Annotated in this window: 39 protein-coding genes and 3 tRNA genes (1 of these 42 cut by a window edge); 17 read left to right on the forward strand and 25 right to left on the reverse strand. The window is 59.0% G+C overall.

Features of this window, described 5'->3' with window-relative positions:
• The 4 genes from Q8L89_06995 to cls all read left to right on the forward strand — a co-directional run.
• Positions 1-231, forward strand: partial view of a CusA/CzcA family heavy metal efflux RND transporter gene (locus Q8L89_06995; protein ID MDP1708793.1) — the 3' portion only. The gene continues 2,850 nt to the left of window position 1, outside the view; 231 of the gene's 3,081 nt are visible here — the last part of the coding sequence; its start codon lies off the left edge, out of view; its stop codon occupies positions 229-231.
• On the forward strand, positions 228-539 hold the full coding sequence (locus Q8L89_07000) for a DUF3240 family protein (protein ID MDP1708794.1): 312 nt from the start codon (positions 228-230) through the stop codon (positions 537-539). The genes Q8L89_06995 and Q8L89_07000 overlap by 4 nt, the downstream gene beginning before the upstream one ends.
• On the forward strand, positions 536-1,870 hold the full coding sequence (locus Q8L89_07005) for a TolC family protein (GenBank protein ID MDP1708795.1): 1,335 nt from the start codon (positions 536-538) through the stop codon (positions 1,868-1,870). The genes Q8L89_07000 and Q8L89_07005 overlap by 4 nt, the downstream gene beginning before the upstream one ends.
• Before the next feature lie 411 nt (positions 1,871-2,281).
• Positions 2,282-3,730 carry a cardiolipin synthase gene (gene cls / locus Q8L89_07010; protein ID MDP1708796.1) on the forward strand — a complete coding sequence of 483 codons (1,449 nt, stop codon included), beginning with the start codon at positions 2,282-2,284 and terminating at the stop codon, positions 3,728-3,730.
• Between the two features lie 510 nt (positions 3,731-4,240).
• Here cls and katG read toward each other — a convergent pair.
• The 6 genes from katG to Q8L89_07040 form a co-directional block, all read right to left on the reverse strand.
• Entirely contained in the window at positions 4,241-6,424 is a 2,184-nt protein-coding gene (gene katG, locus Q8L89_07015; protein ID MDP1708797.1) for a catalase/peroxidase HPI, read from the reverse strand.
• 364 nt (positions 6,425-6,788) lie between these two features.
• On the reverse strand, positions 6,789-7,604 hold the full coding sequence (locus Q8L89_07020; protein ID MDP1708798.1) for a metal ABC transporter permease: 816 nt from the start codon (positions 7,602-7,604) through the stop codon (positions 6,789-6,791).
• Between the two features lie 11 nt (positions 7,605-7,615).
• The gene (locus tag Q8L89_07025; GenBank protein MDP1708799.1) at positions 7,616-8,527 is read right to left on the reverse strand and encodes a metal ABC transporter substrate-binding protein; all 912 of its coding nucleotides are present in this window, start codon (positions 8,525-8,527) and stop codon (positions 7,616-7,618) included.
• 10 nt (positions 8,528-8,537) lie between these two features.
• Complete coding sequence (locus tag Q8L89_07030) at positions 8,538-9,854, reverse strand: TonB-dependent receptor (GenBank protein MDP1708800.1); 1,317 nt, start codon at positions 9,852-9,854, stop codon at positions 8,538-8,540.
• 77 nt (positions 9,855-9,931) lie between these two features.
• Entirely contained in the window at positions 9,932-10,234 is a 303-nt protein-coding gene (locus Q8L89_07035) for a hypothetical protein (protein ID MDP1708801.1), read from the reverse strand.
• 49 nt (positions 10,235-10,283) lie between these two features.
• The gene (locus Q8L89_07040) at positions 10,284-12,068 is read right to left on the reverse strand and encodes an N-acetylglutaminylglutamine amidotransferase (GenBank protein MDP1708802.1); all 1,785 of its coding nucleotides are present in this window, start codon (positions 12,066-12,068) and stop codon (positions 10,284-10,286) included.
• Between the two features lie 241 nt (positions 12,069-12,309).
• Here Q8L89_07040 and Q8L89_07045 point away from each other — a divergent pair, with 241 nt between their 5' ends.
• From Q8L89_07045 to argF, 3 genes are all read left to right on the forward strand, one after another.
• Positions 12,310-12,813: a urate hydroxylase PuuD gene (locus Q8L89_07045; GenBank protein ID MDP1708803.1), complete on the forward strand. Its 504-nt coding sequence runs from the start codon at positions 12,310-12,312 to the stop codon at positions 12,811-12,813.
• Positions 12,814-12,928: 115 nt separating this feature from the next.
• Positions 12,929-14,104 carry an aspartate aminotransferase family protein gene (locus Q8L89_07050; GenBank protein ID MDP1708804.1) on the forward strand — a complete coding sequence of 392 codons (1,176 nt, stop codon included), beginning with the start codon at positions 12,929-12,931 and terminating at the stop codon, positions 14,102-14,104.
• A gap of 4 nt (positions 14,105-14,108) precedes the next feature.
• Complete coding sequence (gene argF, locus Q8L89_07055) at positions 14,109-15,011, forward strand: ornithine carbamoyltransferase (protein ID MDP1708805.1); 903 nt, start codon at positions 14,109-14,111, stop codon at positions 15,009-15,011.
• Between the two features lie 23 nt (positions 15,012-15,034).
• On the opposite strand, the gene tldD is transcribed toward argF, so the two are convergent.
• The 5 genes from tldD to hemA all read right to left on the reverse strand — a co-directional run bounded on the left by tldD (position 15,035) and on the right by hemA (position 20,537).
• Positions 15,035-16,474: a metalloprotease TldD gene (gene tldD, locus Q8L89_07060; protein ID MDP1708806.1), complete on the reverse strand. Its 1,440-nt coding sequence runs from the start codon at positions 16,472-16,474 to the stop codon at positions 15,035-15,037.
• Positions 16,475-16,575: 101 nt separating this feature from the next.
• Complete coding sequence (gene moeB, locus Q8L89_07065) at positions 16,576-17,325, reverse strand: molybdopterin-synthase adenylyltransferase MoeB (protein ID MDP1708807.1); 750 nt, start codon at positions 17,323-17,325, stop codon at positions 16,576-16,578.
• Complete coding sequence (gene prmC / locus Q8L89_07070; protein ID MDP1708808.1) at positions 17,318-18,184, reverse strand: peptide chain release factor N(5)-glutamine methyltransferase; 867 nt, start codon at positions 18,182-18,184, stop codon at positions 17,318-17,320. Before prmC ends, moeB begins: the two co-directional genes overlap by 8 nt.
• Entirely contained in the window at positions 18,184-19,266 is a 1,083-nt protein-coding gene (gene prfA / locus Q8L89_07075; GenBank protein MDP1708809.1) for a peptide chain release factor 1, read from the reverse strand. The genes prmC and prfA overlap by 1 nt, the downstream gene beginning before the upstream one ends.
• Entirely contained in the window at positions 19,263-20,537 is a 1,275-nt protein-coding gene (gene hemA, locus Q8L89_07080; protein ID MDP1708810.1) for a glutamyl-tRNA reductase, read from the reverse strand. Before hemA ends, prfA begins: the two co-directional genes overlap by 4 nt.
• A gap of 195 nt (positions 20,538-20,732) precedes the next feature.
• Here hemA and Q8L89_07085 point away from each other — a divergent pair, with 195 nt between their 5' ends.
• The 9 genes from Q8L89_07085 (at position 20,733) to Q8L89_07125 (ending at position 28,246) form a co-directional block, all read left to right on the forward strand.
• Entirely contained in the window at positions 20,733-22,535 is a 1,803-nt protein-coding gene (locus Q8L89_07085) for a tetratricopeptide repeat protein (GenBank protein MDP1708811.1), read from the forward strand.
• A gap of 21 nt (positions 22,536-22,556) precedes the next feature.
• Positions 22,557-23,177: a lipoprotein insertase outer membrane protein LolB gene (lolB, locus tag Q8L89_07090; GenBank protein ID MDP1708812.1), complete on the forward strand. Its 621-nt coding sequence runs from the start codon at positions 22,557-22,559 to the stop codon at positions 23,175-23,177.
• A gap of 53 nt (positions 23,178-23,230) precedes the next feature.
• Positions 23,231-24,094: a 4-(cytidine 5'-diphospho)-2-C-methyl-D-erythritol kinase gene (ispE, locus tag Q8L89_07095; GenBank protein ID MDP1708813.1), complete on the forward strand. Its 864-nt coding sequence runs from the start codon at positions 23,231-23,233 to the stop codon at positions 24,092-24,094.
• Between the two features lie 120 nt (positions 24,095-24,214).
• Positions 24,215-24,289, forward strand: a tRNA-Gln gene (locus Q8L89_07100).
• Positions 24,290-24,494: 205 nt separating this feature from the next.
• A complete protein-coding gene (locus Q8L89_07105) occupies positions 24,495-25,433 on the forward strand; it encodes a ribose-phosphate diphosphokinase (GenBank protein MDP1708814.1) in 939 nt (312 codons plus the stop codon).
• A 124-nt stretch (positions 25,434-25,557) separates the two neighbouring features.
• Positions 25,558-26,244, forward strand: a complete 687-nt coding sequence (locus Q8L89_07110) for a 50S ribosomal protein L25/general stress protein Ctc (protein MDP1708815.1) — start codon at positions 25,558-25,560, stop codon at positions 26,242-26,244.
• A gap of 27 nt (positions 26,245-26,271) precedes the next feature.
• The gene (gene pth, locus Q8L89_07115; GenBank protein MDP1708816.1) at positions 26,272-26,850 is read left to right on the forward strand and encodes an aminoacyl-tRNA hydrolase; all 579 of its coding nucleotides are present in this window, start codon (positions 26,272-26,274) and stop codon (positions 26,848-26,850) included.
• A gap of 129 nt (positions 26,851-26,979) precedes the next feature.
• Complete coding sequence (ychF, locus tag Q8L89_07120; protein MDP1708817.1) at positions 26,980-28,071, forward strand: redox-regulated ATPase YchF; 1,092 nt, start codon at positions 26,980-26,982, stop codon at positions 28,069-28,071.
• Positions 28,072-28,169: 98 nt separating this feature from the next.
• A tRNA-Met gene (locus tag Q8L89_07125) sits at positions 28,170-28,246 on the forward strand.
• 19 nt (positions 28,247-28,265) lie between these two features.
• On the opposite strand, the gene Q8L89_07130 is transcribed toward Q8L89_07125, so the two are convergent.
• From Q8L89_07130 to Q8L89_07185, 12 genes are all read right to left on the reverse strand, one after another.
• Positions 28,266-29,267, reverse strand: a complete 1,002-nt coding sequence (locus tag Q8L89_07130) for a site-specific integrase (GenBank protein MDP1708818.1) — start codon at positions 29,265-29,267, stop codon at positions 28,266-28,268.
• Entirely contained in the window at positions 29,168-29,509 is a 342-nt protein-coding gene (locus Q8L89_07135; protein MDP1708819.1) for a helix-turn-helix domain-containing protein, read from the reverse strand. The genes Q8L89_07130 and Q8L89_07135 overlap by 100 nt, the downstream gene beginning before the upstream one ends.
• On the reverse strand, positions 29,502-30,884 hold the full coding sequence (locus Q8L89_07140) for a replication initiation factor (GenBank protein MDP1708820.1): 1,383 nt from the start codon (positions 30,882-30,884) through the stop codon (positions 29,502-29,504). Before Q8L89_07140 ends, Q8L89_07135 begins: the two co-directional genes overlap by 8 nt.
• 82 nt (positions 30,885-30,966) lie before the next feature.
• Positions 30,967-31,869 (reverse strand): hypothetical protein, encoded by a 903-nt coding sequence (locus tag Q8L89_07145; GenBank protein ID MDP1708821.1) that lies wholly within the window; start codon positions 31,867-31,869, stop codon positions 30,967-30,969.
• Between the two features lie 10 nt (positions 31,870-31,879).
• On the reverse strand, positions 31,880-32,362 hold the full coding sequence (locus Q8L89_07150) for a hypothetical protein (GenBank protein ID MDP1708822.1): 483 nt from the start codon (positions 32,360-32,362) through the stop codon (positions 31,880-31,882).
• A 9-nt stretch (positions 32,363-32,371) separates the two neighbouring features.
• Positions 32,372-34,093: a DUF2326 domain-containing protein gene (locus Q8L89_07155; protein MDP1708823.1), complete on the reverse strand. Its 1,722-nt coding sequence runs from the start codon at positions 34,091-34,093 to the stop codon at positions 32,372-32,374.
• Positions 34,090-34,335, reverse strand: coding sequence for a hypothetical protein (locus Q8L89_07160; GenBank protein MDP1708824.1), 246 nt, complete (start codon positions 34,333-34,335; stop codon positions 34,090-34,092). Before Q8L89_07160 ends, Q8L89_07155 begins: the two co-directional genes overlap by 4 nt.
• A complete protein-coding gene (locus Q8L89_07165; protein MDP1708825.1) occupies positions 34,332-35,234 on the reverse strand; it encodes a hypothetical protein in 903 nt (300 codons plus the stop codon). Before Q8L89_07165 ends, Q8L89_07160 begins: the two co-directional genes overlap by 4 nt.
• The gene (locus tag Q8L89_07170; GenBank protein ID MDP1708826.1) at positions 35,231-37,774 is read right to left on the reverse strand and encodes an N-6 DNA methylase; all 2,544 of its coding nucleotides are present in this window, start codon (positions 37,772-37,774) and stop codon (positions 35,231-35,233) included. The genes Q8L89_07165 and Q8L89_07170 overlap by 4 nt, the downstream gene beginning before the upstream one ends.
• Entirely contained in the window at positions 37,774-38,595 is an 822-nt protein-coding gene (locus Q8L89_07175) for a KilA-N domain-containing protein (GenBank protein ID MDP1708827.1), read from the reverse strand. Before Q8L89_07175 ends, Q8L89_07170 begins: the two co-directional genes overlap by 1 nt.
• Before the next feature lie 8 nt (positions 38,596-38,603).
• Positions 38,604-41,144 carry a DEAD/DEAH box helicase family protein gene (locus tag Q8L89_07180; GenBank protein ID MDP1708828.1) on the reverse strand — a complete coding sequence of 847 codons (2,541 nt, stop codon included), beginning with the start codon at positions 41,142-41,144 and terminating at the stop codon, positions 38,604-38,606.
• A gap of 97 nt (positions 41,145-41,241) precedes the next feature.
• The gene (locus Q8L89_07185) at positions 41,242-41,979 is read right to left on the reverse strand and encodes a TIGR02391 family protein (GenBank protein ID MDP1708829.1); all 738 of its coding nucleotides are present in this window, start codon (positions 41,977-41,979) and stop codon (positions 41,242-41,244) included.
• Between the two features lie 521 nt (positions 41,980-42,500).
• Here Q8L89_07185 and Q8L89_07190 point away from each other — a divergent pair.
• A tRNA-OTHER gene (locus tag Q8L89_07190) sits at positions 42,501-42,581 on the forward strand.
• A 169-nt stretch (positions 42,582-42,750) separates the two neighbouring features.
• On the opposite strand, the gene Q8L89_07195 is transcribed toward Q8L89_07190, so the two are convergent.
• Together Q8L89_07195 and Q8L89_07200 are read right to left on the reverse strand one after the other, a co-directional pair.
• Positions 42,751-45,129, reverse strand: a complete 2,379-nt coding sequence (locus Q8L89_07195; GenBank protein ID MDP1708830.1) for an EAL domain-containing protein — start codon at positions 45,127-45,129, stop codon at positions 42,751-42,753.
• A 215-nt stretch (positions 45,130-45,344) separates the two neighbouring features.
• The coding region (locus tag Q8L89_07200; GenBank protein MDP1708831.1) for a hypothetical protein at positions 45,345-45,802 on the reverse strand (458 nt) is incomplete at its 5' end.

Below are 45,802 nucleotides of genomic sequence, written 5' to 3' on the forward strand. Positions count from 1 at the left end.
GTGGTGGTCGAAGGCGCCAAGCGGCGTTTGCGCCCGGTGCTGATGACCGCCAGCATCGCCGCCTTTGGTCTGGTGCCGTTGCTGTTCGCCAGCGGCCCCGGATCGGAAATCCAGAAACCCCTGGCGATCGTTGTGATTGGCGGCCTGGTGAGCGCGACGCTGCTGACGCTGATTCTGCTGCCTATACTCTACCGCCGCTTTGGCGTTGGCCCCAAGGAGGCCGCCGTATGAATACTCCCGATTGCTGTTTGACGCTGATCGCCCCCAAGGCACTGGAAGAAAACCTGCTCGACCTGCTGCTGGAGCATGACGCACTGGCCAGCGACTTCACAATCTCCGAGGTGGCGGGCCACGGGCGCACGGTGGCCTATCAGAGTAATACCGAAAAGGTGCGCGGCCATGCGCGGCAGGTGCGGATGCAAATCATCATGCAGCACGCCGATGCGCAAACCCTGTTGCACGACATCAAGCAGGCGCTACCGCGCGTCAACATTGTTTACCACATCACTCCGGTAACGGAATCGGGGAGTCTCCTGTGAAACGCATTCTTGTATTAGCTGGTTTTCTTGGTGTCTGTACCGTGGCTACGGCGGCAGAGCAGCCGTCGTTTACCGACGTACAGGGCCGCACTAGTGTCGCGGAAGGCAGGATGCCGGGAGCGACCGATTACCCTGATTTGCCGTCGCTAGCCGTGGTCACCGAGGTTATGGAGAACAGCCCGCAGGTCAAGGCCGCAGCGGCAGGCATTGAGCTGGAGCAGGCCAACGAACGCGGGCTCAACGCCGGGCCATACGAGTTCAATGTGACGCTGGGCGCAAAACAGCGCAACACCGACAGCGAGGGCAATTTCAACGAATGGGAGGCCGGGCTGGAGCGCGGCTTGCGCCTGCCCGGCAAGGCCCGCATTGATCAGCAGTTAGGTATACAGGGCGTGCGTCAGGCGCGGCTGGCGCTGGGCGATGCTTTACATGAGTCCGGCCGCACCCTGTTGCGCTCTTGGTTTAGCTGGCGGCAGGAACATGCACAGGTCAAGCAGTGGCAGGCACAGGTGGAGGTGTTGCAACAGCAATTGGGCATCGTCAACAAACGCATTGAGGCGGGTGACGCCCCGGTGCTGGAACGTTCGCTCAGCGAGGCCGCACTGGCGCAGGCCACATACGCGCTCAAACAGGCCGAACTGCGCGCGCAGATGGCGGCCACTGACATACAGCAACGCTATGTCGGGCTCACGCTGCCCGCTGATCCGGCATTTATGGCCCCGGAGCCGTTGCGCGAAAATCTGGATTATTGGCGCACACGCATACTTGAGCACAACCACGAGCTGGCGCTGATACGCGGTGAAGTGGAGCGCGCACAACTGCACATCAACCGTGCCAGCGCCGACCGCACCCCCGACCCTACCGTGGGACTCAATACCTCGTCAGAAAGAAACGGCGCGGAACAGGTCACCGGATTATTCCTGTCCATCCCGTTGTCTGGTTCAGCACGGGCGGCCACACAATCAGCTGCGCTGGCGCAAGCCTCCATCTCCGCTCAAAACGAGGCCGACACCCTGCGCCGCCTCAACGCCGAGATCATCAACACCTACGCCAGCGCCAGCAGCGCCTATGAGAGCTGGCAAAGCGCGCAAACGGCAGCAGACGCCATGCAACACAACGCCGGGCTCATGACTCGCGCCTACAGTCTGGGTGAAGCGAGTTTGAGCGAAACCCTGAACGCGCGTCGTCAAGCACTGGAAACCGGCCTCGCCGCTGCGCTGGCACAACTCAACGCGCGCGAAACACGTTACCGCTTAATGCTGGACGCGCATTTATTGTGGCCGCTCGACAAGGACGAAGACGCGGCGGACGCCGAGCATGTGCATTATTAGAATTCTCTGGCAGGCGTCACATTGCCCTCCTGCATTTTTGAGGCTTCATACCGAGCAAGTACCACTACATTTTCCGCCTTATGTACGCCAGCGCACAGAGTACTTTCGACAGAAGACACATAAATAGCAGCGTTACAACATAGTTAACGAACGGAAGGGTATCGAACTATTAATACTTAGAGGCTTACTGTCACAGCAACAGGCATCCTGCTCGCGGCATTTGCACTGGGCTCCGTCGCCGCACCCGGATAACCCCACAAACAACAAGCCCGGGCACGAGTAGCGGGCAACCAACACCTGATAGCAAGGTAAAGGCAAAGACCTGGTCAAGCAGGTACCAGCCCTTCAACTCAGGTCACATTGATTATATGACCCGCAACAGCGGGCCATTACTTAGCAAGCGTCGAGTGTATGCACAATAAACTCCAATTCAAGGGTGATGCTAATATCCTCTTCCCTCCGAAGGTCCTCTCGAGCCGCCCTGTTACTGGCATCTTGTTGATTTGCCTGAGCCTGCTTACGGCCTGCGCATCACTGCCTGACACAAATGATTTTCTCGACACCTCCGTGCGCAAGCATAGCGCCCCGCGCCTCGAAAACGCCCGTGGCCCGCTGTCGGCGCAGCAAAGCAAAGCTATCCTAGACAAACTCAGCGCACAAGCTGGCAACCCCGATATCATGCAACGACATCTCGCTTTTACAGAAGCGATTGTCGAGAGTCCACTTGTAATTGGAAACCAGGTGCGGCTACTTCAGGATGGGCCGAGCACCTACAGCGCCATGTTCAGCGCTATTCAAAGCGCGAAGAATCATATCAACATGGAAACCTTTACCATCGAGGACGATGAGGTCGGACAACGCTTTGCGGATGCACTGATCGAGAAACAGCAGCAAGGGGTACAGGTTAGTTTGATTTACGATAGCGTCGGTTCGCTTGGAACCCCGGCGGCCTTCTTTGAGAGGCTCAAAGAGCATGGAATCGGCGTACTGGAATTCAATCCGATCAGTCCGCTCCAGGCGAAAAAAGCCTGGTCTTTAACGCATCGTGATCACCGCAAACTCCTCATCATTGATGGAACTACGTTATTTACCGGCGGCGTCAATATCAGCAAGGTCTACTCAAGCGCCCCCTTCAAGAGACGCGGAGCGGATGACGCTGAAAAAACTTCTACCGGCTGGCGCGATACCCATACCCGAATAGAAGGTCCAGTGGTGGCCGAATTTCAGAAGGAATTTCTGAAAACCTGGGAAAAACAAAAAGGCCAACTGCTCGCCGCAAGTAACTATTTTCCTGCTCTCACAAAAAAAGGTAATGATGTAGTACAGGCAGTCGCCACCTCACCTGATGACCCGTTAAGTTTGATTTATCTTACTCTGGTCTCCGCCATCACCCATGCCGAGTCATCAATAAACCTGACAAACGCCTATTTCGTTCCTGACCAGCAACTGCTTGATGCGCTCAAAGACGCTGCGAAACGAGGCGTGAATGTAAAGATGGTACTCCCGAGCTATAGTGACTTCTGGCCCGTGTTTCATGCCGGCCGCTCTCATTATTCAGAGCTATTGGAGGCAGGGGTGAAAATTTATGAGCGGCGTGATGCCTTGCTGCACGCTAAAACCGCATCGATTGATGGTGTCTGGTCAACCATCGGATCAACCAATCTGGATTGGCGCAGTTTTCTGAACAATGACGAAATCAATGCTGTCGTTCTGGGCCGGGATTTTGCTGACGAAATGGAGTCGGCTTTCGAGAAAGATATTGCCCAATCTAACCCTATCATCCTGGAAGAGTGGCAAAAACGTCCGCTTAGCGTGCGCATGAAAGAAGCCGCTGCGCTCCTCTGGCAACGTTTACTATAATCATAGACAGCCTCTATCCCAGGGAGTGACACTCAAACACTACGCACCCATCAAGGCTGCATTTTCTCTGCGTCCTGCCGATATCCTCGCATACCAGCAAGTAACCTGGATGAAACAACGTGGAATCCGGGAAGGATTATCCCGGGTTGCATTGCATTCCACCCAAGCTATGCGCTGAAGTCTTAGCTTACTGGCAACCGTGATATCAAGACGCGCGCCCTATATCCCCGCTGTTTGTTTCACTAGTGAATCGTCGCGAGTCGGACAGTCCGATCTTGGGGGAGGTATTCAAATCCAGCTGCGAGTCTCGTCGGATATCCGCCCTCTCGTTTGATCTTGATCATGAGGCTGAACTTCATCTGCAACCACAAGGCGTGAACACCCTTCTCCGCCAGATGCTGAGTCCAGCCACAATATCCAAACCATACTCCGGACCGGGCCTATAGAAACCCGATCCGTTGTTAATGGATAAGCCGTGACGCGTCCTTCATCAATGTCCCTTCTCCGAGATCACGCGAGATCGAAGCGACCAAGGTTCATCACCTTGCTCCATGCTGCGACAAAGTCGTTGACGAACTTCTGCTGCGCGTCCGCGCTTGCATAGACTTCTGCCAAGGCCCGCAGTTGCGAGCTCGAACCGAAGACGAGATCGACGACGGTGCCCGTCCACTTGAGTTTACCGGTTTTACGATCGCGCCCTTCAAACACATCCTTGGCATCCGAGACCGCCTTCCACTGCGTGCCCATGTCGAGCAGGTTCACGAAGAAGTCATTGGTCAGCGCCTCTGGGCGCTGGGTGAACACACCGTGCTGGCTCTTGCCGACGTTCGCATTCAGGGCGCGCATGCCGCCTATCAGCACCGTCATCTCGGGAGCCGTGAGAGTTAGCAGTTGCGCCTTATCCACCAGCAGTTCGGCCGCCACCCCTTCGAGCCCCTTGCTGGCGTAGTTGCGGAACCCGTCCGCCTTCGGCTCGAGCACGGTGAAGGAGTCCACATCGGTTTGCTCCTGCGAGGCGTCCATGCGGCCTGGTGAGAAGGGTACTTTCACCTCGACGCCAGCCTTCTTCGCTGCGGCCTCGACCGCAGCGCAGCCGCCCAGCACGATCAGGTCGGCCAGCGAGACCTGCTTGCCGCCGGTTTGCGAACCGTTGAACTCCTTCTGGATGGCTTCCAGCTTGGACAGGATCTTCGCCAGTTCGGTCGGCTGGTTGGCCTCCCAATCTTTCTGCGGTGCCAGACGGATGCGGGCACCGTTCGCACCGCCGCGCTTGTCGGAGCCACGGAAGGTGGAAGCCGATGCCCAGGCGGTCGACACCAGTTGCGAGACCGACAGGCCCGACGCCAGGAGCTTGCCCTTGAGGGAGGCAATGTCCTGCGCATCGATCAGCGTGTGATCGACTGCGGGGATGGGGTCTTGCCAGATGAGCTCTTCCTTCGGTACTTCCGGGCCGAGGTAACGCGCACGCGGCCCCATGTCGCGGTGCGTCAGTTTGAACCAGGCGCGGGCGAAGGCGTCGGCGAACTCGTCCGGGTGCTCGTAGAAGCGCCGCGAAATCTTCTCATAGACCGGGTCGAAGCGCAGGGAGAGATCAGTGGTCAACATGGTCGGCGCGTGACGCTTGGACGGGTCGTGGGCGTCCGGAATGCTGCCGGCGCCGGCGCCATGCTTCGGTGTCCACTGATGGGCACCCGCCGGGCTCTTGGTCAGTTCCCATTCGTAACCGAACAGGTTCCAGAAGAAGTTGTTGCTCCATTTCGTCGGCGTGCTGGTCCAGGTGACTTCCAGGCCGCTGCTGATCGTGTCGGCGCCCTTGCCTGTGCCGAAGCGGCTCTTCCAGCCCAGGCCCTGTTCCTCGATGCCGGCGGCTTCAGGCGCAGGGCCCACCAGTGACGCATCGCCGGCACCATGGGTTTTGCCGAAGGTGTGACCGCCCGCAATCAGCGCCACGGTCTCCTCGTCGTTCATCGCCATGCGCACGAAGGTCTCGCGGATATCCCTGGCCGCGGCGAGCGGATCCGGGTTGCCGTTCGGGCCTTCCGGGTTCACGTAAATCAAGCCCATCTGCACGGCAGCGAGCGGATTTTCGAGATCCCGCTCGCCGGAGTAGCGTTTGTCAGCGCCCAGCCAGGTGGTCTCGGCGCCCCAGTAGGTGTCTTCTTCCGGCTCCCAGATGTCCTTACGCCCGCCGCCGAAACCGAAGGTCTTGAATCCCATCGATTCCAGCGCGACGTTGCCGGTGAGAATCATGAGGTCGGCCCAGGAGATTTTCCGGCCATACTTCTGCTTGATCGGCCACAGCAGCCTGCGTGCCTTGTCGAGGTTAACGTTGTCGGGCCAGCTGTTGAGCGGCGCGAAGCGCTGCTGGCCGGTGCCGGCGCCGCCGCGACCGTCGCCCATGCGGTACGTGCCCGCACTGTGCCACGCCATGCGAATGAATAATGGCCCATAGTGCCCGAAGTCAGCCGGCCACCAGTCCTGCGAGTCGGTCATCAGCGCCAGGATATCCTTCTTCACCGCCGCGAGATCGAGGCTCTTGAACGCTTCGGCGTAGTTGAAGCCCTTGTCCATGGGATCGGACAGAGACGAGTGCTGGTGCAGGATTTTCAGGTTGAGTTGGTTCGGCCACCAGTCATGGTTCGACTTTCCAGTGCCGGCGGTGTGATGGAATGGGCATTTCGTTTCGGTTGACATGTGTTCCTCCGTTCTTACATTGAAAATAGATTTGCAATCGCTGCGTGAAGAGTCATGCAACCCTCTCAGCATGCAGAGTAGAGGGGCCAAAGAGAAAAATCCAATTGATATTTAGAACGTTAATGATAGTTGATAGCTATCATACGGCGCGCTGCGAACCAGGGAATCCGCCAGGGTCTGTCAACAATTACACAATCCAAACGAGAGTCGAGACAATCGCGGATAAAAAGGGTCACGTTGGGGTACCCCAGATTCGATTGATTTCGAGTTGCTCAGATTTTCCATCGCTGCCCCAGTGTAGACTTTGATTAAACGCCTGTTTTGGTTCCGTGGCAATAACCAGATAACGCCAACGGTGAGGGCATTACTCCGGTACGCTACCTGCTCGCCGCCTCTTGACCATATCTGCCAGTGGACGCAACGCGAGCGCCGCCAGCGGCAGCAGGCCCAGCACCGCCACCATCGTGGTGCCGGTGGGCAAATCTGCCGCATAGGAGAGCCACAGGCCCGCGACGCTGCCTGTCAGACCCAGCAGGTATCCCAGCATCAGCCGCAGTGCCGGTGTCGCGGCCAGCAGCGTGGCGCTGAAGGCGGGAATGATAAGCAGGGCGAACACCAGCAGCACGCCGGCGATCTGCACCGCGAGCGTGATGACCACGGCGAAGGACATGAAGAACAGCAGCTCGCGCCCGAAGGTAGTCTGCTTGCCGAACCCCAGCACTGCACTGCGTTTGCGCAACAGTATCTGCGCCGCCACTAATAAGGTATAGACGACGGCAATCACGCCGACTTCCTGCCAGCGCACCCACAGGATGTTGCCGTTGAGCAGGGTTTTCAGTTCTTCCATGCCCACGCTGGAGCGGCTCAAAATCAGTATGGATAAAGCACTGGCCACCACATACACGCAGCCGATGGTGGCTTCGCGCGTGGTGATATCCGCTATCTTGCGCAGACAGGCGCAACCCACGGCGGCGAGCAGCGCGGCGCCGAAGGCATACGCCAGGGCCGCGCTGCCGTGGGCGTCGTGGCCGAGCAGGAACGCCAGGCTCGCGCCCAGCGCCGCTACCTGAGCCAGGGCCAGGTCCACAAAGATGACGCCGCGCGCCAGCACGTGCAGCCCCAGATAGGTGTGCGTGATGATCATCAGCACGCTCAGGGCGAGTGCCGGCAGCAAGATCATCCAGCCTTCCATCAGAGAGCGCCGGACTTTTGCAAGGCGGCGACGATGCCGTCGAACAGGTCGAAGTAGGTCGCAACCTCCGGCGCGCTCCCGACCGACTGCGGCAACACGGCGATCTTGATGCCGGTCTGTTCGGCGAGGTAGGTGGCCGAGCGCCGTTCGTAATAAGATTCCATAATCAATAACCCTATCTGGTCCGCCTTGATGCGCGCCACCAGCTTTTGCAGGTGGGCCGCGCCCGGCGCGATACCGGGCACGGGCTCCACCTGATCGACTATATTCAGGCCAAAGGCATCGGCAAGATACAAGAACGAGCTGTGATAGGCGATCACCGGCTTGTCCTTGAGCGGCGCCAGCGCCGCTTGCCACGCCGCCATTCTGGCCTGCAAGTCCTGCTCGAAGCGGTTCAGGTTGATTTGATATTCCGCCGCATGCGCGCCATCCAGTGCGCTCAGCCTTGCGGCAATGGCCTGCGCCATGCGCAGGCCATTGGCCGGCTTCAGCCAGTAGTGAGGATTGCCCTGGGCATGCACGTCGCCCATGGCGCGCGTCACCGGCCCTGCGGGCACGCCCAGTAACGGCACGGTGGTGGAAAGATCAAGATAACCCGCACCGCCCGGCAAAACACGCGCGTTGCGCGCCGCCTGCAACAGCGGCGGCAGCCAGCCGATTTCCAGATCCGCGCCGACCAGCAACAGCAAATCGGCCTGATAGACCTGGCGGATCATGCCGGGTCTAGCCTCGGCGTAGTGCGGGTCACGCGTGCCGGGTGTGAGGCTGATCGCCTCCACCCGGTTCCCGCCCACGGCCTGTGCAATGGCCGCCAGATCCTGCGTGGTAGCCACCACTTTGAGAGCGGCCTGCGAGAGCAGCGGCAACAGCAGAAGGCCAACAGCCAAAGCAATTTTATAAATCGATTGCATGGCTACACTCCTAAAAAGTGTGCGCGGCGTGCGCGCCGAGGCTGAACTCCATCTGCAACCACAGCGCATGAGCATCCTTCTCTGCCAGGTGCTCGGCCCAGTCGCGGTTGTACTGCAGGCGCAGCTTGCTGTACTCGGTGGGGTACCAGGTCAGATTGGGTGACAGGCGCGTGCGGTTGTCACGCAAGGCATCGGCGCTGATGTCATACCCCACCGCCCCGCCGCTGCCCTCGGCATACTCCAGGCGCAGGCCCGCCACCCAGCCAGGCGTGAAGCCCCACAGGGCCTGGGTGAATCCGCCCCAGTCCTTGAGCGTTTCTGCGTCGGTCTGGTAGCGCCGGTTCAACAACTCGCTATGCCAAGCCACAAAGGGGAAGCCGCGCTGGCTTTGCGCGGGTTGCCATTTCAGATACAAGTCGGCGCCGTAAATCGTTGTGTCGGTACCGAGGCCGCTGGCATTCGGCCCCCGCAGCCCGGAGAGGCCCAGGTTCATGGACACCGTGTCGGACAGGTCCAGACCATTCAGCCAGCGCGCCGAATACAGCAGATCACCGGCGTCGCGCGCCGACCGGTCCAGCAGGGTGTGGCCGCCGATTTCCTCGTTCTCTTCGTACAAGAAGCTGGTGGCCGTTTCACCGTTGGGGTTTTGTGCGCCGACATACAGCTCCGAATACCACGGCAGCGGTGTGAGCCAGGAAACGCGTGCGCCCTGGCTGCGCAGGCCGTCGCCGCCGAACAGCCGCGACAGTATCAACGGCTGATCCACGAAGGCCCAGCTATGCGGATGCTGCGCATTGTGGCGGCCAAACTCGGTGAAGTACTGACCGCCCTTGACCTGCAATCCCGCAGGCAGGCCACGGGTAGTAAAGAAAGCTTCCTCCAGCTCGACCTTGGTCTCACCCGCGGAATCAATCTGCAGGATGATGCTGGCCTGGGCGTCGAAGTAGGGGTCTACCGTGCCACTCAGCGTCAGTTCCACGTTTTGCACCGTGAAGCCGTTGCGATTGGGATCATGCGCCCCCGCCTGCAGACCTTCCAACGCCGCGTTGTCCACACTCGAACCCCCTGCCGTGAACAAACTGCTTAACCCGACCTGAATCGGCGTGTGGCTGGGCGCTGCTGTGGCGTGCTGAGCCGGGGCTGTCGTCGCAGTCTGTTGCGCCGCGTTTTCCATGGCGCTGAGGGTCGCCCGTAACGCCTTTATTTCCTGCTCGAGTTGCTGCAGGCGCTGCTGCACTGCATCGGTCTCGCTGGCCGGCAAGGCACTTGAATAGACCAGCATGCAGGCGGCCAACACCCGCACGCGGCGTGCAAATATAGAAGACATATGTCACTCCTGATCATGAACAATACAGTTCGCCCCAACACGCAAGGCGGGCCGGGGCATGCACTAGCGTAGAAAGATCAGGAGGCTAAGGGTGGGCCGCGAATGCGCCGGTGGCGCAATACGCTTTCGAGATAGCGTGTGCTTGTAGCAAACGCAAGAATGAAGACCAGCGCCAGCAAGGGCACCGGCGCGGGTGGAACACAGAGTTGCATACCGGGCACATGACTGAGTTGACAGTCGCTGTGGCTGAATGACCCGCCGCTGTCTTCCGTCAGGTCGTGCTGGCTGACATGCAATGCGGCGGACAGCAGCAGCAACACCAGCAACAGGCTGATTGGCCTGTTCAGACGGGTATTACTGCGGAAGAATTTCAGCTTCATGGGGGCGTCACCTTACCGCTATTTCAGCACAGTGGCAAGAGCGACAGCGCTACAAGAGAGTCGCATCAACATTCACCTGCAACCAATACTCGAGCAACGCCAGATGCCACAGCTTGCTGCCTTGCAACGGCGTCATGTGACTTTCCGGTGCGGCCAACAGTTTTTCCACATAGGCGCGCTGAAGCAGCCCGCGCTGGCGGCAGGCGTTGGAGTTCAACACCTCGCGCATGAAATCCAGAAATTCGCCGCGCACGTATTTCAGCGCGGGCATGGGAAAGTAGCCCTTGGGCCGGTCAATCACGGCGTCGGGCAACAGGCCGCGTGCGATGGTCTTCAACGGATGTTTGCCGCCGCTTTTGAGTTTCAGTTCCGGTGGCATGCCCGCTGCCAGCTCCACCAGTTCGTGGTCGAGAAACGGCACCCGCGCCTCCAGCCCCCAGGCCATGGTCATGTTGTCCACGCGCTTCACCGGGTCGTCCACGATCAGCGTGGTCACGTCCATGCGCAACACGCGATCCATGAAGGTATCCGCCCCCGGCTCCGCCAGCAACGTTTCGACCAGCCGTGACGTATGATCCGCGGCGTGATAATCAGGCTGCACGGTTTCCAGAAATTCGTCATGGCTGCGATCAAAATAGTGTTTGCGGAAGCGCTCCAGATCAGTTCCGATTTCCTGCTGCATGCGCGTATACCAGAAATAGCCGCCGAACACCTCGTCCGCGCCCTGCCCGCTCTGCACCACCTTGACGTGTTTCGAGACGCGCTCGGCCAGCAGATAAAACGCAACCGCATCCTGCGCCACCATCGGCTCACTCATATTGCGCACGCACTCCGGCAACCTCGTCAACACTTCGCTGTTCGGCACCAGAAACCGCTGGTGCTGTGTGCCATAGCGCGCCGCTACCGGATCGGAGTATTCAAACTCGCTGCCTTTTTCTTCAGCCACATCTTCAAACCCGACAGAGAAAGTAAGCAGGTTTTTCTGCCCGGCCTCGGCCAGCAGTGCGACAATCAGGCTGGAGTCGAGCCCGCCGGAAAGCAATACACCGACCGGCACATCGGCCACCAGTCGGCGCTTCTCCACCGCCGCGCGCAGGCTCTGGTGCACCGCCTCAATCCATTCTTGTTCAGATTTTGTCTGCGCCGGGCGTTGTGCGTTGAGCTGCCAGTAACGGCGCACCGTATCGCCACCCTGTGCGGCTACGGTCAGGGTGGTCGCAGGCGCGAGCTTGCGCACGCCTTGCAGTATCGTGTGCGGCGCAGGTACTACCGCGTGCAGCGTGAGTTGGTGGTGCAGCGCAACAGGGTCAATACGGATATCCACCTCGCCCGCCGCCAACAGCGCCTGCGGCGTGGAGGCAAAGCGAAACTGCTTGCCGGTGCGCGAAAAATACAGTGGCTTGATACCCAGACGGTCACGCGCCAGAAACAGCGTTTGCTGGGCGCTGTTCCACACAGCAAAAGCAAACATGCCGTGCAGGCGATCTACGCAACGCTCGCCCCACTCCGCGTAGGCCTTGAGGATGACCTCGGTATCGCCCTCGGAAAAAAACCTGTGGCCTTGCGCCTGCAATTCCGCGCGCAGTTGTTTGTAGTTATAAATCGTGCCGTTGAATACGATGGCGAGCTGCAACGCCTTGTCCACCATGGGCTGGTGTGAGCGCTCTGTGAGATCAATAATGGCGAGCCGCCGATGACCAAAACCCAGCGGACCATCGAAATAAAATCCGTCATCGTCGGGGCCGCGCCGCGCCAGCTGCCCTGTCATGCGCGCAAGCGTCGCCTGCATGGACGGCGCGCCGTCAAAACGCAATTCGCCGCTAATGCCGCACACAGTCAGGGGCTATATGGTTGCATTGAAACAAGGCCTGCATTACTCTTGAGTACGGCTGTCGTCGAGCCGCACCTTCACGCCAACACACACTAAGAGGATGGGAAGAACGCATGAAAAATCCACTCGACTCGATTCTCGGTACGATTATAACAGGCTTGGTACTGACACTTGTTCTGGTAGCCGTCGCCAAGGCCCTTATATAACATTCACTGCAGCGCCTACCAACAAGAGGAATGAAATTATGGAAAATGAATGGGTACCGCTCATCGCACGTTGGATACATTTCCTGACGGGTATTACCTGGATCGGCCTGCTGTATTACTTCAATTTCGTACAGGCCTCTGCCGTTGCCGCCGCCAATGCTGACCAAGGCGGCCCGGGGGCTGCCGGCATCAGCAAATATGTGGCCCCGCGCGCGCTGCTGTGGTTTCGCTGGGCAGCGCTGGTTACCTGGCTCGCCGGTGCGGCCCTGCTCGGCCCGCGCTTTGTGTCCGCCTTCACCCTGCAGGGCAGTGACGCAATCATCGGCATCGGCGCCTGGCTTGGCACCATCATGCTGCTGTTTGTTTGGGGCGTGATCTGGCCCAACCAGAAAAAGATACTGGGCCTGAAGCCTGCAACCGATGCGGAAAAGGCCAAGGCGCGCCGTGTGGCATTTCTCGCCTCCCGCACCAATACTGCGCTGTCGATTCCCATGCTGCTGTTCATGGCCGCCTCGGCACATGGCGGCGCGCTGTTTGGCTGAGCCCCAACGCCACAAAAATAGCTTCCACTCACGCCCTTGAGGCGTTAGAATCTTGCTTGTTACGGCGGCCCCACGCAGGTGGGGCTGCCTTTTTGTTTTTGGTGAGCGTAACGATATGACCCCGCACTTGATGAATACACATAGTCGTCTGCCGGTCACGTTTGAACGTGGCGCGGGTGCGTGGCTGTGGGACAGCGAGGGGCGCAAATATCTCGACGCCTTTTCCGGACTGGCTGTATGCAATCTGGGACATGCACATCCGGCGGTCACGCAGGCATTGTGTGAACAGGCAGGCAAACTGCTGCATGTCACCAATGTATTCCGCATCGCGCAACAGGAGGCGTTGGGTGCGGTGCTGGCACGCGTGTCGGGCATGGATAAGGCATTTTTCTGCAACTCGGGCGCAGAGGCCAACGAGGCCGCGATCAAGCTCGCGCGCCTGCATGGTCATCGCAAAAACATTGATCTGCCGACGATCATCGTGACTGAAGGCAGCTTTCATGGCCGCACCCTGACCACACTGGCCGCCACCGGCAACGCAAAAATCAAACAGGGTTTCGAGCCACCGGTGCAGGGTTTTGTGCGCGTGCCGTTCAACGACCTCGCGGCCATCGCCGCCGTTGCCGGCAAAAACCCGAACATCGTCGCTGTGCTGGTGGAGCCGGTGCAGGGCGAAGGCGGTATTAACATCCCGAACGACAATTACCTCGCCGGCCTGCGCACACTCTGCGACCAACACGGCTGGCTCATGATGCTGGACGAGGTGCAAACCGGGATGTGCCGCACCGGAAAATGGTTTGCGTTTCAGCACAGCGGCGTAGTGCCGGACGTGATGACACTGGCCAAGGCACTCGGCAATGGCGTGCCCATCGGCGCCTGCCTGGCACAGGGTGCGGCGGCCGATCTGTTTCAGCCCGGCAGCCATGCGACTACCTTCGGTGGCAACCCGCTGGTCTGTGCCGCTGCGCTCGCTGTCATTAAAGTAATGCAAGACGAGAATCTCGCTGCCCGCGCAGCGACGCTCGGCAAACACATGCACCATGCGCTCGCACACCTGCTTGCAGGTAACCCGCATATCGTGGACATACGCAGCCACGGCCTCATGCTCGGCATTGAGCTCGACATGCCGTGCACGGATTTGGTGAAGCAGGCGCTCGCCCAAGGCCTGTTGCTTAACGTCACCGCCGAACGCGTGATCCGTTTGTTGCCGCCGCTCATTCTCAGCGACGACGAGGCCGACCAGATCGTGCAGCGCGTAGGTGCGCTGATCAATGCCTTTGCCCAGGCCTGACACCATGACACCACGCCACTTTCTCACCCTGAGCGATTTCACGCCGGACGAACTGGCGCGGCTGCTGACGCGCGCGATTGAACTCAAGACCATGTTGCGCGAGGGGCTGCGTCACGAACTGTTCAAGCACAAAGTGCTTGCCATGCTGTTCGAGAAATCCTCCACCCGCACCCGCGTCTCCTTCGAGAGCGCGATGATCCAGTGCGGCGGCGGCGCCATCTTCCTCTCGCCGCGCGACACCCAGCTTGGACGCGGCGAGCCGGTGGAAGATACCGCGCGGGTACTGTCAGGCATGGCGGACATCATCGTAGTGCGCACCTTCGAGCACGAAAAACTGGAGCGCTTCGCCGCCTACTCCACCGTGCCGGTAATCAACGCGCTCACCGACCAGTATCACCCGTGCCAGCTGCTCGCCGACTTGCAGACCTGGATTGAACACCGGGGCGCCGTTCAAGGCAAAACCGTGGCGTGGGTAGGCGACGGCAACAACATGTGCAACTCGTATATCAAGGCCGCGCAACTGTTCGGGTTTTCACTGCGCATCGCCACCCCGCCCGGCTACGACCCCGACGGCACGTTGCTCAAGGCTGCCGGAGATTGCACCACGTTGCTACACGATCCGGAAGACGCCGTGCGCGGTGCCGATCTGGTCGTGACCGATGTCTGGACCAGCATGGGACAGGAGCAGGAGCAAGCCACGCGGCTGCGCGACTTCGCCCGCTATCAGGTCAATGCCAGCCTGATGGCACTCGCCAAACCGGATGCCTTGTTCATGCACTGCCTGCCCGCACACCGCGGCGAGGAAGTAGCCGCCGAGGTTATCGACGGGCCGCAGAGCGTGGTGTGGGATGAGGCGGAAAACCGCCTGCACGCGCAGAAGGCGTTGCTGGAAATGCTGCTGGCCTGAGCAGCCGTATGGCCGGGCGCGTCTTACCCGGTGCCACCTACCGTCAGACTGTCGATGCGCAGCGTCGGTTGACCCACGCCCACCGGCACGCTCTGGCCTTCCTTGCCGCAGGTACCGACGCCGGTATCCAGTTCCAAATCGCTGCCTACCATCGAGACCCGGGTGAGTACGTCCGGGCCGTTGCCGATCAAGGTTGCGCCCTTCACCGGCCGGGTGATTTTTCCATTCTCGATCAGATACGCCTCGCTGGCCGAAAACACAAACTTGCCGGAGGTGATATCCACCTGTCCGCCGCCGAAGTTGACGGCGTACAAACCTTTTTCCACCGAGGCGATGATTTCTTCCGGCGCGTATTTGCCCGCACGCATGTAGGTATTGGTCATGCGCGGCATGGGCAGATGCGCGTACGACTCGCGCCGCCCGTTGCCAGTGGGCGCCACGCCCATCAGGCGCGCATTGAGTTTGTCCTGGATGTAACCCTTGAGAATGCCGTTTTCGATCAGCACCGTGCACTGGGTCGGCGTGCCTTCGTCGTCGACATTGAGCGAGCCGCGTCGATCAGCGAGCGTGCCGTCGTCCACCACCGTGCATTGCTCGGAGGCCACGCGCTCACCGACGCGGCCGGCAAAGGCCGAACTGCCCTTGCGGTTGAAGTCGCCTTCCAGGCCGTGGCCGATGGCCTCGTGCAACAAAATTCCCGGCCAGCCCGGCCCCAGCACCACCTGCATCGTACCCGCCGGTGCGGCCACGGCGTCAAGATTCACCAGCGCCTGCCGCACCGCCTCGCGAGCATAGCCGAGACCGCGTTCCTGCTCGAGAAAATAAGGATAGCCGACACGCCCGCCGCCGCCTGCGCTGCCTTGCTCACGCCGCCCGTCCTGCTCCACGATGACGCTCACGTTGAGCCGCACCAGTGGTCGCACGTCGGCAGCCCATGTACCTTCACTGTCCGCCACCAGCACCACATCGTGTTCCGCCGCGAGGCTGACGATCACCTGTTGCACGCGCGCATCCTGACGTCGCGCCTCCTTATCCAGTGACTCCAGCAGTTGTATTTTTTCGGCTTCGGACAGGGTAACCACCGGGTCGAGCGGCAGGTACAGTGCATGACCGACGCTATTGCCCCAGGCCCGCAGGCTTTTTTGCTGGCCACTGCGGGCAATGGCGCGGGCGGCATGCGCCGCCTGGGTCAGCGCGGGCAACACGATTTCATCGGAGTAGGCGAAGCCGGTCTTTTCACCACTTACCGCACGCACCCCCACACCCTGCTCGATGTTGTGGCTGCCGTCCTTGACGATGCCGTCTTCCAGCACCCAGGACTCGGAGCGGCTCAACTGAAAATAGAGCTCGGCACTGTCCACCCCGGGCTGCATGAGCTGGTCCAGCACGCGGCTGATGCTGCGCTGATCCATGCCGCCGGGGGCCAGCAAGGTGCGCTGCGCCGTGTCGAGTGTGCTGCTCATGAGGGGTCGCCGAATCAGGGTAGAAGCGGTCTATTTTACCGCGTTTACCCCCTGCCTGTCCGGCCTTGGGGTGAAATACCCAAGTCTATGAATTATAAAGACTAGCTGGTCGCAGCACAGACCGGGCAGCAGGGATCCTTGCGCAATATGACGCTGCGCCACTCCAGCGTCAGGGCATCAAGCAACAACAAACGCCCCTGGAGAGTGGTGCCGATACCCAGCAACAGCTTGATCACCTCCACCGCCTGCACGCTGCCGATGATACCCGGCAGTGGCGCCAGCACACCCCGTTGCACACAACCCTCAGCGGGACCGGGCTCATCCCGATACAGGCAGCGGTAACAGGGGCTGTCGGCACACCGCAGGTCGAATACCGCGACCTGCCCCTCCATGCGAATGGCGGCACCCGACACCAGAGGTTTACGAGCCTGCACGCAGGCGGTATTGAGTGCGAAGCGGGTGGCAAAGTTGTCGCTGGCATCGACCACCACATCGGCCTCTGTGACTTCGCGTGCAAGCGCATCGCCCGCTAAACGGTAAGCACGGGTAGTGACTTTTATCTCAGGATTGAGAGCCGCAATCGCGGTACGGGCAGAGTCGGTCTTGGCCCGGCCGATGTCCGCCGTGCGATGCATGATCTGGCGTTGCAGGTTGGACAAATCGACAGTGTCGTCGTCTGCAAGCACCAACTGCCCTATGCCGGCGGCGGCCAGATACATGGCAAGCGGCGACCCCAGACCGCCGAGACCGATGACCAGCACCCGCGAGGCCAGCAGTTTTTGCTGGCCGTCGATATCAATCTGCGGCAACAGTATCTGGCGGCTGTAGCGTTGCAGTTGTTCTTCATGCATGTGGAGCTACCCACTGCGCCACCGTCAGGCGCGGAATGTTCGCCAGATCCGGATAGTCCTGAATACTGGCATAGCCAAGATCGTCGAGCAGACACGCAAGCACTACACCCTGATCGTAGCCATGCTCCAGTAACAGCCAGCCGTCCGGGGTGAAATGCCCACGCGCCCGTGTCGCAATATCACGCAGGCACCGCAACCCGTCCACACCCGCCGTCAACGCCAGCGTCGGCTCGAAACGCAGGGCAGGCAGATGTGGATCGTCATCCTGCACATAGGGCGGATTGGATACGATCATGTCGAAGCGCTCGCCTTGCAATGCATCAAACCAGCCACCCAGACGAAAGTCGACATTGCGGATGTTCAGACGCACGGCGTTGGCACGCGCCACCTCCAGCGCCGCCACAGAAACATCCGTGGCGATGATCCGGCAGCGCGGGCGCTCATGCGCAATGGCGAGCGCTATCGCACCCGAGCCGGTACCGAGATCGGCAATCTGCCAGCTGGCATCCTCCGGTATCCGGGCCAGCGCTTGCTCCACCAGTAACTCAGTTTCCGGTCGCGGGATGAGCACCGCAGGCGTTACCATAAGATCGAACGACCAGAAACCACAACAGCCAGTGAGATAAGCCACCGGTTCACCCTGCACCCGGCGCTCGATTAAAGCGGCATACGTTTGTTGCAGGGCTGGTGCCAGTACATCCTCCGCGTGGGCGCGCACAAAGCTGCGCGGCTGGCCCATCACGTGTGCGAGCAGAAATTCCGCCTCACCTGCGGCAGCAGGATTATGACTCAGCTGCTGACGTGCACTGCCGAGTGCGTACCCCACGCTGCAGACACTGTCTGCCGTGGCAGCGGCCATCAGCCGGCCAGCGCCGCCAGCTGGTCGGCCTGATACTCACTGATGAGCGGATCGATCACTGCATCGAGCTGGCCCTGCAGGATGCTGTCAAGCTGGTACAAGGTAAGATTGATGCGATGGTCGGTGAGTCGCCCCTGTGGGAAATTGTAGGTGCGGATACGATCGGAACGCTCGCCGCTGCCGACCAGATCGCGTCGCAGCTCGGCCTCGGCCTTGCGCTGTTTGGTCTGCTCGGCGGTAAGCAGGCGCGCCTGCAACAGCGACATGGCGCGCGCGCGATTCTTGTGTTGCGAGCGTTCGTCCTGGCACTCGACCACGGTGTTGGTTGGCAGGTGAGTGATACGGATCGCGGAGTCGGTCTTGTTCACGTGCTGACCGCCAGCGCCGCTGGCGCGAAAGGTGTCGACCTTTAAGTCGGCCGGATTAATTTTAATCTCGTCCACTTCCGCCACCTCCGGCATCACCGCCACGGTGCAGGTCGAGGTATGGATGCGCCCCTGTGTTTCGGTTTCCGGCACACGCTGCACGCGATGGCCACCGGATTCGAATTTGAGGCGTGAAAAGGCGCCGTGGCCTACCACGCGCAGCACGACTTCCTTGTAACCACCGTGCTCGCCTTCGCTGCGATTGATGATTTCCACCTGCCAGCGCCGCAGCTCGGCATAGCGCGTATACATGCGCGCGAGATCCCCCGCGAACAGCGCAGCCTCGTCGCCGCCCGTGCCGGCGCGTATTTCAAGAAAGATGTTGCCTGCGTCATGCGGATCGGTGGGCAACAGCAGGCGCTGCAACTCAAGTTCCAGCGCCTGCTTTTTTTGCTCGGTCTGCTTTACTTCGTCCTCCGCCAGTGCGTGTAATTCGGCATCATCCTCGCGCAGCATTTGTTGCGCGGCCTCATGGTTGGCGAGGGTGAATTGATAACGCTGAAAGCATTCCACAATGGGGCGTAACTCGGCATACTCCATGGAGTAGGCGCGGAAGCGTGCCTGATCCCGGATCACACCAGGGTCTGCGAGCAGGGCATTGATTTCGTGCAGGCGTTCGGAGAGATTTTCCAGCTTGCCGCGGATGGATGGCTTCACGTAGTGGAGTTGTCGTCGTCTTTCAGGCTGAACAGCTCACGCGCGGCCAGCAGCAACTCGGTACGGCCCTCAAACCCGGCCTGTCTCATCTGGCTGCAGGGCATATGGGTAAGCTTGTTGGTCAGCGCGCGGCCCAGCAGATACAGTACCTGTTCGGGGTCGCGCCCCTGCGCCAGCAACCGCCGTGCATTCGCCACCTCATCATCGCGTGTACGCTCGGCTTCACTGCGATAGGCGCGAATGGTGGAAACCGCCGACAGTGATTGCAGCCAGCCCATGAAATGCGTCACCTGGCTGTCGATGATCTCCTCAGCCTGGGCGGCGGCAGCCTTGCGCGACTTGAGGCTCTCCTGAATCACCTCCTGCAAGTCATCCACCGTGTACAGGTACACGTCATCCAGATCTGCCACCTCAGGTTCGATATCGCGCGGCACTGCAATATCGACCATGAACATGGGGCGGTGCTTGCGCGCCTTGAGCGCGCTTTCCACGCTGCCCTTGCCGAGGATGGGCAACTGGCTGGCGGTGGAGGAAATGATGATGTCGGCCTCACTCAGATGTGCCGGCATCTCGGACAGCGCAATGGCGTAGCCGTTGAATTCAGAGGCCAGTGCGTGGGCGCGATCCAGTGTGCGATTGGCAACAATCATGCGTCCAATACCGCTCTCATGCAGATGCCGCGCGACCAACTCGATGGTCTCACCCGCGCCGATCAACAGGGCGGTATGACCGGAAAGGTCGGCGAAGATCTGTTTCGACAACGCCACGGCGGCAAATGCCACCGACACCGGGCTGGCACCGATGGCGGTATCGGTGCGTACCTGCTTGGCGGTGGCGAAGGTATGCTGAAATAAACGCGAGAGCAGCGCGCCCACCGTGCCGGCCTCCTGCGCATCCTTGTAGGCCGCCTTGATCTGGCCCAGAATCTGCGGCTCGCCCAGCACCATGGAATCGAGCCCGCTCGCCACCCGCAGCATGTGCCGCACAGCGGCCTGGTCGTCGAAGGTATAGAGGTAGGGCTGCACCGCCTCCAGCGGCAGTGCATGGTAGCTTGCCAGCCAGGCGCTGATGGAAGCGCCCTGATCCAGACTGTCGGCGTGGCAATAGATCTCGGTACGATTACAGGTAGACAGGAGTGACGCTTCGTGCACGCCGGGCTGCGTCGTCAAGTCACGCAGCGCCTGCTGCAGGCGCGCAGGCGCAAACGCCACCCGTTCGCGTATTTCGACCGGTGCGGTCTTGTGATTGATCCCGATTGAAAATAAAGCCATGCTGGGCACCAAACCCGATTCAAGCGCGCGTCATCTAAACGTGGAAATTCTGCAGGATGGAGCGGCGGAATACAAGTTTTGCCCGCCATCCCCTATCGAAACCGGGCCACCTTCAGGGCAGACTCAGGTATGATGAAAGCCGTCGGCCCGGTATCCCGCAACCTTGATATTGTTAAGTACGCAGGAGCACATTACATGACGCAGAGTTCCCTGGCGGCGCGCGAACCCCTGAGCGCGGCCCTACCTGCTCCCCGGCTGTGCCTGATTCTGCTCAGCGCCCTGCTTGCTGGCGGCTGTGCCCTGCCGCAAAAACAGGCCGCTGGTGATCCCCAGACCACGGCAGTACCAGCGCCCAGCAGCTTCGCCACCGCTGTCATGTATGACCTGCTGCTGGCGGAGCTGGCTGGCCAGCGCGGAGACTATGTCACTGCCTTCGAGCTATATTCAAAGGTGGCGTACAACACGCGGGACAAGGGTGCTGCTGCGCGCGCCATGCAGATCGCGGTCTTTATGCGCGACAACGAAAAGGCGCTCAACGCGGCACTCCTGTGGACGGATATTGAACCCGACAATCAGCAGGCACGCCAGGGCCTGGTGGTATTCCTGATCCGCAACGGACACGCCGAGCAGGCCTTGCCGCATCTGGAAAATATGCTCGCGGCGACACGCACCGCACCTGCCGTCGTGCCCCCATCCTCGCCAGAGTTCGCACTGGAGCCCGAAATGGGTGCCGCTGCGCACGGTTACATGCAGATTGCCGCACTGCTGGGCGCCGAGCAGGACAAGCCCGCCGTCCTGCACCTCATGCAAAGCCTTGTTGCACGCCATGACAACGTGCCCGAGGCACATTTTGCCTACGCCAACCTCGCCTACAGTGCAGGCGACCTCGCCAGCGCACTCATCGCCACCGGCACCGCACTGCAACACAGGCCCGGCTGGGCAAGCGCACTGGTGCTGCGCGCACGTATTCTGCAGTCACAGGGCGACACAACGGCAGCCAGCACTGCTCTCGGCGAGGCAGTAAAACAATCGCCAAATAATTTGCCACTACGGCTGGCCTATGCACGCCTGCTGGTCGACAACCAGCGCATCAAGGAAGCGCGCGCCCAATTCGCGGTGATGGCACGACAGTCCGCAGACAACCCGGATGCACTGCTGGCCCTGGGCTTGGTGTCATTGCAGATCAAACAGCTGGATGACGCCGAGCGCTACTTCAAGCAGACTCTCAAGCTGGGCCAGCGCGAAGTCGAAGCCCATTACTATCTCGGCCAGATTGCGGAAGATAAAAAGCAGCAGCGCACCGCCATCGAACACTACACTGCGGTTACCGAGGGCGAACTCTGGCTCGATGCCCACCTGCGCATCGCCCGCCTTACCGCCAGGGAGGGTGGCCTCACTGCGGGCAGTGCCTATCTGCATTCCCTCAAGACGCAGGATCCGCGACAGCAAACCCAGATCACGCTGGCCGAGGGCGATCTACTGATCGAGTATAAACAGTACGATCAGGCGCTGCTGCTATACAATCGCGCACTTACCGAGCAGCCCAATGACAGCAACCTGCTCTATGCGCGCGCGATGCTGGCTGAAAAAATGGATCGACTTGACCTGCTGGAGCTGGATCTGCAGGCCATACTTGAACGCGAGCCTGACAACGCCACCGCCTTGAACGGGCTGGGTTACACCCTGGCTGACCGCACCACCCGCCACCAGGAGGCGCTGGGCTATATCCAGCGCGCCCTGCAGCTGCGGCCGCAGGATCCAGCCGTCATGGACAGCATGGGCTGGGTACTCTATCGCCTGGGTCGCCACCAGGAAGCATTGCGTTACCTGAAGGCCGCGTTGGAGCTGGCCGACGACGCGGAAATTGCTGCCCACCTCGGTGAGGTGCTGTGGGTGACCGGCGACCAGAAGGGCGCCCTCGAGGTCTGGGAGCAAGGCCTCAAGGTCAATCCTGAGCATGAGGTGTTGCTGAAAACCATGCAGCGCTTCAGCCGCTAGCCGCTGCGCTGCGGCAGATAGATGGCAGTGAAATACTGGCTGACCCTCGGTCTCACCTGCGTACTTGGCGCCTGCAGCAGTCTGCCCGTACCAACACCTCTGCCCGGCACTGCCGAAGCCTTGTGGCAACAACGCCAACCGCAGTTGACCGACCTCCGGCACTGGGCGGTAAACGGCCGCCTCGCCATCTTCACACGGCAGACCGGCTGGCATGCCCGTATACGCTGGATCCAGCGCGACGATGGTTACCTGATACAGTTGGACGGACCACTCGGCCAAGGCGCGGCAGAACTGCACGGCAGTGCAGCCGCTGTGGTGCTACGCACGACGGAGGGTGAATTCAGTGCCGCCAGCGCCGAGGCCTTGCTGGCACAACACCTGGGGTGGCAGCTGCCGGTCAGCGGCTTGCACTACTGGGTGCGCGGCCTGCCCGATCCGGGTGCTGCGGCCGAACGTCTGACACTCGATGACGCAGGCCGAATCACACGCCTGCAACAGTCCGGCTGGGACATTGAGTTCAAGCACTACACGGCTGCCCCGCTCGCACTCCCTGACAGGATTTTTCTCACCACTAGCGGTATCACCCCCGATACCAGGCTCGATATCCGGCTGGTGGTCGAACAGTGGGACGCTCCGCACTAGCCCCTGAAACCCGCGACTCGGGCGGCGCACATTTCTGGTAAAATACACGCCTGATGAAGACGCGTGCCTGGCCAGCGCCCGCCAAACTTAACCTGTTTCTGCACGTCACCGGGCGCCGTCCGGATGGCTACCACAATCTTCAAACCGTGTTCCAGTTTCTGAACTATGGTGACGATCTGCACTTCGGCCTGCGCGACGATGGCGTGATCCGCGCCACACATGTGCTGCCGGACATAGCCGAAGAACACGACCTCTGCGTGCGCGCCGCACAGCTGCTGCAAGCGGCAACGAACACACGGCAAGGCGTTGATATCCGGCTTGAGAAGCGCATCCCGCTGGGGGGAGGGCTGGGCGGCGGCAGTTCGGATGCCGCCGCCACACTGGTGGCGCTGAATCATCTGTGGCAGACGGGGCTCACAATGGAGGCATTGGCCAGCCTCGGATTGCAACTGGGCGCGGATGTTCCGGTTTTCATACATGGGGTGGCGGCTTGGGCGGAAGGCGTCGGTGACAAACTCGTGCCCGTGACCTTGCCCGAACCGTGGTACGTGGTCGTCACGCCGCCGTGCCGGATATCGACCGCCGAGATATTCAATCTGCCGGATTTGACACGCGCGAGCCCCCCGCTCACAATGCGCGACTTCCGTGCAGAGCAGTTGCCGATGTATCGCAATGACTGCGAGGCTACAGTCTGCCGCCGTTATCCGGAAGTGGCCGATGCGCTGGCCCGCCTCTCGGCCTACGCGCCCGCACGCATGACCGGCACCGGCAGCAGCGTATTCGCCGCCTTCGCGCTGGAGCGACAAGCGCAGCACGCACTGGAGCGCCTCGCGCTCGAACCACAGGCCAGCTGGCAAGGCTTTGTGGCTCAGGGAAGAAACCTGTCACCGCTGCACACAGCGCTGGCCAGTGCGTAAAATATATACACTCCGCAGCGTGCCGCAGGCACAAAGCAATGGGGTTCGCCAAGGGGAGTGGCGCAGCTCTCCCCTTGGGTCGCCCGCGCGAATTTACCGCGCGCGGCAGCGAAATTATATTGGGGTGTCGCCAAGTGGTAAGGCACCGGATTTTGATTCCGGCATTCCCAGGTTCGAATCCTGGCACCCCAGCCAAATGATAGTATTACACAAGTGATCAGGAGTGCCGGGGGAGAACCTGGAGGGTTCGACAAAATTGCCTGGGGCAATTTTGAACAGCAGCGCGCAACGCTGCTGACCCCGCAAGGGGCGCGGCACAAGGACGTGCAGCGTAATCCTGGCACCCAGCCAAATTCAAGCACAAGCAAAACATCAGGGGAAATCCATGGCCGACAGTAAAATGATGGTGTTTTCCGGTAACGCCAACCTCCCGCTTGCGGAAAGCGTCGTCAACTACCTCAACATGCCGCTTGGCAGGGCGGTGGTGGATCGTTTCAGCGATGGCGAAGTAATGGTCGAGATCATGGAAAACGTACGCGGCAAGGATGTTTTCATCGTACAGCCCACCTGCGCACCCACCAACGACAACCTGATGGAACTGCTGGTAATGGTCGATGCCATACGCCGCGCCTCCGCCTTCCGCGTCACCCCAGTCATCCCCTACCTAGGCTATTCACGCCAGGATCGACGCGCCCGCTCGGCGCGGGTACCGATTACCGCCAAGGTAGTCGCCAACATGATCGAGAGCGTCGGTGCCGACCGCTTGGTCACCGTGGATCTGCACGCCGACCAGATTCAGGGCTTTTTCGACATTCCGGTCGATAACGTCTATGCCTCGCCGATCCTGCTGGGGGATGTCTGGAAGCACAAATACCCCAAGCTGATCGTGGTCTCGCCCGACGTCGGCGGCGTGGTGCGCGCCCGCGCTGTGGCCAAACACCTCGACGATGCCGAGCTGGCCATCATCGACAAGCGCCGGCCGCGCCACAACGAGGCCAAGGTGATGAACGTGATCGGCGACGTGGAAGGCCGGACCTGCATCCTGGTGGACGATCTGGTCGATACCGCCGGTACCCTGTGCCAGGCCGCGCGCGCACTCAAGGAGCATGGCGCCGCCAAGGTCGTGGCCTATTCCACCCACCCGGTGCTGTCGGGCCCGGCGGTGGACAACATCATGAATTCAGAGCTGGATGAGCTGGTAGTAACCGATACCATTCCACTGCGGCCCGTCGCGGCCGCCTGCCCGCGCATACGCCAGCTCAGCATCGCCGCCATGCTGGCCGAGACCATGCACCGCATCCACCGTGAGGAATCGGTCAGCTCCCTGTTGATGGACTAAGCAGCCCTGTCACTGGCCATTGGGTGGTTTCTTAACCCGCCGATTTCAGCTAAAATAGCCCGTTTTATGGATCCACCCTGCTCTGGTCGCGGAGCGGGTATTGTATTTCAACCCGGAGAAACACATGGCCATTGATTTTGAACTTGTCGCCGAGCCGCGTCAGGAGCAGGGGAAGGGTGCGAGCCGCCGCCTGCGTCACGCTGGCAAAGTGCCCGCCATCATTTATGGTGGCGGCAAAGACCCACAGACGATTACCCTCGACCACAATGCACTGCTGCGTCACCTTGAGCACGAGGCCTTTTATTCCCACCTGCTCACCGTCAAGGTCGGCGGGGAGGAATCCCGGGCAGTATTGCGTGACCTGCACCGCCACCCCAGCAAGCCGCGTATCCTGCACCTTGACCTGCAGCGCGTCAGCCCGATGGAGAAAATCCGCATGCGCGTACCGCTGCATTTTATCGGCGCCGACATCGCGCCGGGCGTCAAACAGGGTGGCGGCATCGTATCGCACCTGATGAACGATCTCGAGATCGTCTGCCTCGGCAAGGACCTGCCGGAGTACATCACCGTAGACCTTACCGAAACCGAGCTTAACGAGACGATCCATCTGTCCGACCTCAAGCTGCCGCAAGGCGTAGCCCTCGGGCACGGCGCTGACCGCAAACGCCCGGTGGCCAGCATCCATCTGCCGCGTGTTATCGTTGAACCGGAAACGGTCGCTGCACCTGCTACAGTCGAGGCCACAGCACAGACCGCCGCCGCTGCCACACCGGAGGCAGGCGCCAAACCCGCCGCGAAGGACGCCAAGTAAGGCCGTTCACCGGCAGAGGTTACCCGCTTGCCGCGCATCGAACTCATTGTGGGCCTGGGCAATCCGGGCCCGGAGTATCAATACACGCGGCACAATGCCGGCTTCTGGTTCGCCGATGCCGTGGCCCACGAGTATGCTGCCGGCTTTCAGGCCGAGAGCCGGTTTCACGCCCAGATCGCAAAATTCACGCCTGACCCGGTCGGCGGTGAATGTCGGCTGCTGAAGCCGCAGACCTTCATGAATAGAAGCGGACAGGCCGTAGCCAGCCTCGCCGCGTTCTACAAGCTGCCGCCGGAAAACATCCTGGTCGCACATGACGACCTCGATCTGCCGCCGGGCGTGGTACGGTTAAAGCAGGGCGGCGGTCACGGCGGTCACAACGGCTTGCGCGATATCATTGCGCAGATGGGTGACGCTTTCGCCCGGCTGCGCATCGGCATCGGCCATCCCGGCAAGGGCAACAATGTAGAAGGCTATGTGCTGAAACGCGCACCCGCTGCGGAGCAGAACTTGATGGATGACGCAGTCGCCGAGGCCCTCGCCGCACTGCCGCTGATCCTGAACGGCGAGCTGGAAAAGGCCATGCAGCAGTTGCATAGCCGTTAATAACTAATATTCTTAAACGTCAAGGCGCAAAGACGCAAAGAAAAACCCGGTGTCTGAGGCTTAATACTTTTAGCTTTCCCTGCGTCTTGGCGACCTTAGAGTTGCGAAATTTTTTAAAGAGTAATCATTATGGGTTTTAAATGCGGCATTGTCGGCCTGCCCAACGTGGGCAAATCCACCCTGTTCAACGCCCTCACCAAGGCGGGTATCGCAGCGGAAAATTATCCGTTCTGCACCATTGAGCCCAATCTCGGCATCGTGCCGGTACCCGACACACGGCTCGATGCGCTGGCTGAAATCGTCAAGCCCCAAAAGGTTATCCCAACAGTCATCGAGTTCGTGGATATTGCCGGACTGGTGGCGGGCGCATCCAAGGGCGAGGGTCTGGGCAACAAATTCCTCGCCCACATTCGTGAAACCGACGCCATCGCGCACGTCGTACGCTGCTTTGAAGACGCCAACGTCGTGCACGTGGCGGGCAAGGTCTCGCCGATAGACGACATCGAGGTCATCCACACCGAGCTGGCACTCGCCGATCTCGACACGGTGGACAAGGCGCTGTTGCGCATAGGCAAGGCCGGCAGGGCGGGCGACAAAGACGCGCTGGCGCAAAAAACCCTGCTCGAGCGTGTGCACGCACACCTCGACAGCGGCCAGCCGGTGCGTTCGCTCGACCTCGTCGCGGATGACCTGAAGCGCCTGCACGAATTACATTTGCTCACTGCGAAACCGACGCTGTACATTGCCAACGTGGCCGAGGACGGCTTCGCAAACAATCCCTATCTCGACCAGATGTGTGCCCACGCCACACGCGAAGGTGCCGCGCTGGTGCCGGTGTGTGCCGCCATCGAAGCCGAGATCGCGGAACTTGCGGACGAAGACAAGGCGGATTTTCTGAAAGAGCTGGGTCTGGACGAGCCGGGCCTCAACCGCGTAATCCGTGCCGGTCACCAGCTGCTTGGGCTACATACCTATTTCACCGCAGGCGTAAAGGAAGTGCGCGCATGGACCATCTCCGCCGGGGCTACCGCGCCACAGGCCGCAGGCGTCATTCACACCGACTTCGAGCACGGCTTCATCCGTGCCGAAGTGATCGCCTATGACGACTTCATCAAATATCACGGTGAGGCGGGCGCCAAAGAGGCCGGCAAATGGCGGCTGGAGGGGAAGGAGTACGTCGTGCACGATGGTGATGTCATGCACTTCAGGTTTAATGTTTGATAAAGGCAGTTGAAAGTAGCAAGTTACAAGTAGCAAGAAAATCTTTATAATTTCACACCCTTGCTACTTGCAACTCGTCACTTGCTACTGTTTTCCAAGGCTATGTAGCTCAGCTGGTTAGAGCGCGGCACTCATAATGCTGAGGTCGGTGGTTCGAGTCCACCCATAGCCACCAATTAATTCAGCAATTTAGCTCACCCTTTAACAATTACCAGCCTGGGCTGTGCCAATTTCGTGTCACGAGGCACAATCCGCTCAGCGTGTTCGGCCAAGTGTTCCGCTGCGAGGTGCGCATACCGGCGTACCATCTCAGAACATTCCCACCCGCCCATCTCCTGCAACACATTAAGCGGTGTTCCCGCCTGCGCATGCCAGGACGCCCACGTATGGCGCAAGTCATGCCACCGGAAATCACTCAGGCCCGCCAACTTCACCGCCCGGCGCCACGCCTTGGTGTTCACCCACCAGACCGGCTCCCCGTCGTACGTAAACACGTACTCAGGGTGCTTACCGACCTGTTGCCGGAGTACGCCGACCGCCTCAGAGTTCAAAGCGACCGGGATCGCCTTCCTGGCCTTGGCTTGGTCGGCATGGATCCAGGCGACCTGACGCTGCAAGTCCACCTGGGACCACGCCAGACGGCACACGTTGCGCTGACGCAATCCAGTAGCCAGCCCGAAACGTGCCATCGCTGCCTGATGGGGCGGCAAGAACGACAATAGACGCTCTGCCTGCTCCCGCGTGATCCAACACACCCGGCGGTTTTTAACCGGATACATCGGCACCTTAGGGGCCTTATCCAACCACTCCCATTCGTAAGCAGCTCGCCGCAGTATCGCCCTGATCAAGGCCATATAGCGGTTAGCCGTGGCACGGGTGCTTCCATCCGCCTTGGCTTCCGCTATCTGGTCCAACAACGCACGGTTTATTTCATTCAACCGCTTGCCACCCAGATAAGGGTCCACCCACTGCAGGATTTCCCTATCCTTATCGGTCGAGGCCTTATGGCTTTTTTCCTTAAGCCACTTCACCACAGCCTCTTTCCAGGTGTACTGCGGGCGCTCACCCAGACTTTCGACCCGCCACAAATCGGCTTTTAACCGGTCGTGGTATTCCTGGGCCTGTTGCTTATCTTCAGTCTCAGTAGATTGGCGTATTCGTCGTCCGTTTGGTGACGTAATGCCGATCCACCACACATTGCCGCGTTTATAGAGTGACATGGAATAACCTCCTTCCAGCCACTTTGCGGCGCTTGCCCATTGTCATGATAGAGCGACCGCAGATAGGCGGCAAGGTCTTCGACCAGGAACACCCACCGCTTGCCCGGCTTAGCCCCCCGAACAACACCCGCCTTGGCCTTTTGACGCAACACTGCCGGAGACATCCGCAGGAAGGCGGCGGCTTCAACGAGATCAAGCGTTCGGCAAACATCACTCACCGTCCTTCCCCAGGCGGTATGCGCGCCCCAAGTCTTGCCGAACGAGGCGATCCCTCTCCATCTGACTCACGGGATCGGGCAGGCAATACAAGCGGCGCTTGGCAGCCACCTTCTCCCTAGTCAGACTCCTAAAGTCATGACAGATAAAATTAGGGTTAAACGGGTCGTTGTAATACGCACGCGTTAAAGCGTCTAACCCTTTCAAACCTTCAACGGGGCAATCGATATCCTTGCTGGCCATATAGCCAGTCAGTAACGAATGATGGTGAGAGGCAAAATAGGCGTCCGAAGGTGCTTGATGGGTAACAAACCGAATCGGTACAGCAACGCCTGGCCCTTGCCATGGAACAGCCTGTAAGACCTCCCACAACGGATGCAGAGGCCAGCGGGATTGCGTCTGATCATTCGGGTTAGGAAGCGTCAGCTTGAGCCAATCGCGAGTGGCGTAGGACCAGAGCGAGGAAAGGGCCCTCAACAAATCATCTGTAGTAGAGACGCCAAGCTGCCGCAAGACCTCTCGCCGGAACTGGAATTCCAGGCGGTGAACGGGCTGGCCATGCTCCCACCCCGCCTCGTACCACAAATCCTTTAAATAAGTCTTGTCGCTGACCTTGATCTCCAAGGTCTTGTCGTAGAGGCGGCAGGAGATAGCTCCACGGCCCAACGTCCAACCCGAAAACTGACGGTCTACCGAATACTCAGTAATATCTCGCGCCCGCGTGACCCAAGCGTTCCTATCCCAACTAGATATAGCAACAGGTGAAACAAAATCGACAAAGAGATCCGCCCGACTAACCCTGGCATATCCTTCGACCAGGCCAAAGGATTCAACCACCTGCATGAGGTCGGCTAATACATAATCCACCCCCTTGGCAGTTAACCAGTGACTGGATATCTTCACATAGGCCAACGGGAGGGAGCGCGACTTAGAACCAGCGATCTGCAGGCGGTAACAAGGATCATCCAAAATATAAGAACAACGCTTAGTCCCACGGTCCCGCACTATAAAATTGTGACCCCCGAAAGAATAAACCGCCAGGGCTTGAGTCATGACGGACTCGGACTGTGCCAAAGTCTTGAGCCTATCAAACTCGGTAGCCTTTTCTTGGGACAAGGCACCCGAATAGGACACGTATAAACTGTCTATACCAAATCTGAGAAGAAGACCGAATCCATCTTCAATGCTATTAGCAGGTGCTGTGTTACTAGGCGGCGCACCTTCTGGCCTGCCGCCGTCCGCACGGTGCGTGCTCGCGCACGCTTCCGTGCGGCCTGACGGTGAGCCGGATACGGCGGCTACAGTGGGCTCATGCCCTGCAAGGGCAGTCTCAGGGTTAAATCGGTTCTGATTGTGCATAAAAAAGTCCTCATCCATCGGCGGATATGCGATTGCTTTCCGCAACGGATAGAAACTTTATGCACTAAGGGCCTTAGCCTGAAGGCACTAAAAAATATTTTCACTGCCTTGACTTTTTGGCGCGGCTTTGAAACTTACGATACTCGGCGAGGCGCTTGGAAATATAGCCCACCTCCTCGATGCGATTATTATATCCACCGACACCCGCACTATCACAAACATACAGAAGTTCAGAATGCGACAGGGTGTCGAGCAAATTCATTCCGTCCAGCAGGGCAAAGGTCAGCCATAAGGAATGGAACCGAATTTTCCCTCGAAGCACTGGATTGGCAATGCGGTAAGCAAGCTTATCTAAGAAATCGGCGTCACCCGCAAGCTGGGCGCGCTCGGAGCGCTCCTTAAAGTATGGCAGGTTCGTCAAGATAGTCCGGTCTATCTGAACCGCAAGACAAAAAGCGGTGTCGTCGCCAGCGATGGCTTGTTGGACTAAAGCCGTCATTTTCTGCCCATGTACCATCAGGGCCATGTAGTTGTAGAAATTGGATAAGAGTGACATCCAGATGATTTGGCTCACCCGGATTTCCTCGGCCTGGTCTTCAGGGCTCAGAGCCTCGAAAATTCTGCAAGCCGATTCAAACTCAGCATCAGTCTTGGGTATGTGGAAGCCATCGAAATCAAGAGATATCAGATGACCGATAAGTTCATTAAGGAAGGCAGTTTGCTCTTCTTCAGTAGTGATCTTTCCTAGTTCCTGATTCAGTTCATTGATTGCATCGGGGGTGAGGAAAGCAGAAAAACCAAAGCAATTCAGCTTTTTTTCATCCAGGTATAGCTCAACATAGTTTTTAATCTTGAGATTTTGGAAAGCACGCTGAATCGTAGGCGGGAGTACCATCCAGCCGCCTTTGGACTGCATGGACACCAGAATCCAATCCAAATCCGGGATAATGCACTGGAGATACTTTATTGCGTGCTCAATATCGGGTTTAGGTTTTAAGTCCATGAGGTGAATTTCAGGCCCAACGCTTCCTTGGGGCGCGCCGAATCTCGGTGATTTTAATGTCGAGCGCGGCCTGGATGCTGTAGAAGATGTTGCCGTTGGGGTGGGCAGATTCGTTGCGGTCGTCCACCAGCTTGGCGTAGGTGCCGATCTTGCCGTTGTCACAGGCGATGAGCTTGAGGAAGCGCAGGATGCTGCGTTCGTTCACGGTGCTGAACACGAAGGGCGAAGTCGCGTCGAGGAGACTCTTCTCGATGTCCTTGCCGAAGCCGATCAGGCCCATCGCGAAATCCTTTGGCGTCGTCTGCTTGATCTGCCAGATGTTGAAATAGACGAAGCTCATCGTGAGCATGTGGTAGGCGAGGAAGGCGAACTGGAATTTGCCGTGCGTGTGGTTCGTCTCGAAGGCGTCCCACAGAAACTCGATGTACTCCTGCTCTTTCGGCGTCTTGAAGGAGAGCGGCAGGTAGTCGGCGAGTTCGGCGGCTTCTTCCATCGCTATTGATCAGAAACGGAAACCAAACAGGCCACCGTCTTCCTTGGCATCAGTCAAGACCGTCGGGAGCACATGGTCCAGAAGGTTGAAACCGGCGACGGTCTCCTTGAACGCATCGTCTTCATTCATCGTGACGATGTACTGAAAGCCAAGCTCCGCAGCCGTTTCCGCGCCAACCTTTAGCGCGCTGATTAGCTGCCGACCATCAACGCCGTCGAAGAGATGGCTGTCGTGAATCAGGAATCCTGGCCCCATGCCATGCTTGGCACAGAGGCGCATGAGCATCATGTCAAAGCAGAAAATCTGCATGTTCTTGATGCCCTTGCTGCGTGAGCCTTGCATTGGAAACTTGAATACCGGCCCATTGGACGTTTCTTCTATGGTCATGCTGCCAGCGGACTCGTACAACCGCTTTGACGTCTCCTCGAAAGCGAGAATTGCTTCGGACAAGCGCGTCCTCTGCTCGGCAAAGTCGCGCCGCAGGCGCAGTGTCAGTCTGTTTCGTTCGATTTCCAGTTCGTTCTTCGTTCCCTCCAGTTGTTCGGCAGCCTCGAAGCGTTGCCGCAGCGACTCGACTGCCGCTTCCATGCGCCCGGCTTCACCTTGCAGTTGAGAAAACTGATCCAGCGCGCCGTGACTTTGTAGAATGCCCATCACGACAGCCCGCCGTGCGTCGAGCCGGACCTTCTCCTGCTCGCGCGCCGCCACGCGCTGTTTCGCCGTATCCAACTCTCCGGCGAGGTAATCTCGCCGATTCCGAATGACCGACTCATGGAAACTTCGCACGTCTTCGTAGCGCTTGATGGCGACACCTGGCAATGCGACGCCCGCTTCTGCGTAGATACTCTGAAGATCGGCGAGTGACGGGGGTGCTTCCGCCTGTATGGCGCGCTCTAGGTCTCCGATCATTGCCGCGTCAATCACATTGGCGTTCGACAGGTCATTGATTGCGCGCGTGAGCTGATCAGCCTCCGCTTCCAGTTCTGCGTACTGAGGCAGCACACGGAACGAGGCAACCTGGGACTTGATATCTGTCAGTCTGGCTTCGGCCACAGTCAGTTGGGTGCGCAGATCGGACGCCTTTCCGACGATACTGCCGAACGCACCAGCCCCGGCCGCCTTCTTCAGTTCAGCCAGGGTCTTCTCCCGATCCCGAACTTTCTGCCAGTCGCTGGCAATCCTCCAATCCAAGCCAAGCAGGAAAAGCAGGGCGACCTGATAGTCACCGGCCTGCTGCATGTTTGCCTGCTTCTCAGGTGTGGTGAACGCACCGCTGAGTTGCCGACGCACGAAATAGGCGAACAGAGAACGGAATGTCGGGACGCGCCCATCGTACTCAGGCTCCTCATGCAACCCGAATATTTTTTCGCCTAGGAGTTCTACCCACTCGGAATTCGAGAGGCCGGTCTTTCCCTTCGCGAAGGTGTCGCCTTCAAGATGAATCTTGGATTTTTGATGCCCCGAGCGTTCAACCTGAAGATTCTCGCCACCGAGATCGAACGCCATGCCAAACGATGCGTTGACGAGCGCGTCCGAACGGAACAGGGAATCCTTCCCGGCATCCGCGCCGGTCAGGAAGTGCACGATCTCGATCAAGCTGGTCTTGCCCGCCCGGTTGCGGGTTTGCTTATCCGTCGCGCCTGCTTCCTTTTGCGCGATCAGCACATTCAATCCGGGCTTGAACTCCAGCGCCTTGAACGTCGCGAGACTGCTGTAGATGCGATGGATCATAATGCCCTCCGAACAAGCAGACCGTCATGCAATTCGATCGCCCCGATGAGAAAAAGCAGGTCGAGCGCAAGCACGAATCCGTCGTAGTGCATGGATCGCGATGCCTTCTGGTCAATGACGGCGCGCGGCATCTGCTCCCACAAGGCTGACACGGTGACGGGGTGTGACAGGTGCCGCAGGATCGCCGCGCCGACAGTAAGCAGGGCACGATCCTGGGACAGGTGCTTGGAAGGAAGAATCATAGTGCGGCCCACCGTGGTTCTTCAAAGATGTCGCAGCGCTCGAAGTAGTACGCGATGACCGCGAGTACAGCCAACTCGTGCTCCGGCGTCCCGCGATCATCGCCCCCGACCCACGATTGAAGTGCGGCAAAGATCCGGTTCGGGCCATCGCTCCCGCGCAGCTGCCGATACTCGGCCTTAAAGGCCTCGGCCAATCGTTCACCGAGCGTCTCGTCGTGCCATTGGGCGAGAAACTCGGCGACCAACGGCGACTTGATCATGCCCTCCTTGAGCAAGCACGCTACGGCCTCGGACAAGGCGTTTGCCTCGATCTTCCCAGTCGGGACGTCCTTCACGTCGGTCATCGGTGGCGCTGGGAGCGTAGCGATCCTCTCCAGCACGACCTTCAAGTCACCGAAGCCCAACGTAATCTTGGTCGCGTCGGTCGGGGCAGGCCCGAACCACGACGCTTTGTCGTCTGCGGTGAGCTTTCTGAAGATCAGCCGAAGCTCCTCCAGGGTCCACGGCTGTAACTGAATTCCAGGGTTTGCCGCTTCGAAGTCAAGTAACAGCTCTTGAACATGCGGCGGCAACCCATCCGTCGCGTTATGGACGAACGTCCAAGCGTCGAAATGCTTGCCCCAATGCTCCCTCGCACCCGCGAAGTCCTCAGTGATCTTGGCCTTCGCCTTTGCTGCATCCATCTGATTCGGCGCGTAGACCTGGAACAGCCGACGCTGCGATTTGAGAAAGCCGTCGTTCTTGCGGTCACCCTGATTCCCCCACGGCCGGCAGGCCATGAAATCGGCTTTGTAGGCTATGCCCATTAGCCGCTCAAAAAAGGACTGAAACGCATCGCCCTTCGCGCGGAGAAACTCGTTCTCGAATTTCTGTTCGTAGTAGGCGTCTCGCAGATTCATGCGCCAGCCTCCGTAGATAGTGGCTCTTCTTCGCCCCAGATGCGGGCGAGGGTGGCCTGGATCTTTTGCTCGAAGCGGGCGATCAGTTCGCGGTTGGCGGCCACCAGCGCTTGCTCGGCTTCGATCTCGGCGACGATGACTTGCTGGGTGGCGAGGGGTGGGAGGGGAATTTGGTACTCTTTGAAAAACCCGTTGTAGAAACTCTGGACGGTAACTCCAGGCTTGATGCCGTCTGCGATAATCGAAGCAGCCCTTGTCTTGAGCACATAGAACAGAAAATTAGAACTTACCGCCTCTCCCTTGGGCAGGAACGCAATCAAATCCTGATTGATGCACATAGGCCGGGACAGCATCGCAACCGGGAATGAGTGTTTGAGGATCCCAGATCGCACAACACAGACCACGGTCTTCGCCGGAAAGAGTTTCGTTGCGCTGCCAGAAACTGCTTCCGCTGAGATATGGTCCTCGGTGTCGAGAATAACGTCAGACTTCATGTCTTTCGGCGAAACCCAAGGTATATCACCAGTCCAGTAGCTCGGTTCCGCTTTCGACGGCGTGCCTCCACTTGTTGTCGTGAAGTGCTCGCCCAACTCAACCATCGGCCATTCAGGGTGGATGGGGATGTGGGGGCGGTAGTGGTCGAGGACGGCGCGGGCGCCGTTGATGACTTTCTGGTAGCCCTCGATCTCCGCCACGATTTCCTTCTGCACGTCCAGCGGCGGCAGGGGGATTTGGAGTTCGCAGAACTTCGACTTGGAGATTTCTGCGAACGTCCCGCCTGTTGCCCACGCTTGCATCGTCGGCACGAGCTTGGTGAGCGCAAGAGCCACGAACTCCGGCACTGCTCGCGCCGAATCTTCGATCACGACGTTCTTGAAGCCTTGATTCGTAGCGATGGGGACACGGTTGATCGCTATGCGGCCAATGGTCGCGCGGGTCGAGACCACGACCGAATTTGCCGGGATCATCTTCGCGGAAGACTCGCGCAAGCCTTTGTCGGAAATCGTCCGTTTCGTCGCGGTGATTTCAGAGATGAAGTCGGTCGCTGGAAGGTCAACAAGCGTCGCCCAGGGAATGCCGCCGCCCCAATACTCCTCAACGTCGGACTTGGGCGTGCCGCCGCTTTCAACCCGAAACAGAGTCTGTTCGCCGAGGAAGACCAGCGGGAAGGAATGATTCGAGGCAGCCCCCTCCCGATACCGCTCGCCGCTCAAGTTGAAATCGCCATTCGCGGCGAGCTTTTCTTTCGGCACGATCTGGGCGGTGGACGCGCTGGCGAGGATGCTCTCGGTGGGCGCTTTGGTACGGAGGGTATGCAGGTACGCAGCGAGTTCGGCCTGTACCTGCGGCAGGTCGTTCTTCTCGATGGCTCGCCGCTGGGCGCCGAGGCCGTAGCCGTCGTTCTCGACTTTGAAGAAGGCGATGGTGTCGGCTGCCTTGGCGAGGGATTTGTCGAGGATGAGGATGCTGGTCTTCACCCCGGAATAGGGATTGAAACAGCCGGCCGGCAGCGACACCACGGCGACGAGGGAATTCTCGACGAGCATTTTCCGCAGGTCTTTGTAGGCGGTCTGACTCTGGAAGATGATGCCTTCGGGGACGATGATGGCGGCGCGGCCGGTGGGCGTGAGGTGCTCGGCCATGTAGTCCACGAACAGGACTTCGCTGCGCTTGGCCTGGATGGAGAAACGTTTGTGGGGCTTGATGCCGCCTTTCGGGGACATGAAGGGCGGGTTGGCGAGGATGACGTCGGCAAATTCGTTCCAGCGCTCCTCGGAGGTGAGGGTGTCGTACTCGAAGATGTGCGGATCGGTGAAGCCGTGCAGGTAGAGGTTCACCAGCGAGAGGCGCACCATGTCGGGCGAGATGTCGTAGCCCTTGAAGTTTTTGGCGAGGCGGCCCTTGTCGTCGGGCGTGAGGGTGCTGTGGCCCTTGGCGTCGGTGTTGCTGCGCAGGATGTGCTTGTAGGCGGAGATGAGGAAGCCGGCGGTGCCGCAGGCGGGGTCGAGGATGGTTTCGCTTTTCTGCGGCGCGAGGACTTCGACCATGAAGTCGATGATGTGGCGCGGGGTGCGGAACTGGCCGGCATCGCCCTGGCTGCCGAGGACGCTGAGCAGATACTCGAAGGCGTCGCCGAGGCGCTCGCTGTGGTCGTAGCTGAACTCGTCGATGATCTTGAGGAAGGCCTTGAGCGTTTCGGGGTCGCGGTAGGGCAGGTAGGCGTTCTTGAAGATGTCGCGGAACAGCGGCGGGATGCCGGGGTTTTCGGGCATCTTGGCAATGCCTTCGCCGTAGAGGCCGAGCATTTCGTGGCCGCCAAGCGAGGGGGCCATGAGCTTGGCCCAGCCGTAGCGGGCGTAGTCGCCGGTGAAGAACTTGCGCTTGCCGCCGAGTTCCTCGCTCTCGGCGTCCATGTCGTCCATGAATTTGTAGATGAGCGCGATGGTGATCTGCTCGACCTGGGATTTTGGGTCGGGCACTTTGCCGACGAGGATGTCGCGGGCTGTGTCGATGCGGCGCTTGGTGTCGGTGTCGAGCATTACTTCAAGCGTTTCATGGTGTTGTCAGCCAGCAGGGTGTGCATCTGGGAGATGGCGATTTCGTTGAGCTTCTGCAGGCGCTCTGCCTGCGTCAGGCCTTGGCGGATGAGGACGGCGTTGAGGCTTTCCAGATTGGTCAGGACGACCAGTTGCTCCAGCGGCGCTTGGTCGCGGATGTTGCCCTCCGCATCGGGGTTGGCATCGCGCCATTGCTTGGCGGTCTGACCGAACAGGGCGACATTGAGCAAGTCCGCTTCGTTGGCATAGACAAGCGATGCCTGCGACTTGGTGATGGCAGGCGGGATGAGCGTCTCGCGGATGGCATCGGTGTGGATGCGGTAATTGATCTTGGACAGGGTGCGCTGGAGATTCCAGCCGAGTTTGAGGCGGTCGCTTTCTTCGTCTTTGAGGCGCTGGAATTCCTTGATGAGGTAAACCTTGAATTCAGCGCTGATCCACATGCCGAATTCAAAAGCAATGTCCTTGTGTGCGTAGCTGCCACCGTACCTGCCTGCTGTGGCCCGCAGGCCGATCGCGTTGGTCTTTGCAACCCAATCCTTGATGCTGATCCTGTAGCTGTTCAGGCCCGCCTGACTTTTAATTGTGTCGAATTCGCCATAATTAAAACCGGGGTTATGGACGCGCTCCCATATCCCCAGAAACTCCACGGTATTGCGATTCCTTAGCCAGTCACCGATGAAAAAGTCACCGTCCTTTGCTTTCAGCATGTCGGTCAGGGAAATGTAGTCCTCATCGTTCTGTGAAAGTACGGTGATGCTTGTTCCAAGAACCTCGATGGACAACTTCTTTGATTTGCTCATGGCGATTCCTATGGCGCGAACTGGTTCAAGGACACGTAATCCTTGATGTATTCGGGGACGAGCGTGCGGTACTGCTGGGGCACGGCTCTGAAATCATGGGTGGTGAAGTACGGGTTGGTGGCCAGATCGGTGAACTGCCTGCTGTCGATGATGTCGCGCACCCGATTGCTGGTGACGTAGGCCTTGAAGTAGGTCTTGATGGCCGGGATGGCCGAGGGCGGCTCGGGTATGCGGTCGGCGACGAACTTCGAGAACTCTTCCTCCAGCAACTCATCCTTCGACTTGAAGCGCGGGATGAGGCCGAAGACCTTCTCCAGGATTTCGCGCAGGGTCAGGCGGCGGTCCACGGCGGCGGCTTTGCGGAGCTTGTCGAGGGTGTAGTACTCCTCGGGCTTGTCGAAAACTTCGCGGTTGACGTAGTCGATGACGCGGTCCCACTGTCCAGCTTCAACGGCGGCGACGACGGTGTCGTTGGCGCGGATCACGTCTTCAAATTTATCGAAGAACATGCGATCGATCTTCATGCCCTCGGCCGTGATCTCCTCGACACGCATCGAAGCCAGTATATCGGCGCCGAGGTGCTCGTAGGTTCCGCCCACGACCACCGGGCCTTGGCCGCCCCCGTCATCGCTGCCCTTGCCCTTGGGCGGCGGCAGCTTCAGCACTTCGTCGTAGTTGAACTCTTCCTCGAAGTATTCGCAGTTGGCGAAGAAGTCGAACAGCTTGAAGGCGGTTTTGATGGGCTGTTGCACGCCTTCCTTGAGGGTGTCGTCGAAAAGCACTTCGCGGAAGTCGTGCTTGCGCGTGCCGCGTCCCTTGATCTGGATGAAGTCGGTGGGCGAGAAGATCGGGCGGAAGAGACCGATGTTGAGGATGTCGGTGCAGTCGTAGCCGGTGGTCATCATGCCGACGGTGACGCAGATGCGCGCCTTGCTGGTCTTGTACGAGGGGATGAAGTTGCCGGAACCGAGCAGATTGTTGTTGGCGAAGTTGATGGTGAACTGCTGGGCGTCGGGTATCTGGGAGGTGACCTGCACCGCGAAGTCGGACTGGTACTTGGCCGGAAACATGCGGTCGGCCATCTGATTGAGGATTTGCGCCAGCTTGGCGGCGTGGTTCTGGCTGACGGCGAAGATGATCGACTTGCCGATTTCGCCGCTGACCGGGTCGCGCAGCGCGTTTTCCAGAAACGTCTTGCAGAGAAGCTGGTTGGTGGTGTCGGCGAAGAAACGCTTTTCGAACTCGCGCTGCTTGAAGGCCTGCTGCTGGTCCTCGCCGGTGTCATCGGTGAACGAGACGACGAAGCCCTCTTCGGAAAGCAGCGTGGTGGTGACCTCGGTGCGGGCGTCCACCACGGTCGGGTTGATCAGAAAGCCTTCCTTCACGCCATCGAGCAAGGAGTAGCGGAAGGTTGGCTGGCTGTCCTCGCAGCCGAAGGTGCGGTAGGTGTCGAGCAACAGGCGACGTTCAGCCTCGCGCGGGTCGCGGGTGCCGGGGTTTGCGCCGTCGAACCGGCGCAGGTAGTCGCGCGGCGTGGCGGTGAGGCCCAGCTTGGAGCCAATGAAGTAGTCGAACACGGCGCGGGCGTTGCCGCCGATCGAGCGGTGCGCTTCGTCGGAGATGACGAGATCGAAGTCGGTCGGCGAGAACAGCTTCTGGTATTTATTGTTGAACAGCAGGGACTGCACGGTGGTGACGACAATCTCGGCGCGTCGCCAGTCGTCCCGGTTCTCCTTGTAGATCACGGTCTGATAGTCGGCCGACAGCACCGCAGCGAAGGACTTCTTGGCCTGGTCCTCCAGTTCAAGACGATCCACCAGGAACAGTACGCGGCGCACGTTGCCGGAACGGAGAAAGAGCTTGATGACGGCGGCGGCGGTGAAGGTCTTGCCAGTGCCGGTCGCCATCTCGAACAGGAAACGGTCCTTGCCGTCGCCGACTGCGGCCTGAAGGCTGTGGATGGCCTTGAGCTGGTAGGGCCGGAGAAAGCGCAGCTTGTTGACCTGGATGTAGCCGGGGCGCTCCGCTTCGTTTTGCCAGGCGGCTTCGGATGCGTAGTTCGGGCGCTGGGTGCGAACGATGTAGTCCTCGCCGACCTGCTCTTCGATCAGGCGTTGCGGGTTGGGTGTGACCTGCTGGTAGCCGATCACCGAGTCCGGCGTAGGGAAGGACGTAATGAGGTAGGGGTTGCCGCGCTCTAAGTCCCAGAAGTAGTGCAGGTTGCCGTTGGAAAGGATGACGAAGCGGCAGTTCTGGGACTTGGCGTACTTGCGGGCCTGCTCCTTGCCGACAAGCGGGCTCTTGGCCTCAGACTTTGCTTCCAAGACGATGAACGGAAACCCCTTCGCATCGAGGAGCAGGAAGTCAATAAAGCCTTTGCTTGTTTTCTCGAAGTTGTCGCCCAGTGCGTCAAGATCGGCTGATTTGATCGTGACGCTGGGCTCAAGGCGGATGTTCGCGGGCATGTTTCCGTCCGCGAAAAAGCGCCAGCCAGCCGCTTCGAGCAGCTTGTTGATCTTGATGCGGGCTGTGGCTTCTTTATCGGACACTCTCGTTCCTGTCTCAGCGTGGGTGGTCAAGCGTTATAACGTAAAAGTAAGGGGCTGCGCGCTTTTGCGCAGTCCCGCTTGACTGCCGGGTTCGGCGTCATGGGTTCCGCCTGCTATCGACTATGCGAAGTAAGTGGCTAGCCAGAACAACCATCTCTTGCGCTTCTACTGCGTCGTTGATGGTGACGGTACGGTGGGAATGTGGATTTTTGTACGAACCAATTGCTCCGGCAAACAAGTGCGCCAATGCTTCGCGCTCCGCTTCTAGCTGCTGTTGATCGGAGAGTGGGCCGGTAGTCTTGTCGAATGCCTTGCGCATTAATGGCACTCCGATGTCTGCATCGGCGAAGTGACCCGCATCACGCACTGAAATTTCAACAGCTCGGAATGACTTGAACACCGCCGTTTCTAGGTCTCCACGGACGATGTCAAGCCAAACTTCGTCGGCAATGGACGGGTGTAGTAGCGCTTTTGGGAAGCCAACGCTACGTGCGTAAGTCTTGAAGTTGTCATTTGCCAGCACTGCCCGAGCGCGCCGACTCAATAGCATCCAGCCATTGTTTCCATTCGATCCGGGTGCCGGAATGAGAAGCCCCTGTATCGTTAGCCAATTCCAAGCCTCAGCCAGTGCTAACTCGGCCTCGTTTCGACGGTTCTGCGGATAACCGTCGTTGGCCCCGACAGTGCCGGCAATGTGTGATGCGATCGCCTGAGGGTGAATAAGACCGTTCTGTCTGTGTTCGTTGGCCAACCGTAGAACAACCTCGGCAAGCTCCTCTGGCGCAAGCGCCAAGAACACTTCGATGTCCGGGATTAGCGAGGTCAGAGTTGCCATATGTCACCAGTGGAAGAGCATGAATGACGCCGAACAGTTATTCACCAGACCGACCGGTCAGGACTATTGAAATTCCCAGAACATGCCGATGCGCAATAACTGCTTGATTCATTGTGGGTGCTCTGAGCTTGTCTGTCCGCATATGCAATCATAGTACAGATCGATGACGCAGGTGTACTGTGGAGGCTTTAACCCTCAACAGGAGTGACACTTATGGGGTCAGATTAGCCGGCTGTTGGCTCAGACCGGCCTCAGCCGACCAATACCGTGATCGAGTGACTGCTATGGGGGGAAATACTCGACCGTCTTCGTCTGGACGCATGTCGTCATTCGCGACCGCCTCACGCTGAAAAGAATGTCTTAGACAACAGTAAGTTGATCACCATACGGGATAGCCATCTCAAGTGGGCCAGCTGAAGCTGAGCTCAATCGCTGTGCCAAAATTGTGGCCATTTTCTAAACGGCTAAGAATAGCCGACTAATACATCAACTACGGTTTAATGAGGGCAAGCACCGTAAGTGACTGATGTAAATAAATGTATTACTTCTGGTCCGGGCTCATAATGCTGAGGTCGGTGGTTCGAGTCCACCCATAGCCACCACTCCACTTCGCGCTTCAGTCTGTACTACCCACTGCACTTTCACAGCGCTGAGGCCAGTCAAAAATTGCCCGCCTACAAGGGGGCTCGCCGCCGGCGTACCCGTCATGGCTCTCGCACACCCATCTTATGCGCTGAGATATATCTCAGAATGGGCTCCTTCGAGGCCCATTCAGGCCGCCAGGAAAAGCTCCGATACCGGCCTCGGTTTTGCGATGTGATAGCCCTGCGCATAATCCACACCGATTTCCCGCAGCTTGTCCAGTATCTCCTGCGTCTCTACGAATTCAGCGACAGTACACATACCCATTAGATGCCCGATATCGTTGATCGACCTGACCATGGCGAACTGTATCGGATCCCTTGCGATATCCCTGATGAAAGAGCCATCGATCTTCAATATGTCCACGGGCAACTCTCTGAGATAGGCCAGGGAGGATAGGCCTGTGCCGAAATCATCCAGCGCAAAGGTGATGCCTTCCTTTTTGAGCGTGGTGATAAATCGCCTTGCACTATCCATATTATGAATAGCGGCGGTTTCCGTGATCTCAAGGCAGATAGTCTGAGGTTGGACTCTGCTGCGCCTGAGTTCGCGCAGAATGAATTCCAGAAATTCTTCATTGCCCAGGGAAAGGCCGGAAATGTTGATCGCACATTGCTCGACGACACGCTCAGACCGCATGGGACTGATGCTGGAAAATGCGGTGGAGATAACCCATCTGTCGAGCTGGATAGATAGACTATAGCGCTCGGCTGCGGGCAGGAACTTGTTGGGCATGACCCAGTTTCCTGTCTCGTCTTTCATGCGCAGTAGCAGCTCGAAATGCAGTCCGTGATCGTTGCCACCAGAAACCGGTGCTATTGTCTGATAGAATAACTCGAAACGGCCTTCCTCCAACGCCTCTGGAATTCGAGTCGCCCACTCCATCTCACCCCGCCTCTGCACCATCTGCTGATCATTTTGGGCATACACGTGTACCTGGTTTCGCCCCTGATCCTTTGCCGCATAACATGCGGCATCGGCGCTGGCCATAATATCTGCGGTATTGGCACTTACCTCGGTGATCTGAACCACCCCAATGCTCACGCCAACGCGGTAAACCCGATCCATCCAGTTGAAGCGAAAATCTTCGATGGTCTTGAGCAAACCCTGCGCAATTTTCCAGCCAGTCGACAATGTACAGTGACTGAGCAACAGACCGAATTCATCGCCACCCAATCGGGCAAGAGCGTCCCCTTTCCTTATATTAGCCTGCAGTAATTGGCCAAGCTGTATTAGCAGCAGGTCGCCGGCTCCGTGGCCACAGGTATCGTTTATGATCTTGAATTGGTCAAGATCCAAAAAACACAGGACATGTTCGCTGCAATCAGTCTTCGCGTTTTTCAAGGCGTGAGCTAACCTATCCTCGAATTCCAAACGGTTGACCAACCCCGTCAGGCTGTCGTGTGTCGCTTGATAGGATAGCTTCTCGGTGAGTTTGTGCGTCTCGGTAATATCCTCGCAAACCAGTAATGTAGCGGTAGTATTGTCATCCTGCATAAATGACTTACCCACCACTCTTAGCCAGATGATATTCCCCTCTGCATCCATCTCACGCAAAGTCCATTGACACTTCCTGCCGGGCGTCATCGAGCAACGCGCTATCATCTTGAGCGATTCATTGCGATCCTCTGGCAGCACCCTGTCAAGCACGGATGACCCGATCAACTCATTGTCGGCCAGCCCGAGCTGCTCGATCCCATGCTGATTGATCGACAGTACCGTTCCCTCTCCATCCACAGTAATCAGCATCAGCGGGTTGGCATCGTAGAGCGTACGAAAGCGTTCTTCGCTGATGCGTAGTGAGCGCTCCACCTGGATGCGCTCTACGATATTAATCTTGAGCTGATCTCCTGCCTTGTCGCGCTGGATCAGTACCTTCCGGAAGGCCTGGATGGCTTGATTGACGGCGCCGAACTCATCCCCACGACTCAGCGACTGCTCCGGGATATTGATATCTCCCTCGGCCAGCCGCGAGAGCGCCTCAATGGTGTATTTGATATCCGACGTGAAGAGTCTGGACAGCAGTGTACTGCCTAGCACAACGAATATAATTGTGCCACCCAGAATCATAATGAACAACAGTGCGCTGGTGTTGAATGTAGACTGGACATCCGCCACCCCGGATTGGGCGCTTTCCTGCACAGCATCAATGAAAAGCAGAAACTCATCGTTTGCGGTGTTGTAGGCCTGATTGGCCTTGAGCGTGAACTGCGTGATCAGCTTTACCTCTACTGACGCCAGGAACACCGTTGATCCCACCTGATGGCGGTAGTCGAGGAGCCGTTGCCGCAGCCTGTCGGATATCTGCTGCTGGCCGGCGTCAAATTCGAACTTGCTACTGAGCTGATCCAACCCCTCGATGGTTCTATTGACCGCTATGACGCACTTCCTTCCCTCGGCATATATCTCTGCCTCGTGCACACGCTCCCGCAACGAGGATGCAAGCAGACTGATGAATTTTGCGTGATTGGTGGAAAACTCTGAAAACAGCCGGAACATCTCGCGCATCTTGGGCACGTCCCGGCTGACCGTCTGCTCCAGCTGGCTCCTCTGGGTTTCCTGCGCGGACAGAAAAATCGCGCCCAGGCCCAGCATCAGCGCCACCGAGATCGCCGGCAACAGCAGGAATTTGGTGCGAATAGAGAGGTTCGAGAGGAGCCTCATCAGATCAATGCTCGTGCTTCATGTTGCCCTTAGAGCCACGCACCCGCAGGTCGTGGGTATCACTTACCAGTTACCGGCCGGCGGGTTTCTTTATTGCCGCGCACGAACTCCTGCCAATGCGCCGGAAGTATGGTCGCAATATAGGTGAATTCATCGCCGGCGCCGGGCTTGAATACGATGGCAACGCCCTCCGGCTTGGGCCAGATTCCGGTCGCCTCTTGCAGATTACCGGTATGGCCGGAAAGCACGGTGTTGGTGCCGGGTTCGCAGGGGGCGGTCGCCAGCATTTTTCTCAACGCCTGTGCCCGGCGTTCGGCGGTCGCTTCGTCGGCGTCGACGCCTTGCCGCAGGTCATCGACGATTTCCATGCTGCCGAAGGCGAGTTTCGAGCTATCGATGGCGCGGCAGAAGGGACTGCTGAGCACGGTGGAGACGCGGATACCAAGGGCCTTTATCGCCTCCCCGATCCCGCGCATCTGGTGCCGGCCCTCCTCCGAGAGCGGCCGCTGGGTCTCAC

This window comes from Gammaproteobacteria bacterium, from assembly GCA_030680605.1.
GTDB lineage: Bacteria > Pseudomonadota > Gammaproteobacteria > SURF-13 > SURF-13 > JAQBXX01.

Coding starts and splice junctions, on each gene's coding strand:
- Q8L89_07045 (MDP1708803.1), top strand. CDS start 12,310: ATGGAAAATGAATGGGTACCGCTCATCGCACGTTGGATACATTTCCTG.
- Q8L89_07030 (MDP1708800.1), bottom strand. CDS start 9,854: ATGTCTTCTATATTTGCACGCCGCGTGCGGGTGTTGGCCGCCTGCATG.
- cls (MDP1708796.1), top strand. CDS start 2,282: ATGCACAATAAACTCCAATTCAAGGGTGATGCTAATATCCTCTTCCCT.
- hemA (MDP1708810.1), bottom strand. CDS start 20,537: ATGGCTTTATTTTCAATCGGGATCAATCACAAGACCGCACCGGTCGAA.
- Q8L89_07085 (MDP1708811.1), top strand. CDS start 20,733: ATGACGCAGAGTTCCCTGGCGGCGCGCGAACCCCTGAGCGCGGCCCTA.
- Q8L89_07050 (MDP1708804.1), top strand. CDS start 12,929: ATGACCCCGCACTTGATGAATACACATAGTCGTCTGCCGGTCACGTTT.
- Q8L89_07025 (MDP1708799.1), bottom strand. CDS start 8,527: ATGCAATCGATTTATAAAATTGCTTTGGCTGTTGGCCTTCTGCTGTTG.
- Q8L89_07150 (MDP1708822.1), bottom strand. CDS start 32,362: ATGGAAGAAGCCGCCGAACTCGCCGACTACCTGCCGCTCTCCTTCAAG.
- Q8L89_07145 (MDP1708821.1), bottom strand. CDS start 31,869: ATGGACTTAAAACCTAAACCCGATATTGAGCACGCAATAAAGTATCTC.
- Q8L89_07195 (MDP1708830.1), bottom strand. CDS start 45,129: ATGCGCGAGATGTTCCGGCTGTTTTCAGAGTTTTCCACCAATCACGCA.
- Q8L89_07160 (MDP1708824.1), bottom strand. CDS start 34,335: ATGATTCTTCCTTCCAAGCACCTGTCCCAGGATCGTGCCCTGCTTACT.
- Q8L89_07035 (MDP1708801.1), bottom strand. CDS start 10,234: ATGAAGCTGAAATTCTTCCGCAGTAATACCCGTCTGAACAGGCCAATC.
- katG (MDP1708797.1), bottom strand. CDS start 6,424: ATGTCAACCGAAACGAAATGCCCATTCCATCACACCGCCGGCACTGGA.
- Q8L89_07110 (MDP1708815.1), top strand. CDS start 25,558: ATGGCCATTGATTTTGAACTTGTCGCCGAGCCGCGTCAGGAGCAGGGG.
- lolB (MDP1708812.1), top strand. CDS start 22,557: ATGGCAGTGAAATACTGGCTGACCCTCGGTCTCACCTGCGTACTTGGC.
- Q8L89_07105 (MDP1708814.1), top strand. CDS start 24,495: ATGATGGTGTTTTCCGGTAACGCCAACCTCCCGCTTGCGGAAAGCGTC.
- Q8L89_07000 (MDP1708794.1), top strand. CDS start 228: ATGAATACTCCCGATTGCTGTTTGACGCTGATCGCCCCCAAGGCACTG.
- ispE (MDP1708813.1), top strand. CDS start 23,231: ATGAAGACGCGTGCCTGGCCAGCGCCCGCCAAACTTAACCTGTTTCTG.
- Q8L89_07140 (MDP1708820.1), bottom strand. CDS start 30,884: ATGGATGAGGACTTTTTTATGCACAATCAGAACCGATTTAACCCTGAG.
- prmC (MDP1708808.1), bottom strand. CDS start 18,184: ATGGCCGCTGCCACGGCAGACAGTGTCTGCAGCGTGGGGTACGCACTC.
- argF (MDP1708805.1), top strand. CDS start 14,109: ATGACACCACGCCACTTTCTCACCCTGAGCGATTTCACGCCGGACGAA.
- Q8L89_07020 (MDP1708798.1), bottom strand. CDS start 7,604: ATGATCTTGCTGCCGGCACTCGCCCTGAGCGTGCTGATGATCATCACG.
- Q8L89_07185 (MDP1708829.1), bottom strand. CDS start 41,979: ATGGCAACTCTGACCTCGCTAATCCCGGACATCGAAGTGTTCTTGGCG.
- ychF (MDP1708817.1), top strand. CDS start 26,980: ATGGGTTTTAAATGCGGCATTGTCGGCCTGCCCAACGTGGGCAAATCC.
- moeB (MDP1708807.1), bottom strand. CDS start 17,325: ATGCATGAAGAACAACTGCAACGCTACAGCCGCCAGATACTGTTGCCG.
- Q8L89_07175 (MDP1708827.1), bottom strand. CDS start 38,595: ATGAGCAAATCAAAGAAGTTGTCCATCGAGGTTCTTGGAACAAGCATC.
- Q8L89_07155 (MDP1708823.1), bottom strand. CDS start 34,093: ATGATCCATCGCATCTACAGCAGTCTCGCGACGTTCAAGGCGCTGGAG.
- tldD (MDP1708806.1), bottom strand. CDS start 16,474: ATGAGCAGCACACTCGACACGGCGCAGCGCACCTTGCTGGCCCCCGGC.
- Q8L89_07170 (MDP1708826.1), bottom strand. CDS start 37,774: ATGCTCGACACCGACACCAAGCGCCGCATCGACACAGCCCGCGACATC.
- Q8L89_07165 (MDP1708825.1), bottom strand. CDS start 35,234: ATGAATCTGCGAGACGCCTACTACGAACAGAAATTCGAGAACGAGTTT.